We start from the raw sequence: 42339 nt of genomic DNA on the forward strand, positions 1-42339 counted from the left end.
GCCCGATCGCGACCGCCTGCCGTCCGGCCGTCCCCGCCCGCCGTCCGGTCGTCCCCGCCCGGCGCGTGCGCGCCTCCGGCCCGTGGCGGGACGTCGCCCGGTGTCGTCGCGCGGCGCGTCCCGTCCGGCGGGAGCGGGAACGCGCCCCGGCCCGCGCCCTCCGCGCGGAGCGCCAGCGCCTCCGCGGCCGGGGTCAGGCGGACGTCCGGCCGGCGTTCGAGGTGGTCGAAGTCCAGCCGTACGCCCAGCGGGAGCGTGTCGGCGTCCAAGGCGGCGCGCAGCGCCCAGCGCGTGCCGTAGCCGCCCTCCAGGCCCCGGGCGCGCCGGCGGCGGGCGGCGAGGTCCGCGAGGTCGCCGTCCGGGGCGGCCTCGGCGGCGCGCTCCGGTGCCACCGTCCGGGGCCGGGCCGGGGCGTGGAGCACGCCCCACAGCTTCACCGCCGCCACCGAGGAGATCACCAGCAGACTGGAGATCTCCGCCACCCCCGCTCCCGTCAGCCCCATCCGGGGCAGGAGCAGCAGCGTCAGCCCCAGCACCAGGGCACACAGCAGCCCCTGAAGCCACGCCAGCCCCGCCGTCCGGCTCTGCGCCCGCAGTACGGCGAAGTACGTCTCCATGACCACCCGCAGCACCGCGCCCACCGCGAACCAGCGGAGCAGCGGCGTCGCCTCCGTATAGGCCGGGCCGAAGACCCCCAGGATCCAGGGCGCCAGGACGAACAGCAGCCCGCACACCGGAAGCATGATCTTCGCCATCCGGCGCAGGGCGGCCCGGCAGTTCTCCGCCAGCCGCTCCGGGTCGTGCGACCCCTCGACGGTCAGCGAGGCGCCCATGTTGATGGCGAGCAGGTTGACCGTGCCGCCTATGGTGGACGCGATGTAGAAGTACGCGTTCTCGGCGGAGCTGATCTGCGAGGCGACGAGCACCGGCACCAGGTAGACGACGGCCAGCGAGAACAGCGACCCGGTGTAGTCGCCGGCCAGGAACCGGCCGATCTCGCGGGCGGACGCCGGCCGCGCGGTCGCGGCGGTCGTCCGGACGTGCTCGGGGACCAGCCGGCGGAACACCAGCCAGCCCAGCGGCAGCACCGAGACGGAGATCGACACCACCCACGAGGCGAACACCCCGGCCCCCGGCAGCACCGACGCCAGGGCGATCAGCAGGGCGAGCTTGGCGGCCGAGAACGCGGTGTTCCCCACCGGCACCCACACCGCCTGGCGCAGCCCGGTCAGCACCCCGTCCTGGAGGGTCAGCAGCGACCAGGCGACCACGGCGACGACGAACACCAGGCCGTGCCGCACCCCGTGCAGCGCGTGGTAGGACGGGCCCCAGAGGTCGAGGGTGAGCAGGAAGAACCCGGCGGCCACGGCGACGACCACGGAACTGGCCGCGTAGGTGCGGACCACCAGCCGGCCCGTCGTCCGGCCCGCGACCGGTATGAAACGGGCCAGCGCGCCGGTCAGGGTCACCGCGGTGAGCCCCGCGAGCAGCTTCATGGCGGCGATGGCCGCCGAGCCCCGGCCGACCGAGTCCTCGCTGTAGTAGCGGGCCGCTACCAGCCAGAAGCCGACGCCGAGGACGGCGCTGATGCCGGTGTTGAGCATCAGGGCGAACGCGTTGCGGAACAGCGGACTGCCGCCGCCCCCGCCGCGACGGCCGCCTCCGCGGCCCCCTCCGTCGTGCCCGCCGCTCCCGTTCCCGCTCCCGCCCCGTCCCGGCAGCCGGAACCCGCGGCCCGCCGGTGCCACCGCCCGCTCCTCGGTCCGTGCGGACACGTCCTGCGCGGACGGGTCCTGGGTGGACGTGTCAGCCACGCGCCTCTCTTGCCCTTCTCATCGCCTGCCGGCCTCTGCTCGTCGCCTGCCGGCCCCTGCGGACGACGGCGTACCCCTTGGTCAGGGCGCGGTCGACGGCGAACAGCCGGGCGACCGCCCGGCCGTGCACCACGCGTTCGAAGTCGGCGATCCCCGTCGTCCGGCGCACGGTCACCCGGCGCACCGCGTACGGCCCCTGCCGGCGGGCGGCCAGGCCGTTGCCCACCGCCAGGGAGATCCCGAAGCCGGCCGAGCGCACCGCCTCCCGTACCCGGCGGCTGGAGTACCCGTAGGGGTACGCGAACGAAACCGGCGGCCGGCCCAGTTCCCCGGTGAGGATCTCCCGGCACCGCCCGATCTCGAACGCCAGCCCCTCATCGGGCAGTTGATCGAGCTGTGGGTGGGTGTGGCTGTGTCCGCCCACCTCGGCGCCGGCCCGGGCCAGTTCACGCAGCTGGTCCCAGGTGAGCATGAGGTCGAGGGCGCCCCCGGTGTCGTGCTGTCCGCGCAGCCATCCCGTGGAGACGAACACCGTGGAGCGGAAGCCGAGTTCGCGGAGGACGGGGAGGGCGTGCCGGTGCACGCCCTCGTAGCCGTCGTCGAACGTGACGAGCACCGGCTTCGGCGGCAGCGGGCGGCCGTCCCGCCAGGCGCCGGCCAGCTCCCGGGCCGTCAGCGGGACGAAGCCGGACGCGTCCAGCAGCCGCATCTGCTCGGCGAACGCCTCCGGCGTGACGGACAGCGCGTGCGTCGCCCGCGCGGGGGAGTGCGCCACCGCGTGATACATGAGGATGGGCACCTCGGCCGGTCTCGTCACCCGGACTCCTCCCCGCCGCCGCCCGGCCGGGACGACGCGCCCGGCGGCCCCCCGGCCGCCGTGGCCCCCTTCGCCGCGTCCCCGTCCACGGCGTCCCCGTCCACGGCGTCCGCGTCCACCGCGGCCCCTTCCACCGCGGCCACCGAGAACGCGCCGCCGCCCCGGCGCGCCCGGAGGCGGCCGACCGCGTAACCGGCCGTCGCGGCGGCCAGCCCGGTGACGATCGCCGCGGCCCGCCCGGCGCCGCCCGGCCGCCCGAGCAGGGCGTCGCGCAGCCCGCGCGCCACGCCCGCCGGGAGCACCCGGGTCGTGTAGCGGCGCTCGGACGCGAGCCCGTCGCGGGCGCCGACGCTGTGCGCCACCAGCGCCTTGGACAGGCCCTCGGCGTACGCCCGGGTACGGAGGTAGCCGAACCGTTCCCGCTCGGCCGGGACCCGGTGGTGGATCACCGCCCGGTCGTCGATCAGCAGCACCGCCCCGGGCACCGCCCGGGACAGCCGGATGCACAGCTCCGTCTCCTCGCAGCCCAGCGGCAGCCGGTGGCCGTCCCGGCCGATGCCGGAGGCGAACCCGCCGACGGCCGTCAGCGCCGACCTGCGGAACGAGGCGTTGCCGCCGAGGACGTTGCGCACCCGGACCCGGCCGGGCGGCAGGCCGCGGTACGTACAGCCCACCGCCCAGTCCATCTCCTCCGGGAACCACGCGGGCCGGGCCCGCGAGGCCCACACCGGCTGCGTGCGCCCCCCGACCGCCAGCACGCGCGGGTCGGCGTACGCCCGGGCGAAGTGCAGCAGCCAGTCGCGCTCGGCCACCGCGTCGTCGTCCAGGAAGGCGACCACCTCCCCGGACGCGGCCGCGACGCCGGTGTTGCGGCCGGCGGACAGGCCGCGCGGGCCGGCGTTGGCCAGCACCCGGACGCGGCCCGCGGAACCGCCCGGCGCGCCCAGCCCGTCGTCGCCGTAGACCTTGGCCAGCCGGCGCAGCAGCACCGGGTTGTGGTCCACGACGAGCAGGGTCTCGCGCGCCGGGTAGGACTGCGCGGCCACCGAGGCCACCGCGGCGAGGATGTCGCCCCAGCGGTCCTCGGTGTAGACGCAGACGACCACCGAGACGTCCGGCGTCGTGGTCCGCTCCGCCGGCGCTGTGCTCAAGACACCTCCCCGCGGCTCGCGGCCGGCGCGATGGCCAGCGGCCGGTGCGCCGGCCGCTTGCGCCGCCGGGAGCCGCGCTCGTGCAGGATGACCTTGAGGACCCGCAGCCCGTCGCGCACGGCCCGCAGGTTGCTGGCGCCGTGGATGCGGACGAACTCGTGGCTGGGGATCTCCTGGACCCGCAGGCCGGCCTTGACGACTCTGATGTTCATCAGGGTCTCCACCTCGAAGCCGGCGCAGTCCAGGTTGATGTCGTCCAGGACGCGCTTCCAGAAGGCGTTGTACCCGTAGCACAGATCCGTGTAGCGGGCGCCGAACTTGTGGTTGACGATCGAGCACAGGACGCGGTTGCCCAGCTTGCGGATGGGCGTCATGTCGTCCGTACCGCCCCCGTTGGCGAAGCGGGACCCCTTGGCGAAGTCCGCGCCGCCCACCAGGGCCGAGACATAGCTGACGATCTCGTTGCCGTCGGCCGAGCCGTCCGCGTCCACCATCACGATGATCTCACCCGAGCAGGCGGCGAACCCGGTGATCAGGGCGTCGCCCTTGCCCTTGCCCTGCTGTTCCACCACCTTGACGCCCGGCCAGAGCTCCCGGGCGACCTTGACGGTGTCGTCGGTGGAGTTCCCGTCGACCAGGACCACCTCGTGGATCCAGGACGGCAGGGTCTTGAAAACGTACGGCAGGTTCTCCGCCTCGTTCATCGCGGGGATCACCACGCTGACCGGCGGTGCTATCGCGAACTGCGGCGACACCGGGCGGTACTGGGCGGGTGGTTCCTCGGGCCGGGCGGTCTCGCCGCCGGTGTCGGCCCCGGGGGCCCGGTCGTGGTCCTGACCGGCCGCCGGGCGCAGGAACGAACTCATGAGTCTGTGTTTCCCTCTCGTCCGGAGGACCGCCCGCCCCCGAGCGGTCCCATGGTGTGTCCGGTTCGAAAAGGGGGTCTCACCCCGTCCGGTGCGGCGGGCAACCGCCGCGCGTACCGGGTGAGTTGGCGAATGGCACAGGCCGCGCGGCACGCGACTCGGCCCGGATCTCCCCGGCCGAGCGCGGCACCCCCTGCCGCGCCCCGCCCCGGTACCACCGCGGCGACTGGAGCCCCTCCCCGGAGCCGCGAGAACTGGTGGACCGATGCGGGTAGATGTACGACGGTATTGAAGCTTGAGACTGAATGGCAAGAGGTGCGTTGGAGCCTCCTCCTTTGGTGTCCTTTGTTCCTGACGCACCGTCGGGTGTGCGAACGCACACCCGGAGCGCACCGGCGCATGACGTCCGCCGCGGCTCAGACGCTCCGCCGCAAGCGTCCCACCTGCTTGAGCAGCCGGTCGGCCGGATCGAAGAGCCGGGGGCGCGTGACGATGGTGTTGCGCAGCGCGCGCACCGGCGCACGCCGGGCCTTGTGCCCCAGCGCGACCGGATGACGACGCATCACCCACCCTTCGGAGACGCTGAGTTCGCGTGTCTTGAGGGAGTCCTTGTACGTCTTGGCGCCCCGCCCGAGGTCCAGATAGGCCAGCCCGTCGGCGGCGGCCCCCTCCGCCATCCGCACATGCAGCACCAGCCCCGGCGAGTACTTCGCGAACCCCGGGTCGTACGCCGGGAACCAGCACGCCAGCACCGTCCGCGACCGCAGCCCGAAGTGCGCCGCGACCGGCCGGCCGCCCGCGTAGAGCACGGACAGCAGGCCGCCGCACGCCTCCGAGCGGGTGTGGAAGAGCTGCTCGACCAACCGGGAGATCCAGGGGCGCGCGAAGCGGTCGCTGCGCCCCGTTCTTCGGTACTGCGCCGACTTCCAGCCGATCAGCGTGCGCAGTACGTCCGGGTCGCGCTCGTCGTGCACGTACCGCACCCCGCCGGCGTCCCGGCCGAGCCGGCGCTCCTTGGCCAGCGTGGTGCGGGTGAACTTGGGCGACTGCTTGCGGAGCGCCGCCAGATAGGAGTCGAAGCCCTGCTCGACGTCGATGACGGGGGAGGGGAAGGCGCCGGCCGCCCCCTCCTCGAAGGGCTTCTGCCCCTCCACCAGGTGGTCGAACTCCCACAGCGACAGCCCGCAGGCCGCCAGCAGCTCCTTCGCGTCCCACTGGAAACCCGGCCGGTGCACCAGCCCCTGGGCGTCCGAGACGCCGAGCCCGATCGCCCGCCCGATCCCCAACGCCGTCCGCTGGAACGGGAAGAAGGCGGCCGGGGCGCCCTCCTCCCGGACCACCGCGATCCGGACGCCGCGCCGGCAGCGGCCCACCGCCAGGGCGAACTCCGGTGCCAGGAACGGGTTTCCGAGCTGCGGCGAACCGTCCTCCACCGCCCGCGCCTGCATGGCCGACCACGCCGCCCGGTCGGCCGCGGTGAGTTCCCCCGGGCGGTGGACACTGACCTCCACCTCAGGTCGTCCGGTCGCTCGTGCCGCGCCCCCGGTGGCGCCAGGCGTGCGCCAGCAGGAAGAGGAGCAGGCTGACCGCCCCGACCGCCACCACCCCGCCGCGCACCGTCCAGGTGTGCAGCGCCAGCATGGCCTGGGCGGTCAGCAGGTCGACCGCGACCGCCCCGCCGGCCGCGACCACGGCCCGGCTGAGCGGGTCGAGCCCGCGCAGCGCGGCGGCCACGCCGCAGGCGGGCGCCACGATCAGGAAGAAGAGGGTGAAGGGCGCCCGCAGCGGCGAGCCGATGTCCAGCAGCGCCAGTGCCGCGCCCGCCCCCGCCATCGCGGCGGCGGCCCCGGCCACGACGGGCAGGGAGTCCGCGGCCGGACGGGAGAAGGGGCCGCCCCTCCCCGGGCGGCCCGGCGGTCCCGAGCCGGACGGATCACCGGGCGTTTCCTGGTCTGTGGTACGGAGACCGCTGTCATCGAGACCGATGGGATCGCTGAAGCTCTGCATTGGCGACTTAGCCCCCCGAAGCGCCGGATGCCGGGCTTCAATGTCGCGCAACGGGCGAAGGCAGTCAAGACGTGAAGGACGGGCGAACAGGCTTCTGGACGCGGGTCCCGGGCACAAGCGGAGCCATGCCTCCCGGTGACCGTCCGGTGAATCCACGTCGTCGTCAACGCGCGTACGAGTGACTGCTGTTCGGGTGATCGACGGGTCGGTCCGTTGACCGCTCGCGGGTGCCGGCGGGCGGGCGGGAGCGGTCCGGCACGTCCGTGACGTCCACCATCCTTCACCGAAAGGTCACCGCGGTAAGGGTGCCCCGCAAGTTTTGTCATGGACACTTCCGGCAGCTCGGTGCCGCTGCTACCACAGGGGTGGCAGCGAACCCTGCTAGGGAGGTTCCATGAAACACCGCATCACGGGTGCCGCATCGGCCGTGGCCCTCGCCCTGACCCTCGCCCTCGGCGGCCCCGGTGCCGCCCAGGCCGCGGCGGAGGCGTCCCCCGCCGCCTCCGCCGCCCCCTCCTATGTCGCCCTGGGCGATTCGTACTCGTCCGGCGTCGGCGCCGGCGCCTACCAGTCCTCCAGTGGTGACTGCAAACGCAGCGACAGGGCCTACCCGGCCCTGTGGGCGGCGGCCAACAGACCCGCGTCCTTCGCCTTCACCGCCTGCTCGGGCGCCCGCACAGGAGACGTCCTCACCAAGCAGCTGACCCCCCTCACCCCCACGACGGGCCTGGTCAGCATCAGCATCGGCGGCAACGACGCCGGCTTCGCGGACGCCATGTCCACCTGCGTCCTCAACAGCGACAGTGTCTGCCTGAACCGGATCGCCACGGCGAGCGCCTTCATCCGCGACCAACTGCCCGCCAAGCTCGACACCGTCTACTCCGCCATCAGCACCCGCGCGCCCAAGGCCCGCGTCGTCGTCCTCGGTTATCCCCGCTTCTACAAGCTGGGCGGGGTCTGCGCCGGGCTGAGCGAGGCCAAGCGGAAGGCCATCAACAACGCCGCCGACCTGCTCGACTCGGTCACCGCGAAGCGGGCCGCCGACCACGGCTTCGCCTTCGGCGACGTCAACACCACCTTCGCCGGCCACGAGCTGTGCTCCGGAAGCCCCTGGCTGCACAGTGTGACCCTGCCGGTCGACGAGTCCTACCACCCGACGGCCGGCGGGCAGTCCGGCGGCTACCTGCCGGTCTTCTCCTCGGCGGCCTGACCCGTGACCGCGCCGGCCCCCGCGACCGCCGTCGCGGAGGCCGGCGCGGCCCGGCCGGCGAGCCCCCTCCGGAACGCGTGAACACGCCGCGACGGAGGGTGACTTCCGCCCGTTCCGCGACCCGTCCGCCACGTCTCCCGGCCGGCACTGAGCGACAGGTTCAGGCCAGTGTCGTCAACCCCCTTGACGGGGTGGTGAATCCGTTCGCGGATGCGCGGGTGACGCGATGGGGCGATAGGGTTACCCTGCCTTGGCCGGGTGCCTCGTACGGGTGGGGAGTCTCATGGACCAGATAACAATGCGCAGCAGGCCGCGTGTGCCTGCCATCGAGTGCGGGAGCGGCGCCACCGGCGCCCGCCTCGAACGCCATCTCGCGGTGCTCGCCGGCCCCGCCGTGCCGCAGCGCGAGACGGAGGGCGCGACCCTGCTGATGCGCGAGCTGACCTCGCGCGACCACGCGCGGGCGGCCGGTACCGGCCGGACGGAGCGTGTCTCCCTCTTCGCGCCCCTGCGCCGGCTCCGCCGGTCGCTGTTCGGCAGCCGCCCCTGACGGTCCCGGCGCTCGGCGCCCCGGCGTTTCCCGGCTCCCCGGTTCCCCAGCGTTCCCCGGTGCCCATCGGCGTGCCCGGCCTTCCCGGCCCCGGGCACCGGTGTCTCCGGGCCCGTCCGGCCCCGGCTCCCCTCGGCGTTCCCGCGATCCGTCCCGGCCGCGTCCGGCCGACGCACGCCTCGACGCCCGCCGTACCCCGACAACCGGCGCGCCCCTGACATCCGGCGCGCTCCCGGCGCCCGGGCGGTGTTCGGCGCACCCTCGGCACGCCCCTCGGCGCGCCCCCCAGCGCACCCCCTGCACTTCCGCGCTCAGTGCGCCTCGACGCTCACCGTGAAGGAGAAGCGGTCGCCGCGGTAGTGGATCCGCGCCACGTCCACGACCCGGCCGCTCCCGTCGTAGGTGACCCCCGTGTAGTGCAGGATCGGACTGAGCAGCGGCACCTGGAGCAGCCGCGCGGTCTCCGGGTCGGCCAGCCGCGCCTCCACCGTGTCCGTGATCCGGCTGATGCGCACCCCCAGGGCGTCCCGCAGCACCTTCGTCATGGGCCAGCGCGTGAGGTCGTCCAGGTCGATCCGGGCGGCCAGTTCGGGGCGCACCCAGTTCTCGGCCCAGTTCACCGGCTCGTCCGTCTCCCCGTCCCGGCGCAGCCGCCGGAACGCGACCGCCTCCGCGAGCCCCGGGAGGTACTCGGCCAGCTCGGCGGGGACCGGCGCCGGGCCGTGGCAGAGTACGGTGGTCCGTTCGCCGGACTGCTGGGCCACGATCGCGTCCACCGAGCCGAGCAGCCGCACGGGGGAGCCCCGGCGGGCGCTCGGCTCGATGAAGGTCCCGCGCCGCCGGTGCCGGCTGATCAGCCCCTCCTCCTCCAGCTCCTTCAGCGCCTGCCGCATCGTCAGCACGCTCACCCCGTAGTGCGCGGCGAGCGCGTCCTCGGTGGGCAGGCGCAGCGGATCGTCGGGGCGGCGCCCGAGTATGGACGCGCGCAACGACTGCGACACCTGGTACCACAGCGGCAGTTTGCGGTTGAGCGCCAGGGAGTCGGGGGCGAAGGTGGTCACGAAGGCTCCGGCTCTGCGGTGGTCCAGGGCGGTTCGGGGAGGCTCAGGGGGCCTCAGGGGCGGTAGTGCCGCTCCAGACCCTGCCACACGTCGTCGTACCCCGGCTGAAGGTGGTCCGCCTCCGCCGCCTGGGCGGTGAGCGTGACCGGCCACCGCGTCTCGAACATGAAGGCCAGCCCGTCGTCCACCTTGTGCGGCTTGAGCTCCGCGGCGCTCGCCCTGTCGAAGGTCTCCCGGTCCGGTCCGTGCGCCGACATCATGTTGTGCAGCGAGCCGCCGCCCGGGACGAAACCGCCCTTCCCGGCCGTCTTCGCGTCGTAGGCGCCCTCGATCAGGCCCATGTACTCGCTCATCACATTGCGGTGGAAGTACGGCGGCCGGAAGGTGTCCTCGCCGACCAGCCAGCGCGGCGCGAACACCACGAAGTCCACGCCCGCCAGCCCCGGGGTGTCCGACGGCGAGGTGAGCACGGTGAAGATCGACGGGTCGGGGTGGTCGTAGCTGATCGTCCCGATGACGTTGAACCGGCGGAGGTCGTAGACGTACGGGACGAGGTTGCCGTGCCAGGCGACGACGTCCAGCGGCGAGTGGTCGTACACCGCCTCCCAGAGGTTGCCGCAGTACTTGTTCACCACCCGGACCGGCCCCTCGGTGTCCTCGTAGGCGGCCACCGGGGCGAGGAAGTCCCGTGCGTTGGCGAGGCCGTTGGCGCCGATCGGGCCGAGGTCGGGCAGGGTGAACGGCTGCCCGTAGTTCTCGCAGACGTACCCGCGCGCGCTCTCGTCCAGCAGCTCCACCCGGAACCGCACCCCGCGCGGGATCAGCGCCACATGGCCCGGCTCGGCGCGCAGCAGGCCGAACTCGGTGCGCAGCAGCAGCCCGCCGCGCTCGGGGACGATCAGCAGCTCGCCGTCGGCGTCGCCGAACACCCGGTCCGTCATCGAGGCGTTGGCGGCGTAGAGGTGGACGGCCATGCCGGTGCGCTGGGCCGCGTCGCCGTTGCCGCCCAGTGTCCACAGGCCGGCGAGGAAGTCGGTGCCCTCGGGCGGCTCCGGCAGCGGGTCCCAGCGCAGCCGGTTGGGGTCCGGGACGGTCTCGGTGAAGGGGGCGCCGCGCAGGCCGCCGTTGTCGATCCGGGTGAACGGGGGGTGGGCGGCCGACGGGCGGATCCGGTACAGCCAGGAGCGGCGGTTGCGGTGCCGGGGCTCGGTGAACGCGGTGCCGCTCAGCTGCTCCGCGTAGAGCCCGAGGGGCGCCCGCTGGGGCGAGTTGCGCCCGTGCGGCAGCGCGCCGGGGACGGCCTCGCCGCTGTGCTCGTTGCCGAACCCGGAGACGTACGACAGCCCTTCGGCCGTCTTCCGCGCCCGCTCTCTGTCCGTGCCGGTCATCGTGTGCTCCCACTGCCGGAGGAATCCTCTGTATGACCGTAGGATTCGGGGGGTGGGCGCGTCAATGGACCTTGAGCGCCGTGTTCCGGACGGCGGGGGCGCGGCCCTTCCCGCGGGCCGGACCGGCCCTTGGTGCGGACGGGACGGCCGGTTAGGTTGGGTGCGGGCCCTGGGCGGGGGGTGCACCGGCACGCCGCGCCCCGGCGCCACGGCACCCACGCCCACCGCGAACGCGAGGAGACGCCCTGTGACCGCGTATGACGGGATGTTCGTCGACGGAGCCTGGCGGCCCGCCCGGGGGACCGGCCGGATCGAGGTGGTGAACCCGGCGACCGAGGAGGTCGTCGCGACCGTCCCGGCCGGTACGGCGGAGGACGTCGACGACGCCGTCCGGGCCGCCCGCGCCGCCCTGCCCGGCTGGGCCGCGACCCCGCCCGCCCGGCGCGGCGCCTGCCTCACCGCCCTGGCCGACGCCCTCGCCGCCCGGCAGGAGGAGATCGCCGCCACCGTCACCACCGAGCTCGGCTCGACCATCGGCTTCGCCCGGCGCGTCCACGCCGGCCTGCCGGTCGCCGTCACCCGCTCCTACGCCGAGCTCGCCGGGAGCTTCGCGTTCGAGGAGCGGATCGGCTCCTCCACGGTCCTCCACGAGCCGGCCGGCGTCGTCGGCGCGATCACGCCCTGGAACTACCCGCTCCACCAGATCGTCTGCAAGGTCGCCCCGGCCCTCGCCGCCGGCTGCGCGGTCGTCCTCAAGCCGGCCGAGTACACCCCGCTCACCGCCCGCCTCTTCGCCGAGTGCGTGGCCGCCGCAGAGCTGCCCGCCGGAGTGTTCAACCTGGTCACCGGGTACGGGCCGGAGGCCGGGCAGCCGCTGGCCGAACACCCGGACGTCGACCTGGTCTCCTTCACCGGCTCCACCGCCGTCGGCCGCCGGATCGGCGCCATCGCGGGCGGCGCCGTCAAGCGCGTCGCCCTTGAGCTCGGCGGCAAGTCGGCCAACGTCATCCTCCCCGGCGCCGACCTCGCCAAGGCCGTCCGCGCCAACGTCGCCGATGTCATGCGCAACGCCGGCCAGTCCTGCAACGCCCTCACCCGCACCCTGGTGCACACCGACCACTACGACGAGGCCGTGGCCCTCGCCGTCGAGGCCGTCGCCGAGTACGTCCCCGGCGACCCCACCGACCCCGACGTCCGCCTCGGCCCGGTCGTCAGCGCCCGGCAGCGGGACCGGGTGCGGGACCTGCTCCGCAAGGGCGCCGAGGAGGGCGCCCGCGTCGCCGCCGGCGGCGCCGAGCCGCCGGAGGGCCCGGACAAGGGCTACTACGTGCGCCCGACCGTCCTCGCCGACGTCACCCCCGAGATGACCGTGGCCCGCGAGGAGATCTTCGGCCCGGTCCTGTCCTTCCTGCGCTACCGGGACACCGACGAGGCGCTGCGGTTCGCCAACGACAGCGACTACGGCCTCTCCGGCGCCGTCTGGGCGGCCGACCGGGACGAGGCCGTGGCCTTCGCCCGCCGGATGGAGTGCGGCCGGGTCGACGTCAACGGCGGCGACTTCAACATCCTGGCGCCCTTCGGCGGCTGGAAGCGCTCCGGCGTCGGCCGCGAGCTCGGCGTCCACGGGCTCGTGGAGTACCTGCAGACCAAGTCGCTCCAGCTCTGAGCGGAGGCGGCCGGGCCGGGCGCACCCCGCCCGCTGGGCCGAACAGGTACGGCCGGGGCACGGCGGCCGTCCGGGAGTGAGAAGAGCGGAAGGCGGGGTACCCGTGACGGGCCCGCACTTCCGCTCCACCCCCCGAACGGAGCAGTGATGACCTTCAACCCCCTGGAGCAACGCGGCATCCCCCTCGACCGCCAGCTACGCACCTGGCGCGAGCTCGACGTGGAGCCCATCGACCCGGACCACTGCGACCCGTACACGCGGTGCCGGATCATCACCATGAACGGGATCGAGGTGGAGGCGATCCTGTTCAGCCACCAGATGGCCCGGCACTGCCCCGACCCGGCCGTCAAACGCCGCCTCGCCCAGGTGCGCTACATGGAGGCGCAGCAGCAGAAGGCCGTCAACTGGCTGCTGCCCGGCGTCTCGTCGGTGCTGGAGACGACGATCGCCTACGAGCAGGTGGCCGTCGACCTCACCGCCTGGGTCGCGCGGGCGGAGCCCGACCCGTACCTCGCGCAGGCGTACCGCTTCGGCGTCCTGGAGGACTTCGACCACCTGTACCGGTACGCCAACCTGTACGAGATGATCGAGCACCGCAAGGCCGAGTCGATCGTCGACGGCCTCACCGAGGTGATGCCGGGCCGGCCCACCCCGCTGCACCACCGGGACCCGCTGGACAACGTCCGCGACCCCTACGACAAGACGACGGTGAACCCGCTGTCGAAGCTGCACGCGCTGACGATCATGTCGGCCGAGCAGCAGACCATGAACTTCTACATGAACACCGGCCCCACCTACATGGAGCCGATCGCCCGGCAGCTCTACCAGGAGATCGGGCTGATCGAGGAGGAGCACGTCACCCACTACGAGTCCCTCGTGGACCCGGGGGAGACCTGGTGGGAGCAGCTCGTCAACCACGAGTACAACGAGTGCTACCTCTACCACTCCTTCATGGAGCAGGAGAGCGACCCCAAGGTGAAGGCCATCTGGGAGCTGCACCTCAACATGGAGCTGGAGCACCTGCGGATCGCCTGCGAGCTGATGCGCGAGCACGACGGCCGCGAGCCGCAGGAGATCCTCGCGCCCGAGCTGCCCAACGTGCTCACCTTCGAGCCCAACAAGGGCTACCTGCGGCAGCTCATCGCCGACGAGCTCGACCTCACCACCCTCGGCGCCGGCTACGTCCGGGAGGCGCACGAGCGCTTCGAGCGGATGCAGCAGGCGCTCAACGACGGCGAGACGACCCCGAGCGACCGGGTGCTGGCCATGCACCGCGAACAGTTCGGCCGCGAGTACCGGCTGGAGACGGAGGGGGAGCACCCCGTTCCCTCCCTGCGCGAGCGGTGACCGCCGGCGGAGCGGTACCGGCGGCCGGCCGACGAGGAGCGAGGAAGCCATGACCGAACAGAGCACAGGGCGCCTCATGGAGGGCGCGCCGGATCCGGACACGGACGTCGTGGGCCTGCTGACGGCCCAGCACGGCTGGATCCGCGACCTCTTCGACGAGGTGGAGCGGACCGAGGGCGACGAGCGGCGGGACGCCTTCCGCCGGCTGGTGCGGCTGCTGGCCGTGCACGAGACCGCCGAGGAGGAGGTCGTCCACCCCTTCGTCCGGCGCTCCGTGGACGGCGGGAAGGACATCGCCGAGGACCGGCTGGCGGAGGAGCGGGAGGCCAAGGAGGCGCTGAAGCGGCTGGACGGCATGGACCCGGACGACCCGGAGTTCCTGCCCGGCCTGCTCGCCCTGCGGTCGGCGGTGACGGAGCACGCCCGGGCCGAGGAGCGGTACGAGTTCGCGCAGCTGCGCCGGCTGGACGACCCCGGCAAGCTCGCCGCGATGGCCCGCAGCGTCAAGGCCGCCGAGGCCATGGCGCCCACCCGGCCGCACCCGGGCGTGGAGGGCGCGGCGAAGAACATGACCCTCGGCCCGCTGGCGGCCCTGGTCGACCGCACGCGTGACGCCGTGCGCAAGGCCATGGGCAAGGACGGCTGACGTCCCCGGGGTGAGGGGCGGGCGGTGCCCGGCGGGCGCCGCCCGTTCCGCCGCGCGCACACGGCGTCCGGCGTCCGTCCCCCGGCCGTTCCGGCCCCCCGTCGTCCCGGTGGCCCGGCCGCGCCCACACCCGGAGCAATGCGGCACCCCCGAGGGCCCGTACCCCTATCACGGTGAAGGCGCCGCCGACCCGGGCGGCCCGCCGGCCGGTGGGGGCGTCGGAGCCATCCGCCTCCGGAGACACGCGGAAGGACGGACATGGCGAACCTGACGATGGAGCCCGAGGCTCCGGAACGCGCCCCCTCGCGGGGCGTGGGCGCGGTGGTGGTGGACTGGCTCTCCACGACGGACCACAAGAAGATCGGTTCGCTGTACCTGGTGACCTCGTTCTGCTTCTTCGCCTTCGGCGGGCTGCTGGCCCTGCTGATGCGGGCGGAGCTGGCACGGCCGGGCCTGCAGATCCTGTCGACCGAGCAGTTCAACCAGGCGTTCACCATGCACGGCGCGATCATGCTGCTGATGTTCGCGACCCCGCTGTTCGCCGGGTTCGCCAACGCCATCATGCCGCTGCAGATCGGCGCGCCGGACGTGGCGTTCCCCCGGCTGAACATGTTCGCCTACTGGCTGTACCTCTTCGGGTCGCTGCTCGCCGTCGCCGGCTTCCTCACGCCGCAAGGTGCCGCCGACTTCGGCTGGTTCGCCTACACCCCGCTCTCGGACGGCGCGCACTCCCCGCAGGTCGGCGCCGACATGTGGATCATGGGCCTGGTCTTCTCCGGCTTCGGCACGATCCTCGGCTCGGTCAACTTCATCACCACCGTCATCTGCATGCGGGCCCCGGGCATGACCATGTTCCGGCTGCCGATCTTCACCTGGAACGTCCTGCTCACCAGCGTGCTGGTGCTGCTCGCCTTCCCGGTGCTGGCCGCGGCCCTGCTGGCCCTGGAGGCGGACCGCAAGTTCGGCGCGCACATCTTCGACGCGGCCAACGGCGGGGCCATCCTCTGGCAGCACCTCTTCTGGTTCTTCGGCCACCCCGAGGTCTACATCATCGCCCTGCCGTTCTTCGGGGTCGTCACCGAGATCATCCCGGTCTTCGCCCGCAAGCCGATCTTCGGCTACGCGGGCCTGATCGGCGCGACGATCTCCATCACCGGACTGTCCGTCACCGTCTGGGCGCACCACATGTTCCCCACCGGCGCGGTGCTGCTGCCGTTCTTCTCCTTCATGTCGTTCCTGATCGCCATCCCGACCGGCGTGAAGTTCTTCAACTGGATCGGCACCATGTGGCGGGGCTCGCTCTCCTTCGAGACGCCGATGCTCTGGGTGACCGGCTTCCTGGTCACCTTCCTCTTCGGCGGCCTGACCGGCGTCATCCTCGCCTCGCCGCCGATGGACTTCCACGTCACCGACTCCTACTTCGTCGTCGCCCACTTCCACTACGTGGTGTTCGGCACCGTCGTCTTCGCCATGTTCGCCGGATTCCACTTCTGGTGGCCGAAGTTCACCGGCAAGATGCTCGACGAGCGGCTGGGGAAGATCCACTTCTGGACGCTGTTCGCCGGCTTCCACACCACGTTCCTGGTGCAGCACTGGCTCGGCGCCGAGGGCATGCCCCGCCGCTACGCCGACTACCTCGCCGCCGACGGGTTCACCTGGCTCAACACGGTCTCCACGATCGGCTCGTTCCTGCTGGGCCTGTCCACCCTGCCGTTCCTCTACAACGTCTGGAAGACCGCCAAGTACGGCAAGCCCGTCAAGGTCGACGACCCCTGGGGGTACGGCCGTTCGCTGGAGTGGGCCACCTCCTGCCCGCCGCCGCGCCACAACTTCTGCACCCTGCCCCGCGTCCGCTCCGAATCGCCCGCCTTCGACCTCCACCACCCGGACATCGCCCGGCGCGACCAGGAGGAGAACGTCGGACGGCGCGACGTCGTCGAGTCCGACTCGGCGGGAACGCGCTGATGCGGGCGGGAAACGGGCCCGGCGGCGGAAGCCGGGCGGCGTTCCGGCCGCCCGGTGACGCGGACGTCGCGGCGGGGATCAACCGGCTGGAGGGCTACCTGCTGCTGAAGGCCGAGGCGGACGCCGCCCGCCGGGCGGCGGAGGCCTTCGCCGACCGCCTGCCCTGGCTCGACGGACCCCAGCGCGCCGAACTCGTCGACCTCTACACACGGGACCGCCTGGACCGGCACCGCCGGGCCCTCGAACGCCTCCGCGACCGGGCCCTGGGCCTGCGGGCCGAGTACGCCCGGCGGTACGCGCTGCTGCGCCGCCGGCTGGTCTGCGTCACCCTGCTCGCCCTTCCGGCCGCCATGTGCGGCGCCTACGTCCTGGCCGCGGCCGGACGCGGGACCTGACACCGCGGGCCCCTCGCCACGGCCCCCGTTCACCCCGCCGCGCGGCGGCGGCCGGACACCGGCCGGGGGAAGGCCAGCCGCACGTCCCGTACGCCGGGGGAGAAGTGCGCCAGCGGCGGCTCCTCCGGCGGCGGCAGCCCGGCCGACGCGGTCAGCGTCTGCCGGACCTCCTCCACCCGGGCGGCGCGCAGCCGCCACGGCTCGTGCTCGACGGGCGTCTCCCACAGGACGCCGGAGCCGCGGCTGTACGCCCGCCAGCGGGCCGTCAGCCAGGTGTCCAGCGGGCCGGCCGCGAGCGGGTCGCCGGGGCGCACGGCCAGCCGGTAGGAGGGGCCGCCGCCGTACCGCTCCCCGGCGTACCGCACCACCGGCCCGTCGGACCGTCGCCGCAGCCGCGCCAGGTGGTAGGGGATGCCGAGCCCCCGGGCGGCCAGCAGCGGAGGGGCCGTCACCTCCAGGGACAGGAACCACAGCCCCGGCCTGCCGCCGAGGCGGACGTAGGTGCGCAGGTTGGTCTCGGGGAAGGTCCACCGGGGGCGGGGCAGGCCCAGCTGCCGTACCGACGCCATGACGAACGGCGTGAGCCCGACCCAGGCGGCGCCGTCGAAGGTGTCGACGACGACGCCCGGGGGGAGCAGGGCCTGCACCACGCGCGGCTCGTAGCGCCAGTGCAGGAACGTCTGGCACACCCAGCCGGCCGTCAGGCACGGGCGGGTGACGCGTTCCTCGGGGGTGGGCGACACCATGGTCCTGGTCCTCCGTCGATTCGCCGGTTCCTCCGGGCCCGGGCTGTGCGGCGGTTCCCGCCGCCGCGCGGTCGGCCCCGGTTTCAGGGCCGGTCCCGGGACCGGGCGGCCACGGCCGCCGGGTCCTCGTCCCCCGCCGGTTCCACGAGCGTGGTGACGCGGACCAGCGCGGGCCGCCGGGGCACGGAGACGGGCCCGAACCGGACGGGCGGCGTCACCCGGGCGGGCGGCCCCAGGCCGGCGCCGTCCCACCGCACGTCGCCGCCCGTGACCGGCCACAGGTCGCGGGGGCCGTAGAACGACCGGCGCCCGGACCGGGACACGCCGTACGTCCGCAGGCCCAGCAGCCGGGCGGGCACGTCGGCGGAGCGGATCCACAGCGGGTGGGTGGCGGCGGTGGTGGGCACGGCGTGCAGGAGCCGGCCCAGCGGGCTCCGGGGGCCGGTGGTGAAGCGCCAGCTCAGCGGGCCCGCGGTCACCGTCCACCGGGTGTCCGTCCGCACCACCGCCACGGGCCGGACGTCCACCCGGTCGAAGGCGTAGGTCGCCGCCACGAACTCCGCCACCTCCCCGGTGGGGGCAAGCAGCCGGCGCGTCCCGTCCGCGTGCTCCACCATCACGTCGCTGAACGGGCCGAACGGCGAGCGGGGCCAGTGCCCGAGGACGAGCCGGGTCCCCGAGGCCGTACCGGTCCCCGCGATCCAGCCGTCGAAGCGCAGCCGGGCGGAGCGTGCGCCGCCGCCCGGCCCGGCGGGCTCACGCCGCACGGGGCGGCGGTCCGACGTCGGGGCGGCGCCCCGGGCGCCGGGCCGCGTGGCGCTGTCCGGGGCCCGGGCCCGTACGGGCGGCCAGGGCGTCCGCGACGGCCCCGGCGGCCAGCGCGTACACCGCCTTGTGCAGCAGGTCGACGGCCAGTTCGCGGCGCGGCCAGGTGGCGGGGGGCGCGCCGACGCCGGTGGCGTTCTCCAGGAGCTGGTCGTTGGTGAGCCGGACGACGCCGAACTGCGCCGAGGACAGCGGGCCGCGCAGCCCGGCGTGGGCCATCGCGGAGCGCAGTACGCCCAGCGCGACGCCCTGGCCGTAGTGCATCAGCCGGTTCGCGGCGGCGGAGGTCCCGTCCCGTCCGGTCAGCCGGAGCAGCACCCGTCCGGGCACCTCCGAGTCCGGGCGGCCGATGCACCGCTGCTCGGCCTTCTCCGCCAGGGTCATGACCGCCACCCCGGCGGCCCCGGCGAGCAGGCCCTCCCACACCACGCGTGTCCTCATGCCCCCACGGGTACCCGGCCGCCTCCCCGGCATCCCCCGGTGCACCCGGCTCCGCGTCCCGGGCACGTACCGCCCGCGACGGGGTACCCGACCGGGGTCCACCCACCGAAGGAGGCCGGCACAGCATGACGCACCCGGACCGGCACGCCGTCCCCCCGCCCGGCCCACGGCCCCTGGCCCGCCGGTCGACGGCCGTCGGCGCCCTGCTGGGCGTCGGGGTCATGGCGGCCGTGGACGAGATCGTCTTCCACCAGATCCTGCACTGGCACCACTTCTTCGACCGCTCCACCCGCGGCCTGGGGCTGGTCTCCGACGGGCTGCTGCACACCGGCGAACTCCTCGCGCTGGTCGCCGCCTGCTTTCTCCTCGCCGACCTCGGCCGCCGCCGCGCCCTGGCGGCGGCCCACGCCCGGGCCGGCTGCCTGCTGGGCGCGGGCGCCTTCCAGCTGTGGGACGGCACCGTCGACCACAAGGTGCTGCGGGTCCACCAGATCCGGTACGGCGTCGACGTCACCGCCTACGACTGGGCGTGGAACGGCGCCGGGCTGCTTCTGCTGGCCGCCGGCGCCCTGCTCGCCGTCCGGGCCGGGGGCCGGGGGGACCGGTGACCGGTGCCGCGCACTCCATGCCCGGGGCCTCCGGGCCGGTCGAACGGGTCCTCGCGCTCCTCGCGCTCGCCGCCGGGGCCGGCTACCTGATCGCGGCGGCCCGGCTGCGCCGCCGGGGCGACGCCTGGCCCGTCCGCCGCGACCTGGCGTTCGGCACCGGCGCGGCGGCCCTGGCCGGCGCCATGGCCGTGCCGCCCCCGGGCGGGCCGTTCACCTCCCACATGGGCCACCACCTCGTCGCCGCCATGGCCGCCCCGCTGCTCCTGGTGCTCGGCCACCCCCTCACCCTGGCCCTGCGCGTCCTGCCGCCCGGCCGCGCCCGGCGGGCGCTCCCCGCCCTCGCCCGGTCGCGGACCGCCGCCTGTCTGACGTTCCCGCCGCTCGCCGCCCTGCTGGACGTCGGCGGGCTCTGGCTGCTGTACCGCACGCCGCTCTTCGCCGAGAGCCACCACCGGCTCCTCGCGCACGCCGTGGTGACCGTCCACGTGGTGGCGGCCGGTCTGCTGTTCGCCTTCGCCGCCGGTCCGCTCACCGCATTGCACCGCCGCTGGGGGCCGGGCTGGCGCTGCCTCGCTCTGGCGGGCGCGGGCGCCGTCCACGGCGTCCTCGCCAAGCTCCTCTACGACCGGCCCCCGCCCGGCACCCACGTCGCACCGGACGATCTGCGGTCGGGCGCGCTGCTGATGTACTACGGCGGCGACCTCGTCGAGCTCTGCCTCGCCGCCGCCCTGGCCGCCTCCTGGTACGCGGCCGCCGGCCGGGCCCGCCGCCGGGCGGAGGCGCCGCGCGGCCGTCCGGCGGCCGGGACGGAGGCCGTGGCGGCGGTCGTCCGGCGGTCGTGACGGCGGGGGACGGGGGGCCTAGGCTGAGCCACGGTTCACCGGGGGTGTCCCGGGGCCGGTGAGCTCGGTCCGGGGCACGTTCCGTCCGCGCACGACCCGCCGGCCCGCCGCCGGGCGCCCGGCGCGCCCGGCGCGCCGGCCGGGCCCGACCGAGAGGTGACCCGCCGTGACCCGCGCCGCCGTCCTGACCGCCGTAGGAGCCCCGCTCCGCGTCACCGAGATCGACCTGCCGGACCCCGGCCCCGGGCAGGTCAGGGTGCGGATCGCCGCGGCGGGCGTGTGCCACTCCGACCTCTCCCTCGCCGACGGGACGCTGCGGCAGCCCGTCCCCGCCGTGCTCGGGCACGAGGGGTCGGGGACGGTCACCGCCGTCGGGGAGGGGGTGACCCATGTGGCGCCTGGGGACGAGGTGGTGCTCAACTGGGCGCCCGCCTGCCGGAGTTGCCACTTCTGCGGGATCGGCGAGCCGTGGCTGTGCGCCGAGTCCCTCACCACCACGCCCGAGCCCTACGCCACCCTGGGCGGCGACGGCACACCGCTCCACCCGGGCCTGGGCACCGCCGTGTTCGCCGAGGAGACGGTCGTCCGGGCCGCCGCCGTGCTGCCGCTGCCCCCGGGCGTACCGCTGCCCGAGGCGGCGCTGCTCGGCTGCGCCGTGCTCACCGGCTACGGCGCGGTGCACCACAGCGCCCGGGTGCGGGCGGGCGAGTCGGTGGTGGTCGTCGGCGTCGGCGGGGTCGGGCTCGCCACCGTGGGCTCGGCGCGCCTCGCGGGGGCGGGGCGGGTGATCGCGGTGGACGTCTCCCCGGACAAGGAGGAACTGGCCCGCGCCTGCGGCGCCACCGACTTCGTGCCCGCCGGGGACGGCGCGGTCGCGCGGATCCGCGAACTGACCGGCGGCCACGGCGCGGACGTGGCCGTGGAGTGCGTGGGCCGGCCGGAGACCATCCGCGCCGCCTGGACGGCCACCCGGCGCGGCGGGCGCACCACCGTCGTGGGCGTCGGCGGCCGGGACCGGCACGTCGCCTTCTCCGCCCTGGAGCTCTTCCACTCCGGCCGGACCCTCGCCGGCTGCGTCTACGGCAACACCGACCCCGCCCGCGACCTCCCCGTCCTCGCCGGGCACGTCCGCGAGGGCCGCTTCGACCTGTCGGCCCTGATCACCCGGCGGATCGGGCTCGCGGACATCCCCGACGCGTTCGCGTCCATGCTCGCCGGGCGCGGCGGCCGCTCCCTGGTGGTCTTCTGACGCCGCCCGGCCCGCCGCTCCCCGCCCGTCCTCCGGCACCGCCCGCCGCGCCGTCCCCGGGCCGGCGGTCAGCCCGGGACGCCGTCGTCCCGCAGCCCCGGCAGATGGACGACCAGCAGCACCAGACCGCCCAGCACCACATGGCGCTCGGCGGCGGGCACCCCGTTCCACCGCGAGGACTGCCACATCGCGAACCACTCGCCGCCGACGGCCAGGAACCCCACGCCGAACAGCAGCAGGTAGAGCACCAGCCCCAGCGTGGTGGCGCGCCGGGCCGGGGCGAGGAGACCGTGCCGCAGTCCGCGCGCCCACCGCACCGTCGCCAGCGTCAGGACCGCCGCCGTCAGCGCCTCCCACGCGATGATCAGCACGTAGACGCCGTCCTGCAGGGGCCGCGCGGTGACGGCCCGCCAGGTCAGGTCGTCGTCGCCGAACGTCGTGTCCATCGCCAGGACGTGCCGGACGAACTGCCGGTTGGTGTCGAAGTCCGTGATGTTGCCGAAGACCACGAGCAGCATGAGGAGCGCCACCGTGCCGGTCAGGGCGGCCGCCGCGAGGGGCAGTCCGTCCCGCCGCGCCCAGTCCGCCCGTCCCCGTCCCAGCGCTCGTACCCGTCCGCGCGCCATGCCGTCCCCCTTCCGTCCGGAGCCGGCCCGGGGCCGGTCCGTGACCGCCGCCTGAGGGCAGCATGCCCGCGCCCGCCGCCTCGTACGCGGGCCGAGCGCCTGCTCAGCCGCGGGGTAAGGTGTCGTTCCCGCCGGCCGGGCCGGGGGCCGGGGGAGGGCCGGGAAGGCCCGATAAGAAGCCTGAGACGAGCCGGGACGAGCCGAGACGAGGGGGACGCATGGACGCCGGGGGCGGACGGACCGAGGAGTGGGCGGACGTCACACCGGACGCGGCCCGGCGGCTGCTCACCGCCGCCGTCCAGGCGTTCGCCGAGCGCGGCTACCACGCCACCACCACCCGGGACATCGCCGGCCGCGCCGGCATGAGCCCCGCCGCCCTCTACATCCACTTCCGTACCAAGGAGGACCTCCTCCACCGCATCAGCGGAGTCGGCCACCGGCTCGCGCGGGACCTCCTCACCCGCGCCCGGGACGGCTCCGGCAGCGCGGCCGAGCGACTGGCCGACGCGGTACGGACGTTCGTGCGCTGGCACGCCGAACACCACACCACCGCCCGGGTCGTCCAGTACGAGCTGGGGGCGCTCGCCGAGGACCACCGGGCCGAGATCACCGAACTGCGCCGGGAGACCGACGCCGCGGTCCGGTCGATCGTCGAGGACGGCGTCGCCTCGGGGGAGTTCGACGTCCCCGACGTCCGCGGCACCAGCCTCGCCCTGCTCTCCCTCTGCGTGGACGTCGCCCGCTGGTTCCGCGACGACGGCAAGCGCACGCCGGAGGAGGTCGGCGAGCTGTACGCGGGCCTGGCCCTGCGCATGGTCGGCCACCGGGCCGCCCCGGGCGCCGATCACTGACGTAGGGTCGGGAACCGTGCCACAGATACCCACGACCGTTCACGAACTCACCGTCGGGCAACTGGCGGCCCGCAGCGGCGCCGCCGTCTCCGCCCTGCACTTCTACGAGTCCAAGGGGCTGATCAGCAGCCGCCGCACGGCCGGGAACCAGCGTCGGTTCGACCGCGACGCGCTGCGCCGGGTGGCCTTCATCCGGGCCGCGCAGCGGGTGGGCATCCCGCTCGCCACGATCCGTGAGGCGCTGGCGCAGTTGCCGGAGGAGCGCACGCCGACCGCCGAGGACTGGGCGCGGCTGTCCGAGGCGTGGCGCGGCGAGCTCGACGAGCGGATCAAGCGGCTGGAGCGGCTGCGGGACCGGCTCGACGGGTGCATCGGCTGTGGCTGTCTCTCGCTGGACAAGTGCGCGCTGTCCAACCCGGACGACCGGTTCGGCGGGCGGCGGGGCTGTGGCTCCCTGCTGAGCTGAACCCGTCCCGGCGTTGAGCCGAACCCGTCCGGCCCGGGGCGGCTTCCGGAGGGCGGCGCCCGCGCGGCGCCCTCCGGAAGGCCCGCCGTCCCCTCACGCCGCCGCGTACCGGGGAGCGAACGCGTACCGCCGGGCAGCCGCCAGCGCCGGGGGTGTGAGGACGGCGACCGGCACCACGATCCCGCAGTCCGTGCACACCGGTCCCTCCCACGGGTGCCGCTCCAGCCCCGTCCGCCACTCGATGCGCTCCTGCGCGCAGACCGGGCAGGAGTCCCCCGGGGCCGACTCCATGGCGTCGATCACCCGCCGCAGCACGTCCGCCAGCCGGGCCCGCGGCTGGAGGTCGGGGGAGGCACAGGGGACGATGTCACACCCGCCCCAGGTGTTGCGGTGCCAGTCGTCGAGGGCGGTGGGCTGGCGGATGCCGTCGTGCTTCTCGCGCCGACGGCGGCCGGCGAACTCCACCTCGTACGCCAGCCACAGCTCCCGGGCCTCCTCCAGTTCCTCCAGCGCCCGGATCAGCCGCTCCGGGTCGGGCGCGCGGTCGTCGGGGGCCAGCCCCGCCCGGGCGCACAGATGGTGCCAGGTGGCCCGGTGACCGTACGGGGCGAAGCGTTCGAGGCACTTGCGGAGGGACGTCCGTCGCAGAGCGATGGTGTTCCCCGGGTTGCGCACCTCTCGTGCGAGAGCTCTGAAACCTGCCACTGCTTCCCACCTCCGGCGAGCGGACTCGGACGGCCTGGTGCCGGCCGCGGAGGGCCGACACGGCTGGGACGTACCGCGGCGCGTTTCGGATCCCTCCGGGCGGCGCGGGTCGGTCCCGTCCGCTAGCGCATGCCCAGTCCGGCGAGAAGGACGACACGTGCGAGCTCCTCGTGGCAGATGTCGCTGTGGGCGCCGGAGGGCGGACCACCCGTCCGGACGACCTCCGAGGCGTCGACGTTGACGCAGCCGCCGGGCGGGAGGCCGTCCGCCAGGGCCTCGGCCAGGGTGCGGGCCGCGCAGCCCGGCACCTCCCGGGCGCCGTCGTAGCCGAGGGCGCCCCAGCGCGTCGTGTCCACGCCGAGCAGCGAGTCGGCGTCGCCGGCGAGCCGGGACGCGAGGGGGTAGAGGGTGCCGAGGGCGGTGTCGTGCCGGGAGTGGCAGCAGACCAGCGGGCCCTCGACCCGGTCGGTCAGATCGTGCAGGACCCCGCCCCGGCGGGGCGCGAACGGCAGCCGGGGCGCGAAGGCGTAGTGCGAGAAGGCGCCCTGGAGCAGGGTGAGCGACGCGACGCGGACGCCGTCGGGGAGCCCGCCGAGCGCGAACGCGACGAGCCGGGCGCCGAAGCTGTGGCCGACCAGGTGGACGCGCGGGCCGCGCCCGGCGAGCTCGCCCGCCACCGGACCGAGCCCCTGCCGCCCGACGACGCCGGCCCGCCGTTTCATCTCCCAGTAGGTGCCCTGCCGCAGCAGTTCGAGCGCCCCGCGCCAGACCCGGCCGAGGGCGCCGCCGAACAGGCCGGGCGCCGGGACCGCGCCGGTGGACTCCAGCGCCGTCGCGAAGCGTCCGCACACCTCCACCGCGCTGTCGGTGAACATGGCCGGAACCATCGGTTCGGACTCGGTGTCGCGCGTCCACGCGTCGTCGGCGCTCCCCTCGCGTTCGGCCTCCCGGGGACGCGGGTTGACCAGGGTGCGGACGAGGCCGGTGAACTCCTCCAGCCGGGCCCGGTCCTCGGGCTGCCGCTCGGCCAGCTCCGCCAGTCTGCCGATCACCGCCTCCCGGCCGGGGAAGACCAGCGCCAGCGCCTCGCGGGTGCCGGGCGGCAGCCCGGGCCCGGCGACGGGGCCGTCGGGCGGGACCGGTGGGGCGGCGAGGAAGGGCGGCGCCTCGTCGGCGAAGCGGAGCGAGGGCCAGACCACCCCCACGTAGCCGACGCGCGGCGGGCCGGCGGGGGCGGCGAGGGTGTCGAGGAGGGTGGGAAAGGGGGTGAAGAAGCGGCGGTAGAGGGCGGTGGCCGTGGCGCGGGTGTTGTTCCAGCCGTGCGCGAAGACGATCACATCGGTGAGGCGTCCGTCGGCGGCGCCCTGGAGGAGGGCGTCCCGTTCGCCGGGTTCGACGCGCCCGTCCTTGCCGAAGGTCAGTTCCCAGTACGGCTGCACACTCATGTCCGCCATGGAGCCCCCTGTGCCGGTCCGGTGTGCGCGCATGGTCCTGCTGTCAAGGGGGGCTGTCCAGCCTTCCGGCGCCCGTTCCTTCGTTCGTCCGCCGTGTGGCGCGTTCCGGTGCCCCGGGCGCGCGAACCGGGCGCCGGGCGCGCGGGCGCGGTGTCCGGGACGGGCCGCGGGGCAGGCGGAATGCCCAACTCCCGGGCGGGGCGGGGGTACTGCCCGGACCGCTCGAACGCGTGAGTGGCAAGATCCCACCGGGGGAGCCGTGCCGGTCGGCACGGCACATCAGCGACACCAGGCGACAAAGGGGTGGGGACGATGAAGAGGGCGGGGAGAGCGGGCACATACGGAACGTCGGGGTGCGCGGGGCGGCCGGTGCCACAGCGGCTGCTGGCCGCCGCCACCCGGCTGTTCGCCGACCAGGGATACGACCGGACCTCCGTACAGGAGATCGTCGAGGCCGCCGGAGTCACCAAGGGCGCCCTGTACCACTACTTCGGCTCCAAGGACGACCTGCTGCACGAGATCTACGCCCGGGTCCTGCGCCAGCAGCAGGAGCGGCTCGACGCCGTGGCGAGCCGGGACGCGCCGGTGGAACAGCGGCTGCGCGACGCGGCGGCGGACGTCGCGGTGACCACCATCGAGAACCTGGACGACACGAAGATCTTCTTCCGCTCGATGCACCAGCTCGGCCCCGAGCAGTACCGGCGGGTGCGGGCCGAACGCCGCCGCTACCACGAGCGGTTCCGGGCACTCGTCGAAGAGGGGCAGCGGACGGGGGTGTTCAGCCGGGCGACCCCCGCCGACCTGGTGGTGGACTACCACTTCGGCTCGCTGCACCACCTCGGCAGCTGGTACCGCCCGGACGGACCGCTGACGCCGCAGGAGGTCGGCGACCACCTCGCCGACCTCCTGCTGCGGGCGCTCCGGCCGTAGGCCGCCGGGGGCGGCACGCGCGGCGGGGGCGGCCGGGTGTCACGCGTGGCAGGACAGCGGCTTGCCGCCGTTCATCTCGGCCATGTCCCCCAGCACCACCGGCAGGTCGAGCGGCGCCCCCAGCGGCAGCCCGTCCAGCTCCGCGTAAGCCCGGTGCAGATTGCCGACCAGCCGCTCGCTCTCCTGGAGCGCCGCGAACTCGCCGAGGTCCGCCGCGCGCGCCGTCTCCAGCGGGGTGTGCCCCGCCGCGTGCCCGGCGCGCGCCAGCTCCTCGACGTACCGGAAGTAGCGCTCCACGGTGTCGTACACCCCGGGGTCCGTCACCGGGCCGTGGCCGGGGACGACGGTCTCCGCGTCCAGCTCGCGCAGCACGTCCAGGGCGGCGAGCGAGCCGCTGAGCGAGCCGAACGGGATGAACGGCGTGCCGCCGTTGAAGACCAGGTCGCCGGTGAACACGATCCGCCGCTCCGGCAGCCAGACGATGGTGTCGCCGACCGTGTGCGCCGGGCCGGGGTGGATCAGCCGCACCTCCGTGTCACCGATGTGCACGGTGAGTTCGTCGGTGTACGTGAGGGTGGCGGGGGTGATCCGGACGTCGCCGTACTCCACCCAGGGCCAGATGGCGTGCAGCTGCGGGCCGACGGCCAGGGTCTGCTCGCGGCAGCCGGCGTGCCCGACGATCGTCGCCTCGGGGGCGAAGACGCAGTTGCCGTAGGTGTGGTCGCCGTGGTGGTGGGTGTTGACGACGAGGGAGGGCGCCGGGGCGCCGCTCGCCGCGACGGCGTCGCGCAGCAGCTCCGCGCGGCGGATGGTCGGGGCGGTGTCGATCAGCAGGGTGCGGCCGCCGTCGGTGACGAAGCCCGCGTTGTTGAGGCACCAGCCGCCGTCGGGCTGCACGTAGGCGCTCACCCCGGGTGCCAGGGACACGGTGTAGGGGGCGGGGACGGCCTCCGGTCCCGCGGTCGGTCCGGCGGCCCCGTCGGGGCCGGTCAGGGGGGTGCTGGTGCTCGACATCGTGCGCGCCTCTCCTCGGGATGCGCCCGGCCCGCGCCGGGTGCGCGGAACCGGACCGGCCGTCAGAATACGGACGGGCGCGGCGATATGGGAGGGCGGGCTCCGTAGGGGTGCGGGAGGGTGGCCTCCGCTCAGTCCCGGCGCTCCAGGCCGGTGCGCAGCCGCTCCAGCAGCCCGTGCAGCACGGCCCGCTCCTCATCGTCGAGGGAGTCGAGGGCGTCGTCGGTGGCCCGCATCATCTCCTCCCTGACCCGGCGGATGGTCTCCCGGCCCTCCTCGGTGGCCACCACGTTCTTCACCCGGCGGTCGGAGGGGTCGGGCTCCCGGCGGACCAGGCCGCGCGCCTCCAGCCGGTCGACGATGCCGGTGACGTTGGACGCGTCGCAGACCAGCAGGGTGGCCAGGCCGCGCATCGGCACCGGGCCCTTGAGCTGGGCGAGCAGCTTGGCCTGGACGCCGGTGAGGCCGTGCCGGGCGGCGGAGGCGGTGAAGTCCTGCCACTGGGCGGTGCCGAGTGCCGCCACGAGTTCCAGGAGCTCGGACTTGCTGGGGGAGGTCGGGGCGGTCATGGCAGCAGTCTACTGAAGCGCTTGAGGCTCTCAATCATTAACTTGACGACCTCAAGTATTCGGCCTACCGTTGCCCGGTTGCTTGATGACCTCAAGGGTCAATGAAGTGAAGCATCAATGTCGTAAAGCATCCATGCCGTCACGCATCGATGCCGTGAAGCGCCCGGCTTCGCGCAGCAAACGGAGGAACGAACCGGCCATGCCCACACCAGCGCCCGCCACCCCGGCCCGGCAGCGGAGCGAGACGGTCATCGTCTTCGCCCTGAGCCTCGCCGCCATGGTGGTCTCGATGATGCAGACCCTGGTGGTGCCGATCCTCGGCCTGATCCAGAGCGACCTGGAGACGACCCCGGCCAACGTCAGCTGGGTCACCACCGCCACCCTGCTCTCCGCCGCCGTCTTCACCCCGCTGCTCGGCCGCTTCGGCGACCAGCACGGCAAGAAGCAGACGCTCGTCGGCGTCCTCGTGGTCATGGTGGCCGGATCCGTACTGGCCGCCACCACCCACTCGCTGCTCTGGCTGATCGTCGGCCGGGTGCTCCAGGGCGCCGCCACCGCGATCTTCCCGCTCGCCCTGTCCGTGCTCCGCGAGGAGATCCGCCCGGCCCGGCTGCCCGGCGCGATGGCCCTGGTCAGCGGCACCCTGGCGTTCGGCTCCGGCCTCGCCCTGGTCGCCGTCGGCCTGCTCACCTCCGGTGACAACCCCGACTACCGCAGCGCCTTCTGGCTGGCCACCGGCCTCGCCGCGCTGGCCCTGATCGCGGTCGTCACGCTCGTCCCCGCCACCCGCGAGACCACCGGCGGCCGGACGGACGTCCTCGGCGCCCTCACCCTGGCCGCCGCCCTCGTCCTGCTCCTGCTGCCCGTCTCGCAGGGCCACGAGTGGGGCTGGTCCTCGGCCCGTACGATCGGCTGCTTCGTCGGCGCGGCGGTCATGGCCGCCGTGTGGACGCTCGTCGAGCGGAAGGTCAAGGAGCCGCTGGTCGACATGCGGATGTTCGCCCACCGGCCGGTCCTCTTCGCCAACCTCGCCGGGCTGCTCGTCGGCTTCGGCTCGTTCGCCCTGTTCATCGGCGTCTCGTACCTCGTCCAGATGCCGTCGAAGCTCACCGGCTACGGCTTCGACGCGAGCATCCTGCGGGCCTCCGTCGAGTTCCTGCTCCCCGGCACCCTGGTCTCGCTGCTCGCCGCGCCCGTCGGCGGCAAGCTCGTCCGGCAGCACGGCCCCCGCCGGGTGCTCTACCTGGCCTCGCTCGCCGGCCTGCTGGGCTTCGGCTGGCTCGCCCTCGACCACGACCACGCGTTCTCCGTGATCGCCGGCGGGATGCTGGTCGGCGCGGGCATCAGCTTCGGCTACGCGGCCATGCCCGCCGTGATCGTCGGCAGCGTGCCGCCGCACCAGACCGGCATCGCCAACGGCATCAACTCCATCTCCCGCTCCACCGGCAGCGCCATCGGCAGCGCCATGGTCACCACCGTCCTCGCCTCCAAGAGCGTCGAGCACCTTCCGCCGGGCCTGCCCAAGCTGCCCGCCGAGAGCCAGTTCACCCTGACGTTCGTGATCGCGGCCGTCGCGTTCCTGCTGGTGTCGCTGGTCGCCGCGCTCGGACTGCGGACGATTCACACCCTGCGGTCCGCTGCGGTGGCGGGCTCCGTCCCGGCGGCGGACGCTGAGACGGCGGGCGCCACGCGCTGAACACCGTTCGCGACGACTTTCAGGACCTGAGGACCCGAGGACCCGAGGAGCATCACTATGAAGGCTGTCAGCTACCGCGCCTACGGCGGACCGGAGGTCCTGGAGTACGGCGAGGTCCCGGAGCCCAAGGTCGGCCCCGACTCCGTCCTCATCGGGGTCAGGGCGGCGGCGGTCAACCCGGTCGACTGGAAGGCGCAGGCCGGGTACCTGGACGGGCAGCTCGACGCGGTCTTCCCGGTCATCCCAGGCTGGGACGTGTCCGGGATCGTGGTCCGGCTCGGCGCGGACACGCCCGAGTTCCAGGTCGGCGACGAGGTCATGGGCTACGTCCGGGAGGACTTCCTCTCCCGCGGCACCTACGCCGAGTTCGTCGCCGCCCCCGTCCGCACCCTGGCCCGCAAGCCCGCCAACGTCTCGTTCGAACAGGCGGCGGGCCTGCCGCTGGCCGGCCTCACCGCCTACCAGGCCCTGCGGGCGGCCCGCGTCGGCCCCCACGACACCGTCCTCATCCACGCGGCGGCCGGCGGCGTCGGCTCGCTCGCCGTCCAGCTCGCCCGGAACACCGGGGCCCGGGTGATCGGCACGGCGAGCGAGGGCAACCACGCGTACCTGCGCTCGATCGGCGCCGAGCCGATCGCCTACGGCGACGGCCTCGTCGACCGCTTCCGCGCGCTCGCGCCCGAGGGCGCCTCCGTCGTCCTCGACTTCGTCGGCGGCGGAGTGATCAAGACGTCCTCCCTCATCACCGTCCCCGACGCCCGGCTGGTCTCCATCACCGACCCCGCCGTGACCGAGATGGGCGGCCGGCTCCTCTGGGTCCGCCCCGACGCGGCGGACCTGGCCGCACTGGCGCACCTCGCGGAGCGGGGGCGGCTGTGCGTGGAGGTGGCGGAGGCGTTCCCGCTGGAGCGGGCGGCCGAGGCGCAGCGGCGGAGTGCGGAGGGGCATACGCGGGGGAAGCTCGTGCTCGTCCCGTAGGGCGCCCAGGTGGCGCTTTGCCTGTCGTGATCATGCGGAGATAGGATCGCGCCGACCAGTAAGAGGACCACGGTCGCAGAGGTGTCGGGCAGACAGGGGCACGGACTCACGGGGACGTGAGCGGGGGATGCGGCGAACGAGCCGAGGCCGGTGCGCCTTCGGCCGGTCCGGAGGGCTGCCGCGCGCCGACGCCAAGACGCGTACGGCGCCCGGCGGGGCCCGGTTCGCGCCACGCGCCCCTCGTCGCGGATCGGGTCCGGTGACCGCTGCTGTCGGGATTCCCCGCGGTCTTCAGGAGGGGAACCATGATGAAGCGCCTGATAGGTACGTTCGCGGCCACCGCGATTCTCGCTCCGGCCCTGATGCTCAGCGCTTCCGGGGAGGCGTTCGCCGCCAGTAAGACGGTCACCTGGAAGAACAAGGGCAACGGCAAGTGCCTGGTGGCCAACGGCTTCTGGGTCGGCGCGGGCTCCTGCGGCTCCTACCTGGCGAAGTGGAAGGAGACCAAGCAGTCGGACGGAACGTTCGTCCTCAAGACCGCGGACCACGACTTCTGCCTCGACAGCAAGAAGAACGGCGAAGTCCGCGCGGGCGTGTGCAACGGCGGCAAGAACCAGAAGTGGCGTGAGATCAAGGACTCCATGGGCTGGCGGCTGACCAACAAGGCCACCGGGCTCACCCTCGGCATCAAGCCCATCGCCGGCACGCCCGTTTACGCCGGTTACGACGGCAGCATCAAGCACCAGCGCTGGAGCTGACGCCCGGACGCGGGGCGCGCTGCGCGCGGTGAGCGAGCGGCTCATGTGGCGCAGCGCGCCGCGGCTGCCCGCAGGCCGGCGACGAACGAGCGGGACTACACGTCGTAGTCGGCCCAGGGCGCAGGGGCGGCGCGCGTCGGCGTCGGGCGCCGCGCAGGTCGACGGGCGCGTCACAGAGGCAGTGCAGGGCAGCCCTTGAGAACGTCGCTCTGGCCCGCGGATGTAGCCCTTCGCGCAGTCATTGGCAGGACGAACGGTACCTTGCTGCGGCGGCACTAGAGTAATCGGCTGATAGTTCATCAGTGCGCACCGCTCGCGGCCAGGGGGTACATCAAATGGGAGTCGTCCTGCCGGACAAACTCGCCAAGGTTCTGGACCTGATCGGCGTGAATTGGCCGAATGTGGACGAGGACGACTACCGTGAGATGGCGAAGTCTTTGCGTTCCTTCGCCGAGGCGGTGGACAGCGGCCGTGGCGACTCGAACGTCGCGCTCAACCGCCTTCTCTCCACCAATCGCGGCCAGATGACGGATGCCGTCGAGGCCCACGTTCGCAAGCTCAACGGCAAGCACCTGCACAATCTCGCCGAGGCGGGCAGGCTGCTGGCCGGTGGCCTGGACAGTGCGGCCGTGGTCGTGGCGGGTGCCAAAGGCGCGGCCATCGTCCAACTCGGCATTCTGGCGTCCGAAGTGGCGGCCGCCCAGGCGGCCGCCCCCATCACCCTGGGCTTCTCGGAGCTCGGCGCGTTGAGCGGTGTCGCCGTCACGCGCACCGTCGTCAAGCGGCTGTTCAAGGATGCGGCCCGGGCTGCGGCCCAGGAGGTCCTCTCCATAGCTACCGGCCCTGTCTTCAGCGCTCTCGACGCCATGGCCACGGACCTGGTCGTTCAGGTCGTCTCCGACGGCCTGGGGGCCCAGGACGGTGTGGACCTCAAGCAGACCGTCCAAGCGGGCAAGCAGGGCCTGACTCTCGCGAGCGCCGGCGGGGGCCTGGTCCTCGACAGCACCGGCGGAGGGTCCGGAGACCTCGTCTTCGACGAGCATGAGCACGGGACTTTCACGGGTGCCGTCCACGAGCACTCCCGCAGCCTGAACGAAAAGGGAGGCACCCACCTTCGCGCCGGCCGCCGCCACTTCGACAAAACGAGGGGGCGCGGCTCGCTCGCCAGAGCCATCGAGCAGGCCGTCGACAAGGCGGTGAGGTCCCTCGGGGACGCTCACGGCAAGCTGCACCAGCACCTTGACGACGTGGGCAAGGGTCTCACCCAGGCCGGACGTGCCCATCAGCGGCAGGACCACCACGAGCGCGACAAGTTCCGGCAGATCAAGAACAAGGATGTCAGCGACGCTCCCGGCGCGGGCAAGTCCGGCGGATCCTCACCACACGTCAAGCCGGCCTCCCTGCGGGATGCGAAGGGCGACCCGCGACGCCATGGGATCCCGCTGGAGAAGACGGTCTGCAAAAACGATCCTGTCGACATTGCCACGGGCGAGATGCTGCTCCCCGAAACGGATCTCTCCCTCCCCGGTGTGCTTCCACTCGTCCTTCGCCGTACGCACCTGTCGCAATACCGCTACGGTCAGTGGTTCGGCCGGAGCTGGGCCTCCACCCTGGACGAACGCATCGAGCCCGATCCGGTCGGCGGCGGCGCCGTCTGGGCCCGCGAAGACGGATCACTGCTGGTGTACCCCCGGCTGCCGCGTCCCGAAGATGAGCCCGTGCTCCCACTTGAAGGCCCCCGTCTTCCGTTGGCTCACGGCGGAGAACACAACGGGGAGACGACCTTCCTCATCACGGACCCATCCACTGGCGTCACCCGGACTTTCACGGGTGGCCCTTACCGCCCCTCCGTCTCCCACTGGTTGGACGAGATCAGCGACCGCAACGGCAACGCCGTCACTTTCATGCGGCGCCCTGACGGCACCCCCATCTCCGTCTCGCACACCGGCGGCTATCTCGTACGGCTCACTTCCGAGAACTCACGCATTACCGCCTTGTCCCTTCCCAGTCCTCAAGGACACGGCACCTTCCTCACCTATGGCTACGACGAGCGAGGTGATCTCAGCACCGTCACCAACTCGTCGGGTTCGGCGATGAGGTTCACCTACGACGCCGAGGGCCGCATCACGTCTTGGACCGACCGCAACGACCACACCTTCCGTTACATCTATGACACTCTGGGCCGGATCGTGCGCACGGTCGGTCCCGGCGGGTTCCTCTCCTCCACCTTCGAGTACGCCACGGACGAGGAAACCGGGCATCGAATAACCCGCTACACCGACTCCACCGGTGCGGTCACCACCCTTCGGCTGAACAACCGGCTCCAGGTCGTCGCCGAGACGGATCCGCTGGGACACACGACGCTTCAGACGTGGGACCGTTACGACCGTCTGCTGGCCCACACCGATCCCATGGGCCACTCCACTGATTTGACCTGGGACGAGGCAGGCAACCTCACCACCGTCCGACTGCCCGACGGAACCGTGGCGACTGCCCGCTACAACGAGCTCAACCTCCCCGTGGACATCACGGACACAAGCGGTTCCACGTGGCGGCAGACCTTTGACGAACTGGGCAATTGCACCAGCGTCGAGGCTCCCGACGGGACCGTTACGCGCTTTACGCACGACCGGACAGGGGCGGTGGCCACCATCACGGATGCCCTCGGTGCCGTGATCCGGATCAGCTCCGACCGAGCCGGTCTGCCCCTCGAAATCATCGATGCCCGCTCCGCCGTCACCCGTGTGGAACGCGACTGCCAAGGGCGACCTGTCCGTATCGACGATGCCGCCGACAACACCGAGTGTTTCGAGTGGGGTGTCGAAGACCGACTCCTGGCCCGCGTCGCACCGGACGGCAGCCGGGAGACCTGGACTTGGGACGGGGAGGGCAACTGCCGAACCCACACGCACCCCCACGGTGGCACGACGACTACCGAGTACGGCCCCTTTGACAAGCCGACCGTACGCGTCACTCCGGACGGCGCCCGGCACGAGTTCAAGTACGACACCGAGCTCCGGCTCGTTCAGGTCACCAACCCCTGCGGACAGAGCTGGGACTACACCTACGACCGAGCGGGCCGTCTGGCAGCGGAGACCGACTTCGACAACCGCCGGACGCGCTACACCTACGATCCCGCGGGCCGCCTCACCTCCCGCACCAACCCGCTGGGCCAGACGATCACTTATGCCTGGGACGCCATGGGCCGCATGGTGGCCTGTGACGCCGACGGGGATGTCACGCGCTACACCTACGGCCCCGACGGACAACTGATCGGCGCCGTCTCCCCGACGTCGGCGCTCACCATGGAGTGGGACGCTCTCGGGAGACTCGTGGCGGAAACCGTGGACGGCCGTACCAGCCGGTACTCCTACGACCGGCTCGGCCGTCGCACCGTCCGGACCACCCCTACGGGAGCGGTCAGTCACACGCGCTACGACACGGCGGGCGACCGCGTCTCGCTCGCGATCGACAGGCACGCCCTTGCCTTCACGTTTGACGGCCTCGGCCGCGAGGTGTCCCGGTCCTGGGGCGCGCCAGAAGCCGCAGCCGTCCTGACCACGGCCTGGGACGTCCTGAACCGGCCCGTCACGCACACCCTCACGGCCGCAGGAACGATCCTTCGATCGACGGAGTACGCCTACCGGCCCGACCACTACCCGGTTTCCATCATCCGTCGAACGCCGGGCGGCGGCCGCCAGGAAAAACGCATTTCCCTCGACCCGATCGGCCGGCCGCTCACCGTCACAGCCCCTGACTGGGCCGAAACGTATGCCTACGACGCCACGGGCAACCAGATCTCGGCGGACTGGCCGGTCCCAGGCGGCCGCGCCGACGCCCGAGGCGCTCGTACGTATGACGGCGCACGTGTCCTCTCGGCCGGCTCCGTCCGCTACGAGTACGACGCCGCCGGCCGCGTTGTCCAGCGTCGCCGTACCAGGCTGTCACGCAAACCGGAAATCTGGCGATACACGTACGACGCCGAGGACCGTCTCATATCGTGCACCACTCCGGACGGCACACGATGGCGCTATTCCTACGACCCGCTGGGTCGGCGCATCGCCAAGCACCGTTTGGCGGCGGATGGTCAAGCGATCATGGAAACCGTCCGATTCACCTGGGACGGAAGCCGGTTGGCGGAGCAGTCGGACTCCGTCACCGGAACAATCCTCACCTGGGAGTACGACGGCTATCACCCGGTCTCCCAGTATGAACGCAAGCCGCTGGGAGCCGACGAGGTCGACGCCCGCTTCTTCGCCATCGTCACCGACCTCATCGGCATGCCCACCGAACTCGTCTCCGAAGCGGGCGAGACGGCATGGCGGGCACACTCCACCTGCTGGGGCACCACCGCCTGGAACGCTGACGCCATTGCCTACACCCCTCTTCGCTTTCCCGGACAGTACGCCGACCCCGAAACCGGCCTGCACTACAACTTCTTCCGCCACTACGACCCCGAGACGGCCCGTTACACGACCCCCGACCCGCTGGGACTGGCCCCGGCACCCAATCCCTCGGCATATGTGATCAACCCATGGGTGTGGTCCGACCCTCTCGGCCTGGCTCCCAAGTCCTGCAAACAGGACCAGTACGACTGGGGAGGCAGCATTCGCTACGGGCGGCTCGACCATCTTGGCCGTCCTACCGGCGTCCATGCGTGCCTGCGCCGCGAGATGCTGCACACGGGAAGCCCGGCCGGCTCTCTTTACCCGCCGGGCTGGCGTGGCAATGGCAAACTGTACAACGAGGCCCGGGGACACTTGCTCGCCGACCGCCTCGGGGGAAAGGGGAAGGGGAGGCTGGCCTATCAAAACCTCGTGACGCAGACGCAGAATCCCACGAACTCGCCGTATCAGCGAGACCTGATCGAGCAGAAGGTATACGACGCTGTAGACAGGGGCGAGATCGTCCAGTACAGCATCAAGCCGATCTACGAAGGAACAAATCCGATACCCATCAGGCTTGAATACCGAGCGTTTGGCAACCAAGGCTTCAACCTCAAGGGTTTCCTCGACAATCCGGCGGCCGGTGTCAGGACCGCATAGCTGACGCGAGTTTGATCTCGCCGGTAGGGTCTGTGCTCAAGAGCGAACATGGAGGAGAGAGAGTGACACGCACCACGCCGGAGCGTCCTGTCGATGTCGAAGCGATTTTCCCCGAGCTGACGCACCACCGTCGCACGAGCACTCGGCTGCATCCGCGTCAGGGCAAGCCCAAGCGCGAGGAGAGCTCGGTGGCGGGGCCATTTCTGTGGCCTGCGGAGGAGCCTTGGCCGGTGTGCGTCGCCAGGCACGAGAAGGGGCGCGGCCACCGGCTGGCTGATGTGCGCCTGAGTCGCCAGATCCTGAAGGAAGCATGGCTGCGTGATCCGCGCACCGGCCCCTCGGAAGCGGAACGCGAGGTCCTGGCGGGTCTCCAGCCGGGTTTGCACGCTCCGGAGCTGCGCGACGAAGACCCGATCCCTCTGCTGGCCGGTGCCCAGCTCTTCGCGCATGAGGTGCCGGACCTCGCCGGGCCCGAGGGTTGCGACCTGCTCCAAGTCCTATGGTGTCCGTTCGAAGCGCATGGCCCCGACCAAAGTATGGATGTGCTCGTTAAGTGGAGGAATTCACGGGACATCACTGAGGTAGCCGAAGTAAATCCGGAGCCGGTCGTCGTGGGGCGCGCCGAATGTGTTCCAAATTCCTGTACGTTCCACCCGGAACAAGTCGTCGAGCACGAGTACATGGAGTTGCTGGGAGAAGACCTCCAAGAGCGAATCCGTGCCTGGGAAGAAGAGATCCTGGAAGCGGCGGAGGACAGTCGGCAGGATTCTGATCCGTACGAAATCGACTACCAAGGCGACCTCTCCATTCCCCCGGGCTGGAAGGTCGGCGGCTTCGCCTCCTGGCATCTCACCGGGCCTGCCCGGATCAACTGCTCATGCGGGGGCGAAATGAGGCCTCTGCTGACCATTCACGACCGGGAGTGGGACAGCGGCTCGCTCAGTTGGGTGCCGTTGGAGGACCGGGATGCGGTGCACACGACGGGGGCGAACGTTCCGACCGGTGTTTATGTCGGCCGCGGCCTCATGCGTATCTTCGTGTGCACCGAAAATCCTGTCCATCCGCCTCGGGTCGATTTCCAGTAGATTCGGCGGCCACTTACCGGGGGCCTGCGGAGCGATCCGGCCGAGGCCCGCGGCGATTGGTGCGCCCTATCGTTGCGAGTGCCCTGAGGGCGTCCGGCATCCTCACCCCGCCCGCCACTCCCGCAGTCTCCGCCACGCCTCCAACCCATCGGGCACCCACTGCCACTCGGGCAACCGCCGCTCCACCTCCTCCTCCGGCAGGAAGCCGTACCAGGCCACCTCCTCCGCCTGCGGGTGGACCTCCAAGTCGCAGCGGACCTCGTAGACGGCTGACCACCACCCCCCGTACTCCTCCGACCGGTACAGGAAGCGGAACAGCGGGGTGGGGGCGGGGAGTCCCCGCACGCCCAGTTCCTCCTCCGCCTCCCGCAGGGCCGCCGCGTCGTACGTCTCGCCGGCGCCCAGGACGCCGCCGACGAAGAGGTCGTAGTGCGAGGGGAAGATCAGCTTCTGGGCGGTGCGCCGGTGGACGAAGAGGCGGCCGGCCGCGTCGCGTACCTGGATGAACGTGCAGCGGTGGAGGAGGCGGCGGGCGTAGACCTCGGCCCGGGGGGCCTGGCCCACGACCCGGTCCCGTTCGTCCACGACATCCAGGATCTCGTCCGCCGACAGGGCCTGAGAGTGATCGCTCATGGTGCTATTCAAGCGGGCTCAGCGCGGCTGGAGGTCCCGCAGTTCCGGTGCCGCCGACCCCGCCGGCATCGCCGGATGGCGGCCGATCAGGACGATGCCGACGACGATGGCGGCGATGCCGGCCGCCTCCCAGGCCAGCGCCCCGGGCGTGGTCCGCAGCCGGTCGCCGAGGAAGCCCACCCCGCAGGCGATGCCCGCCAGCGGCTGGGCCGCGGTGAGGGCGGGCAGGGACATCCGCAGCGGGGCGGTCTCGAAGGCGCTCTGCACCAGGACCAGGCCGGTGACGCCCAGGGCCAGCACCACGTACGGCTGCCAGCTGATCACCAGGGCCGCCCAGCCGCCGTCGCGGAAGCGTTCGCCGCTGACCCGGGTGAGGGCGTCCTGGAGCCCGTAGAGCAGCCCGGCGGCCACCGCGAGGGTCGCCGCCTCGGCGCTCATCCGGAGCCGCTTGGAGACGGCCGCCAGGACCAGCGCGCCGCCGATGACCAGGCCGACGATCAGCCAGTGCCGCAGCGGGTCGGTCACCGACTCCCCGCCGTGCGGCCGGCCGGCCACGATGAAGGCGGTGACCCCGCCGGCCAGCAGCCAGAGGCCGCCCCAGCCCGTCCAGCCGAGCGACTGCTTGGTCTGCCACCGGGAGAGGGCCATGGCGAAGAGCAGGTTCGTCGCGAGCAGCGGCTCGACCAGCGAGACCTCGCCGTCGTTCAGGGCCACCGCGCCGAGCGCCATGCCGCACACCATCAGGCCGATCCCCGCCAGCCAGCGCGGCATCCGCACCAGGTCCAGCAGCAGCCGGAAGGAGAGGAAATCGCTCATGGGAGCCCGCTGTGCCGCGTTCTGCTGGTAGACGAACCCGACACCGAGGCAGAAAGCCGCGCTCAGGGCGAAGGCGAAGACCATACGTCGCGCACCTCAAGACCTGCCGGTCAATCGCGGATTGACCCGGTAGACGATAGTCGCCGCACGGACGGTACGCCGCCCGAGTACCCCGCTTTCGGACGTTCATCCAGACCGGTACGGAGGAGGCCCCGGCGGCCTTGACGGGGAGCTGTGACTAACGCTTTGCTGTGCGTGATCAACAATTGCCGGTCAGCGGGCACCCGGGTCCGGGCCCCCGCACGGGACGCACTTCCGCGGAGGACGCTCGACGATGACCCCTCCACCCCCCTTGGGCCGCTCTCGGCTGGGGGGCGGGCCGACCTTCGACTCCGCACTCGACGACACCGAGCTGGTCACCGTCCGTGACGAGCTGGCCCGGGGGCGGTGGGCCGAGACCCGCCGGCTCCTCGCGGACACCGGCGACGACTGGGACCTGCGCGGCCACCGCCTCACCGTCCTCGCCGAGGTGCCGGCCAGTACGGCCTGGGGGCGCGAGTGGCTGCTCGCCGAGCCCGACAGCGCCGACGCCACCGCCCTGCTCGCCTGCGCCGCCGTCCACCGCGCCGTACGCCGCAAGGGCGACGCCGCGAACGCCCGGAACCTCTGCCGGGCCGCGGCCCGGATGGCACCCCACGACCCCACCCCCTGGCTGGGCCTGCTCCTCCTCGCGCACGCCGGCGTCACCGACGACGAGCCCGCCCGCTGCTTCGGCCAGGTACGGGCCCGGCACCCCGAGCACCACCACGCCCACCACCTCATGGCCGCCTGCCTGGCAGCGCACAAGGCCGGCCACGACGACCCGCTGCACGAGGTGTACGACTTCGCCGCCTGGGCCGCCGAGCAGGCCCCCGCCGACTCCCCGCTGGCCCTGCTCCCCGTCGTCGCCCACGCCGAGCGGTTCCGCGCCCTGGCCCGCGCCGGCACCGTCCCGCGCGACCCGGCCGTCTCCGGGCACTGGGCCGGCCGCCGGGCCCGCCAGGTGCTCAAGACGGCCTTCGACTGGTGGCTGGAGTGGGACGTCAACGACACCGACGACGACGCCGACGACGCCGCCGAGTGGGCAAGGGCGGGCAGGGCGCCGGCCGGGACCGGCAGGACGGCCGGGACGGGCGGTGCGGCGGGGACGGGCGGGAGTCCGCGGACCGCCCGGAAACCCGCCGCCCCGCCGCACCCCCGGCACAAGGTCGACCTGAACTTCCTCGCCCACGCCAAGCTCCACGAGGGCCGGCTGGCCGAGGCCGCGGCGCTGCTCATCCGGATCGGCCCGCACGTCACCCGCGAACCCTGGGCCTACCCCGACCGCGACCCGAAGGCCGCCTACCGCGCCGCCCGGCGCGCCGCCCTCGGCTCCCGGTGAACCACGGGCATCACACGCCACGGGCCCTGCACGCCCCTCAGGTCCCCGCACGACCATCCACCACCGAACGACCACCCACCACAGTGAGGACGGCCCCCGCATGCCGACGGGCAGGACGACACCAGCCGAGATCCGCACCTTCAAAGGCCAGGAGAGGAGCCTGCGCGCCGACCGCATCGGCCTGGCCGGCCTCCTGATGTCCGTCGTCGCCGCCAGCGCCCCGCTGATGGTGACCACCGGCGGCATGCCCGTCACCTTCGGCGTACTGGGCGTCGTCGGATCGCCCCTGCTGTACGTCATCCTCGGGCTGGTCCTGCTTCTCTTCAGCTTCGGCTACGCCGAGATGAGCCGCCACGTGCACAACGCGGGCGCCTTCACCGCGTACATCGCCCGCGGCCTCGGCGGCACGGCCGGCGCCGCCTCCTCCATCGTGGCCCTGGTCTCGTACAGCGCCATGCAGTGCTGCATCTACGGCCTCTTCGGCTTCGAGCTGTCCAACCTGCTCCAGCGGCACCTGGACCTGACCGTCGCCTGGTGGATACCCGCCCTGACCGCCGTCGTGGTCGTCGGCGTCCTCGGCTGGCTGAAGATCGACCTGAACGTCAAGGTGCTCGGCGTGCTGCTGCTCGTCGAGGTCGTCATGGTCCTGGTCTTCGACGTCGCCGGCCTCGGCTCGCCCGGCCCCGAGGGCGTCTCCCTCCGGGCCTTCCACCCCGACACCCTCTCCGGTGCCGGACTCGGCACCGCCTTCTGCGGCACCATCGCCTCCTTCGTCGGCTTCGAACAGGCCGCCGTCTACTCGGAGGAGACCAGCCGTCCGCAGGTCGTCGTCGCCCGGGTCACCTACCTCGCCGTCGGGTTCATCGCCGTCTTCTTCGCGATCAGCGCCTGGGCGCTGACCGTCGCCGCCGGACCGTCGCACATCCACGAACTCTCCCTCGCCGAAGGCCCCAACCTCCTCTTCGGGCTCACCGAGGACCGGCTCGGCTCCGGGTTCACCGACGTGATGCACCTCTTCTACGTGACCGGCATGTTCGCCGCGATGCTCAGCTTCCACAACGTCGTCGCCCGGTACGCCTTCGCCATGGGCCGCGAGGGGCTGCTGCCCGCCGCCGTCGGCCGCACCTCCCGCACCAGCGGCGCGCCCGCCCACGGCTCGCTGCTCCAGAGCGCCGTCGCGCTGCTCGTCGTCATCGTCTTCGCCGCCACCGACGACAAGCCCACCGGCGACCCGACCGCGCCCGTCCTGCGGCTGTCCAACTGGCTGGGCAACGTCTGCGCCCTCGGCGTCACCGTGCTGATGATCGCCGCGTCCGCCGGCGTGATCGTCTTCTTCGTGCGGCGCGGTGCCGCCCGCGCCCAGGCCTGGCGGCTCGTCGCCTCCGGCGTCGCCGGGCTGGCCCTCACCGTCATCGCCGTGATCACCGTCCGGGACTTCGACGCGCTGGTCGGCTCCGGCCCGGACTCGCCGCTGCGCTGGCTGCTGCCCGGCATCGTCCTGGCGGCGCTGGTCGCCGGGCTGGTGCTGGGGGCCGTTCTGAAGTCCGTACGGCCCGAGGTGCACGCCCGGATCGGGCTCGGGAACGAGGCGTTCCAGCTGGAGAAGGCGGCCGAGAGCGCCGGGAGCGCCGGGCAGGCCGCGGAGGGGGCCGCCGGGCAGCGCTGAGGTCACGGGTGCGAGCCGGGCGGCCCCCTCCGC

38 protein-coding genes are annotated in these 42339 nt (G+C 73.1%); 20 read left to right on the forward strand and 18 right to left on the reverse strand.

What is annotated here, in order from left to right; all coding sequences use genetic code 11:
- The 6 genes from ACSNOK_RS04235 to ACSNOK_RS04260 form a co-directional block, all read right to left on the reverse strand.
- On the reverse strand, positions 1 to 1814 hold a 1814-nt coding region (locus tag ACSNOK_RS04235), incomplete at its 3' end, for a lipopolysaccharide biosynthesis protein (RefSeq protein WP_436779185.1).
- Complete coding sequence (locus ACSNOK_RS04240; protein ID WP_436779222.1) at positions 1807 to 2601, reverse strand: polysaccharide deacetylase family protein; 795 nt, start codon at positions 2599 to 2601, stop codon at positions 1807 to 1809. The genes ACSNOK_RS04240 and ACSNOK_RS04235, both read right to left, overlap by 8 nt.
- 26 nt (positions 2602 to 2627) lie before the next feature.
- The gene (locus tag ACSNOK_RS04245) at positions 2628 to 3782 is read right to left on the reverse strand and encodes a glycosyltransferase (protein WP_436779186.1); all 1155 of its coding nucleotides are present in this window, start codon (positions 3780 to 3782) and stop codon (positions 2628 to 2630) included.
- Complete coding sequence (locus ACSNOK_RS04250; RefSeq protein WP_436779187.1) at positions 3779 to 4648, reverse strand: glycosyltransferase family 2 protein; 870 nt, start codon at positions 4646 to 4648, stop codon at positions 3779 to 3781. Before ACSNOK_RS04250 ends, ACSNOK_RS04245 begins: the two co-directional genes overlap by 4 nt.
- A gap of 416 nt (positions 4649 to 5064) precedes the next feature.
- Positions 5065 to 6159: a GNAT family N-acetyltransferase gene (locus ACSNOK_RS04255; RefSeq protein WP_436779188.1), complete on the reverse strand. Its 1095-nt coding sequence runs from the start codon at positions 6157 to 6159 to the stop codon at positions 5065 to 5067.
- Between the two features lies 1 nt (position 6160).
- A complete protein-coding gene (locus ACSNOK_RS04260; RefSeq protein ID WP_436779189.1) occupies positions 6161 to 6502 on the reverse strand; it encodes a hypothetical protein in 342 nt (113 codons plus the stop codon).
- 547 nt (positions 6503 to 7049) lie between these two features.
- Here ACSNOK_RS04260 and ACSNOK_RS04265 point away from each other — a divergent pair.
- Entirely contained in the window at positions 7050 to 7865 is an 816-nt protein-coding gene (locus ACSNOK_RS04265) for an SGNH/GDSL hydrolase family protein (protein WP_436779190.1), read from the forward strand.
- Positions 7866 to 8148: 283 nt separating this feature from the next.
- On the forward strand, positions 8149 to 8415 hold the full coding sequence (locus tag ACSNOK_RS04270) for a hypothetical protein (RefSeq protein WP_436779191.1): 267 nt from the start codon (positions 8149 to 8151) through the stop codon (positions 8413 to 8415).
- 311 nt (positions 8416 to 8726) lie between these two features.
- On the opposite strand, the gene ACSNOK_RS04275 is transcribed toward ACSNOK_RS04270, so the two are convergent.
- Both ACSNOK_RS04275 and hmgA read right to left on the reverse strand, forming a co-directional pair.
- The gene (locus ACSNOK_RS04275) at positions 8727 to 9476 is read right to left on the reverse strand and encodes a GntR family transcriptional regulator (RefSeq protein ID WP_436779192.1); all 750 of its coding nucleotides are present in this window, start codon (positions 9474 to 9476) and stop codon (positions 8727 to 8729) included.
- A 53-nt stretch (positions 9477 to 9529) separates the two neighbouring features.
- Positions 9530 to 10864 carry a homogentisate 1,2-dioxygenase gene (gene hmgA / locus ACSNOK_RS04280; protein ID WP_436779193.1) on the reverse strand — a complete coding sequence of 445 codons (1335 nt, stop codon included), beginning with the start codon at positions 10862 to 10864 and terminating at the stop codon, positions 9530 to 9532.
- A 247-nt stretch (positions 10865 to 11111) separates the two neighbouring features.
- Here hmgA and ACSNOK_RS04285 point away from each other — a divergent pair, with 247 nt between their 5' ends.
- The 5 genes from ACSNOK_RS04285 to ACSNOK_RS04305 all read left to right on the forward strand — a co-directional run bounded on the left by ACSNOK_RS04285 (position 11112) and on the right by ACSNOK_RS04305 (position 16883).
- Complete coding sequence (locus tag ACSNOK_RS04285; RefSeq protein ID WP_436779194.1) at positions 11112 to 12530, forward strand: aldehyde dehydrogenase family protein; 1419 nt, start codon at positions 11112 to 11114, stop codon at positions 12528 to 12530.
- Between the two features lie 147 nt (positions 12531 to 12677).
- Positions 12678 to 13877: a hypothetical protein gene (locus tag ACSNOK_RS04290; protein WP_436779195.1), complete on the forward strand. Its 1200-nt coding sequence runs from the start codon at positions 12678 to 12680 to the stop codon at positions 13875 to 13877.
- A 49-nt stretch (positions 13878 to 13926) separates the two neighbouring features.
- Positions 13927 to 14523 carry a hemerythrin domain-containing protein gene (locus ACSNOK_RS04295; RefSeq protein ID WP_436779196.1) on the forward strand — a complete coding sequence of 199 codons (597 nt, stop codon included), beginning with the start codon at positions 13927 to 13929 and terminating at the stop codon, positions 14521 to 14523.
- Positions 14524 to 14781: 258 nt separating this feature from the next.
- Complete coding sequence (gene ctaD, locus ACSNOK_RS04300) at positions 14782 to 16488, forward strand: aa3-type cytochrome oxidase subunit I (RefSeq protein ID WP_436779197.1); 1707 nt, start codon at positions 14782 to 14784, stop codon at positions 16486 to 16488.
- Positions 16488 to 16883: a hypothetical protein gene (locus tag ACSNOK_RS04305; RefSeq protein ID WP_436779198.1), complete on the forward strand. Its 396-nt coding sequence runs from the start codon at positions 16488 to 16490 to the stop codon at positions 16881 to 16883. The genes ctaD and ACSNOK_RS04305 overlap by 1 nt, the downstream gene beginning before the upstream one ends.
- Before the next feature lie 29 nt (positions 16884 to 16912).
- On the opposite strand, the gene ACSNOK_RS04310 is transcribed toward ACSNOK_RS04305, so the two are convergent.
- The 3 genes from ACSNOK_RS04310 to ACSNOK_RS04320 form a co-directional block, all read right to left on the reverse strand.
- Entirely contained in the window at positions 16913 to 17629 is a 717-nt protein-coding gene (locus tag ACSNOK_RS04310; RefSeq protein ID WP_436779199.1) for a YqjF family protein, read from the reverse strand.
- A gap of 83 nt (positions 17630 to 17712) precedes the next feature.
- Positions 17713 to 18396 (reverse strand): hypothetical protein, encoded by a 684-nt coding sequence (locus tag ACSNOK_RS04315; protein WP_436779200.1) that lies wholly within the window; start codon positions 18394 to 18396, stop codon positions 17713 to 17715.
- The gene (locus ACSNOK_RS04320) at positions 18386 to 18895 is read right to left on the reverse strand and encodes a hypothetical protein (protein WP_436779201.1); all 510 of its coding nucleotides are present in this window, start codon (positions 18893 to 18895) and stop codon (positions 18386 to 18388) included. Before ACSNOK_RS04320 ends, ACSNOK_RS04315 begins: the two co-directional genes overlap by 11 nt.
- Before the next feature lie 125 nt (positions 18896 to 19020).
- Between ACSNOK_RS04320 and ACSNOK_RS04325 the strand changes: the two genes are divergently transcribed.
- From ACSNOK_RS04325 to ACSNOK_RS04335, 3 genes are all read left to right on the forward strand, one after another.
- Positions 19021 to 19503: a DUF2243 domain-containing protein gene (locus tag ACSNOK_RS04325; protein ID WP_436779202.1), complete on the forward strand. Its 483-nt coding sequence runs from the start codon at positions 19021 to 19023 to the stop codon at positions 19501 to 19503.
- Positions 19500 to 20345 (forward strand): cytochrome c oxidase assembly protein, encoded by an 846-nt coding sequence (locus tag ACSNOK_RS04330; RefSeq protein ID WP_436779203.1) that lies wholly within the window; start codon positions 19500 to 19502, stop codon positions 20343 to 20345. Before ACSNOK_RS04325 ends, ACSNOK_RS04330 begins: the two co-directional genes overlap by 4 nt.
- A gap of 166 nt (positions 20346 to 20511) precedes the next feature.
- Entirely contained in the window at positions 20512 to 21594 is a 1083-nt protein-coding gene (locus ACSNOK_RS04335) for a zinc-binding dehydrogenase (RefSeq protein ID WP_436779204.1), read from the forward strand.
- A gap of 68 nt (positions 21595 to 21662) precedes the next feature.
- On the opposite strand, the gene ACSNOK_RS04340 is transcribed toward ACSNOK_RS04335, so the two are convergent.
- Positions 21663 to 22220, reverse strand: coding sequence for a DUF2165 domain-containing protein (locus ACSNOK_RS04340; RefSeq protein WP_436779205.1), 558 nt, complete (start codon positions 22218 to 22220; stop codon positions 21663 to 21665).
- A gap of 218 nt (positions 22221 to 22438) precedes the next feature.
- Here ACSNOK_RS04340 and ACSNOK_RS04345 point away from each other — a divergent pair, with 218 nt between their 5' ends.
- Together ACSNOK_RS04345 and soxR are read left to right on the forward strand one after the other, a co-directional pair.
- On the forward strand, positions 22439 to 23071 hold the full coding sequence (locus ACSNOK_RS04345; protein ID WP_436779206.1) for a TetR/AcrR family transcriptional regulator: 633 nt from the start codon (positions 22439 to 22441) through the stop codon (positions 23069 to 23071).
- Positions 23072 to 23087: 16 nt separating this feature from the next.
- Positions 23088 to 23537 carry a redox-sensitive transcriptional activator SoxR gene (gene soxR / locus ACSNOK_RS04350; RefSeq protein ID WP_436779207.1) on the forward strand — a complete coding sequence of 150 codons (450 nt, stop codon included), beginning with the start codon at positions 23088 to 23090 and terminating at the stop codon, positions 23535 to 23537.
- Positions 23538 to 23630: 93 nt separating this feature from the next.
- On the opposite strand, the gene ACSNOK_RS04355 is transcribed toward soxR, so the two are convergent.
- Together ACSNOK_RS04355 and ACSNOK_RS04360 are read right to left on the reverse strand one after the other, a co-directional pair.
- Positions 23631 to 24242: a hypothetical protein gene (locus ACSNOK_RS04355; protein WP_436779208.1), complete on the reverse strand. Its 612-nt coding sequence runs from the start codon at positions 24240 to 24242 to the stop codon at positions 23631 to 23633.
- 122 nt (positions 24243 to 24364) lie between these two features.
- Positions 24365 to 25696, reverse strand: coding sequence for a serine-threonine protein kinase (locus ACSNOK_RS04360; RefSeq protein ID WP_436779209.1), 1332 nt, complete (start codon positions 25694 to 25696; stop codon positions 24365 to 24367).
- A 312-nt stretch (positions 25697 to 26008) separates the two neighbouring features.
- Between ACSNOK_RS04360 and ACSNOK_RS04365 the strand changes: the two genes are divergently transcribed.
- A complete protein-coding gene (locus tag ACSNOK_RS04365) occupies positions 26009 to 26626 on the forward strand; it encodes a TetR/AcrR family transcriptional regulator (RefSeq protein ID WP_436779210.1) in 618 nt (205 codons plus the stop codon).
- Between the two features lie 39 nt (positions 26627 to 26665).
- On the opposite strand, the gene ACSNOK_RS04370 is transcribed toward ACSNOK_RS04365, so the two are convergent.
- Both ACSNOK_RS04370 and ACSNOK_RS04375 read right to left on the reverse strand, forming a co-directional pair.
- Entirely contained in the window at positions 26666 to 27640 is a 975-nt protein-coding gene (locus ACSNOK_RS04370) for an MBL fold metallo-hydrolase (protein ID WP_436779211.1), read from the reverse strand.
- A gap of 131 nt (positions 27641 to 27771) precedes the next feature.
- Positions 27772 to 28209, reverse strand: coding sequence for a MarR family winged helix-turn-helix transcriptional regulator (locus ACSNOK_RS04375; protein WP_436779212.1), 438 nt, complete (start codon positions 28207 to 28209; stop codon positions 27772 to 27774).
- 199 nt (positions 28210 to 28408) lie between these two features.
- Here ACSNOK_RS04375 and ACSNOK_RS04380 point away from each other — a divergent pair, with 199 nt between their 5' ends.
- The 5 genes from ACSNOK_RS04380 (at position 28409) to ACSNOK_RS04400 (ending at position 37771) form a co-directional block, all read left to right on the forward strand.
- Positions 28409 to 29905 (forward strand): MFS transporter, encoded by a 1497-nt coding sequence (locus ACSNOK_RS04380; protein WP_436779213.1) that lies wholly within the window; start codon positions 28409 to 28411, stop codon positions 29903 to 29905.
- A gap of 57 nt (positions 29906 to 29962) precedes the next feature.
- Positions 29963 to 30883: an NADP-dependent oxidoreductase gene (locus ACSNOK_RS04385; RefSeq protein ID WP_436779214.1), complete on the forward strand. Its 921-nt coding sequence runs from the start codon at positions 29963 to 29965 to the stop codon at positions 30881 to 30883.
- Positions 30884 to 31188: 305 nt separating this feature from the next.
- Complete coding sequence (locus ACSNOK_RS04390) at positions 31189 to 31641, forward strand: RICIN domain-containing protein (RefSeq protein ID WP_436779215.1); 453 nt, start codon at positions 31189 to 31191, stop codon at positions 31639 to 31641.
- A gap of 335 nt (positions 31642 to 31976) precedes the next feature.
- Positions 31977 to 36686, forward strand: a complete 4710-nt coding sequence (locus tag ACSNOK_RS04395; protein WP_436779216.1) for a DUF6531 domain-containing protein — start codon at positions 31977 to 31979, stop codon at positions 36684 to 36686.
- Positions 36687 to 36748: 62 nt separating this feature from the next.
- On the forward strand, positions 36749 to 37771 hold the full coding sequence (locus ACSNOK_RS04400; RefSeq protein WP_436779217.1) for a hypothetical protein: 1023 nt from the start codon (positions 36749 to 36751) through the stop codon (positions 37769 to 37771).
- 102 nt (positions 37772 to 37873) lie between these two features.
- Here the strand turns inward: ACSNOK_RS04400 and ACSNOK_RS04405 are convergent, their stop codons facing one another.
- Positions 37874 to 38404 carry an NUDIX hydrolase gene (locus tag ACSNOK_RS04405; RefSeq protein WP_436779218.1) on the reverse strand — a complete coding sequence of 177 codons (531 nt, stop codon included), beginning with the start codon at positions 38402 to 38404 and terminating at the stop codon, positions 37874 to 37876.
- An 18-nt stretch (positions 38405 to 38422) separates the two neighbouring features.
- Positions 38423 to 39304 carry a DMT family transporter gene (locus tag ACSNOK_RS04410; RefSeq protein ID WP_436779219.1) on the reverse strand — a complete coding sequence of 294 codons (882 nt, stop codon included), beginning with the start codon at positions 39302 to 39304 and terminating at the stop codon, positions 38423 to 38425.
- 250 nt (positions 39305 to 39554) lie between these two features.
- Here ACSNOK_RS04410 and ACSNOK_RS04415 point away from each other — a divergent pair, with 250 nt between their 5' ends.
- Positions 39555 to 40640, forward strand: a complete 1086-nt coding sequence (locus ACSNOK_RS04415) for a hypothetical protein (RefSeq protein WP_436779220.1) — start codon at positions 39555 to 39557, stop codon at positions 40638 to 40640.
- A gap of 100 nt (positions 40641 to 40740) precedes the next feature.
- Positions 40741 to 42306 (forward strand): APC family permease, encoded by a 1566-nt coding sequence (locus ACSNOK_RS04420; protein WP_436779221.1) that lies wholly within the window; start codon positions 40741 to 40743, stop codon positions 42304 to 42306.
- Positions 42307 to 42339 lie beyond the last annotated feature (33 nt).

The sequence above is a fragment of the Streptomyces sp. URMC 126 genome, from assembly GCF_051386555.1.
Lineage (GTDB): Bacteria > Actinomycetota > Actinomycetes > Streptomycetales > Streptomycetaceae > Streptomyces.

Bases quoted from the DNA above. Each gene is read 5' to 3' on its own strand.
- ACSNOK_RS04415 (WP_436779220.1), top strand. From the start codon at position 39,555: ATGACCCCTCCACCCCCCTTGGGCCGCTCTCGGCTGGGGGGCGGGCCG.
- ACSNOK_RS04265 (WP_436779190.1), top strand. From the start codon at position 7,050: ATGAAACACCGCATCACGGGTGCCGCATCGGCCGTGGCCCTCGCCCTG.
- ACSNOK_RS04345 (WP_436779206.1), top strand. From the start codon at position 22,439: ATGGACGCCGGGGGCGGACGGACCGAGGAGTGGGCGGACGTCACACCG.
- ACSNOK_RS04290 (WP_436779195.1), top strand. From the start codon at position 12,678: ATGACCTTCAACCCCCTGGAGCAACGCGGCATCCCCCTCGACCGCCAG.
- ACSNOK_RS04305 (WP_436779198.1), top strand. From the start codon at position 16,488: ATGCGGGCGGGAAACGGGCCCGGCGGCGGAAGCCGGGCGGCGTTCCGG.
- ACSNOK_RS04325 (WP_436779202.1), top strand. From the start codon at position 19,021: ATGACGCACCCGGACCGGCACGCCGTCCCCCCGCCCGGCCCACGGCCC.
- ACSNOK_RS04295 (WP_436779196.1), top strand. From the start codon at position 13,927: ATGACCGAACAGAGCACAGGGCGCCTCATGGAGGGCGCGCCGGATCCG.
- hmgA (WP_436779193.1), bottom strand. From the start codon at position 10,864: ATGACCGGCACGGACAGAGAGCGGGCGCGGAAGACGGCCGAAGGGCTG.
- ACSNOK_RS04420 (WP_436779221.1), top strand. From the start codon at position 40,741: ATGCCGACGGGCAGGACGACACCAGCCGAGATCCGCACCTTCAAAGGC.
- ctaD (WP_436779197.1), top strand. From the start codon at position 14,782: ATGGCGAACCTGACGATGGAGCCCGAGGCTCCGGAACGCGCCCCCTCG.
- ACSNOK_RS04250 (WP_436779187.1), bottom strand. From the start codon at position 4,648: ATGAGTTCGTTCCTGCGCCCGGCGGCCGGTCAGGACCACGACCGGGCC.
- ACSNOK_RS04270 (WP_436779191.1), top strand. From the start codon at position 8,149: ATGGACCAGATAACAATGCGCAGCAGGCCGCGTGTGCCTGCCATCGAG.
- ACSNOK_RS04340 (WP_436779205.1), bottom strand. From the start codon at position 22,220: ATGGCGCGCGGACGGGTACGAGCGCTGGGACGGGGACGGGCGGACTGG.
- ACSNOK_RS04380 (WP_436779213.1), top strand. From the start codon at position 28,409: ATGCCCACACCAGCGCCCGCCACCCCGGCCCGGCAGCGGAGCGAGACG.
- ACSNOK_RS04360 (WP_436779209.1), bottom strand. From the start codon at position 25,696: ATGGCGGACATGAGTGTGCAGCCGTACTGGGAACTGACCTTCGGCAAG.
- ACSNOK_RS04405 (WP_436779218.1), bottom strand. From the start codon at position 38,404: ATGAGCGATCACTCTCAGGCCCTGTCGGCGGACGAGATCCTGGATGTC.
- ACSNOK_RS04310 (WP_436779199.1), bottom strand. From the start codon at position 17,629: ATGGTGTCGCCCACCCCCGAGGAACGCGTCACCCGCCCGTGCCTGACG.
- ACSNOK_RS04395 (WP_436779216.1), top strand. From the start codon at position 31,977: ATGGGAGTCGTCCTGCCGGACAAACTCGCCAAGGTTCTGGACCTGATC.
- ACSNOK_RS04385 (WP_436779214.1), top strand. From the start codon at position 29,963: ATGAAGGCTGTCAGCTACCGCGCCTACGGCGGACCGGAGGTCCTGGAG.
- ACSNOK_RS04410 (WP_436779219.1), bottom strand. From the start codon at position 39,304: ATGGTCTTCGCCTTCGCCCTGAGCGCGGCTTTCTGCCTCGGTGTCGGG.
- ACSNOK_RS04390 (WP_436779215.1), top strand. From the start codon at position 31,189: ATGATGAAGCGCCTGATAGGTACGTTCGCGGCCACCGCGATTCTCGCT.
- ACSNOK_RS04375 (WP_436779212.1), bottom strand. From the start codon at position 28,209: ATGACCGCCCCGACCTCCCCCAGCAAGTCCGAGCTCCTGGAACTCGTG.
- ACSNOK_RS04365 (WP_436779210.1), top strand. From the start codon at position 26,009: ATGAAGAGGGCGGGGAGAGCGGGCACATACGGAACGTCGGGGTGCGCG.
- ACSNOK_RS04370 (WP_436779211.1), bottom strand. From the start codon at position 27,640: ATGTCGAGCACCAGCACCCCCCTGACCGGCCCCGACGGGGCCGCCGGA.
- ACSNOK_RS04320 (WP_436779201.1), bottom strand. From the start codon at position 18,895: ATGAGGACACGCGTGGTGTGGGAGGGCCTGCTCGCCGGGGCCGCCGGG.
- ACSNOK_RS04240 (WP_436779222.1), bottom strand. From the start codon at position 2,601: ATGTATCACGCGGTGGCGCACTCCCCCGCGCGGGCGACGCACGCGCTG.